Origin of the sequence: Solibacillus sp. FSL K6-4121, from assembly GCF_038002585.1 — a bacterium.
Lineage (GTDB): Bacteria > Bacillota > Bacilli > Bacillales_A > Planococcaceae > Solibacillus > Solibacillus faecavium.
In genome coordinates this window covers 401,603-459,273 of the sequence record NZ_JBBOCS010000001.1, presented here as the reverse complement: position 1 = coordinate 459,273, position 57,671 = coordinate 401,603, and the positions used below count along the sequence as shown (strand labels likewise).

At 37.0% G+C, this 57,671-nt stretch carries 53 protein-coding genes (2 of these 53 running past the window's edge); 36 read left to right on the top strand and 17 right to left on the bottom strand.

Going from position 1 to position 57,671, the window contains the following annotated elements; translation table 11 throughout:
- The 7 genes from ligA to MHH95_RS02355 form a co-directional block, all read left to right on the top strand.
- Positions 1-626 carry the 3' portion of an NAD-dependent DNA ligase LigA gene (ligA, locus tag MHH95_RS02385; protein WP_340726319.1) on the top strand. The gene continues 1,372 nt to the left of window position 1, outside the view, so only the last 626 of its 1,998 coding nucleotides appear in the window; the start codon falls outside the window, past its left edge; its stop codon occupies positions 624-626.
- 18 nt (positions 627-644) lie between these two features.
- The gene (locus tag MHH95_RS02380) at positions 645-1,820 is read left to right on the top strand and encodes a CamS family sex pheromone protein (protein ID WP_340726318.1); all 1,176 of its coding nucleotides are present in this window, start codon (positions 645-647) and stop codon (positions 1,818-1,820) included.
- Between the two features lie 331 nt (positions 1,821-2,151).
- Positions 2,152-2,442, top strand: coding sequence for an Asp-tRNA(Asn)/Glu-tRNA(Gln) amidotransferase subunit GatC (gene gatC, locus MHH95_RS02375; protein WP_008408705.1), 291 nt, complete (start codon positions 2,152-2,154; stop codon positions 2,440-2,442).
- A gap of 17 nt (positions 2,443-2,459) precedes the next feature.
- Positions 2,460-3,923 carry an Asp-tRNA(Asn)/Glu-tRNA(Gln) amidotransferase subunit GatA gene (gene gatA / locus MHH95_RS02370; protein ID WP_340726317.1) on the top strand — a complete coding sequence of 488 codons (1,464 nt, stop codon included), beginning with the start codon at positions 2,460-2,462 and terminating at the stop codon, positions 3,921-3,923.
- Between the two features lies 1 nt (position 3,924).
- Entirely contained in the window at positions 3,925-5,370 is a 1,446-nt protein-coding gene (gene gatB / locus MHH95_RS02365) for an Asp-tRNA(Asn)/Glu-tRNA(Gln) amidotransferase subunit GatB (RefSeq protein WP_340726316.1), read from the top strand.
- A gap of 127 nt (positions 5,371-5,497) precedes the next feature.
- A complete protein-coding gene (nagA, locus tag MHH95_RS02360; RefSeq protein ID WP_340726315.1) occupies positions 5,498-6,679 on the top strand; it encodes an N-acetylglucosamine-6-phosphate deacetylase in 1,182 nt (393 codons plus the stop codon).
- Positions 6,676-7,548, top strand: coding sequence for a GNAT family N-acetyltransferase (locus tag MHH95_RS02355; protein ID WP_340726314.1), 873 nt, complete (start codon positions 6,676-6,678; stop codon positions 7,546-7,548). Before nagA ends, MHH95_RS02355 begins: the two co-directional genes overlap by 4 nt.
- A gap of 57 nt (positions 7,549-7,605) precedes the next feature.
- Here MHH95_RS02355 and MHH95_RS02350 read toward each other — a convergent pair whose 3' ends face one another.
- A complete protein-coding gene (locus MHH95_RS02350; protein ID WP_340726313.1) occupies positions 7,606-8,529 on the bottom strand; it encodes an alpha/beta hydrolase in 924 nt (307 codons plus the stop codon).
- Entirely contained in the window at positions 8,526-9,146 is a 621-nt protein-coding gene (locus tag MHH95_RS02345) for a YesL family protein (protein WP_340726312.1), read from the bottom strand. The genes MHH95_RS02350 and MHH95_RS02345 overlap by 4 nt, the downstream gene beginning before the upstream one ends.
- Before the next feature lie 165 nt (positions 9,147-9,311).
- Here MHH95_RS02345 and MHH95_RS02340 point away from each other — a divergent pair, with 165 nt between their 5' ends.
- From MHH95_RS02340 to MHH95_RS02325, 4 genes are all read left to right on the top strand, one after another.
- Complete coding sequence (locus MHH95_RS02340; protein WP_340726311.1) at positions 9,312-10,619, top strand: sugar ABC transporter substrate-binding protein; 1,308 nt, start codon at positions 9,312-9,314, stop codon at positions 10,617-10,619.
- Positions 10,620-10,687: 68 nt separating this feature from the next.
- Positions 10,688-11,605 carry a carbohydrate ABC transporter permease gene (locus MHH95_RS02335; RefSeq protein WP_340726310.1) on the top strand — a complete coding sequence of 306 codons (918 nt, stop codon included), beginning with the start codon at positions 10,688-10,690 and terminating at the stop codon, positions 11,603-11,605.
- A gap of 24 nt (positions 11,606-11,629) precedes the next feature.
- On the top strand, positions 11,630-12,433 hold the full coding sequence (locus tag MHH95_RS02330) for a carbohydrate ABC transporter permease (protein WP_340726309.1): 804 nt from the start codon (positions 11,630-11,632) through the stop codon (positions 12,431-12,433).
- A 9-nt stretch (positions 12,434-12,442) separates the two neighbouring features.
- Positions 12,443-13,282: a Gfo/Idh/MocA family protein gene (locus MHH95_RS02325; RefSeq protein ID WP_340726308.1), complete on the top strand. Its 840-nt coding sequence runs from the start codon at positions 12,443-12,445 to the stop codon at positions 13,280-13,282.
- On the opposite strand, the gene MHH95_RS02320 is transcribed toward MHH95_RS02325, so the two are convergent.
- On the bottom strand, positions 13,276-14,568 hold the full coding sequence (locus MHH95_RS02320; RefSeq protein WP_340726307.1) for a transcriptional regulator: 1,293 nt from the start codon (positions 14,566-14,568) through the stop codon (positions 13,276-13,278). The genes MHH95_RS02325 and MHH95_RS02320 overlap by 7 nt on opposite strands.
- A gap of 82 nt (positions 14,569-14,650) precedes the next feature.
- Here MHH95_RS02320 and MHH95_RS02315 point away from each other — a divergent pair, with 82 nt between their 5' ends.
- The 10 genes from MHH95_RS02315 to MHH95_RS02270 all read left to right on the top strand — a co-directional run bounded on the left by MHH95_RS02315 (position 14,651) and on the right by MHH95_RS02270 (position 25,370).
- On the top strand, positions 14,651-15,667 hold the full coding sequence (locus MHH95_RS02315) for an NAD-dependent epimerase/dehydratase family protein (RefSeq protein WP_340726306.1): 1,017 nt from the start codon (positions 14,651-14,653) through the stop codon (positions 15,665-15,667).
- Complete coding sequence (locus MHH95_RS02310) at positions 15,668-16,747, top strand: dihydrodipicolinate synthase family protein (RefSeq protein WP_340726305.1); 1,080 nt, start codon at positions 15,668-15,670, stop codon at positions 16,745-16,747.
- Positions 16,725-17,729 carry a zinc-dependent alcohol dehydrogenase gene (locus MHH95_RS02305; protein WP_340726304.1) on the top strand — a complete coding sequence of 335 codons (1,005 nt, stop codon included), beginning with the start codon at positions 16,725-16,727 and terminating at the stop codon, positions 17,727-17,729. The genes MHH95_RS02310 and MHH95_RS02305 overlap by 23 nt, the downstream gene beginning before the upstream one ends.
- A gap of 1 nt (position 17,730) precedes the next feature.
- The gene (locus MHH95_RS02300) at positions 17,731-18,783 is read left to right on the top strand and encodes a Gfo/Idh/MocA family protein (protein ID WP_340726303.1); all 1,053 of its coding nucleotides are present in this window, start codon (positions 17,731-17,733) and stop codon (positions 18,781-18,783) included.
- A gap of 9 nt (positions 18,784-18,792) precedes the next feature.
- Entirely contained in the window at positions 18,793-19,422 is a 630-nt protein-coding gene (locus tag MHH95_RS02295; protein ID WP_340726302.1) for a peptide ABC transporter substrate-binding protein, read from the top strand.
- Positions 19,422-20,396, top strand: a complete 975-nt coding sequence (locus tag MHH95_RS02290) for a Gfo/Idh/MocA family protein (protein ID WP_340726301.1) — start codon at positions 19,422-19,424, stop codon at positions 20,394-20,396. Before MHH95_RS02295 ends, MHH95_RS02290 begins: the two co-directional genes overlap by 1 nt.
- A gap of 74 nt (positions 20,397-20,470) precedes the next feature.
- Entirely contained in the window at positions 20,471-21,994 is a 1,524-nt protein-coding gene (locus MHH95_RS02285; RefSeq protein ID WP_340726300.1) for a hypothetical protein, read from the top strand.
- On the top strand, positions 21,995-23,569 hold the full coding sequence (locus MHH95_RS02280) for an FAD-dependent oxidoreductase (protein ID WP_340726299.1): 1,575 nt from the start codon (positions 21,995-21,997) through the stop codon (positions 23,567-23,569). It begins immediately after the preceding gene.
- 1 nt (position 23,570) lies between these two features.
- Positions 23,571-24,509 (top strand): GNAT family N-acetyltransferase, encoded by a 939-nt coding sequence (locus MHH95_RS02275; RefSeq protein ID WP_340726298.1) that lies wholly within the window; start codon positions 23,571-23,573, stop codon positions 24,507-24,509.
- Positions 24,510-25,370, top strand: a complete 861-nt coding sequence (locus tag MHH95_RS02270) for an ROK family protein (RefSeq protein WP_340726297.1) — start codon at positions 24,510-24,512, stop codon at positions 25,368-25,370. It abuts the gene before it with no gap.
- Positions 25,371-25,425: 55 nt separating this feature from the next.
- Here MHH95_RS02270 and MHH95_RS02265 read toward each other — a convergent pair whose 3' ends face one another.
- The 6 genes from MHH95_RS02265 to MHH95_RS02240 all read right to left on the bottom strand — a co-directional run bounded on the left by MHH95_RS02265 (position 25,426) and on the right by MHH95_RS02240 (position 32,126).
- Entirely contained in the window at positions 25,426-26,508 is a 1,083-nt protein-coding gene (locus MHH95_RS02265; protein WP_340726296.1) for an ABC transporter ATP-binding protein, read from the bottom strand.
- Positions 26,509-26,583: 75 nt separating this feature from the next.
- A complete protein-coding gene (locus tag MHH95_RS02260; RefSeq protein WP_340726295.1) occupies positions 26,584-27,438 on the bottom strand; it encodes a PucR family transcriptional regulator in 855 nt (284 codons plus the stop codon).
- A 99-nt stretch (positions 27,439-27,537) separates the two neighbouring features.
- A complete protein-coding gene (locus MHH95_RS02255; protein WP_340726294.1) occupies positions 27,538-27,852 on the bottom strand; it encodes a YbjQ family protein in 315 nt (104 codons plus the stop codon).
- A gap of 116 nt (positions 27,853-27,968) precedes the next feature.
- The gene (putP, locus tag MHH95_RS02250) at positions 27,969-29,456 is read right to left on the bottom strand and encodes a sodium/proline symporter PutP (protein WP_340726293.1); all 1,488 of its coding nucleotides are present in this window, start codon (positions 29,454-29,456) and stop codon (positions 27,969-27,971) included.
- A 93-nt stretch (positions 29,457-29,549) separates the two neighbouring features.
- On the bottom strand, positions 29,550-30,524 hold the full coding sequence (locus tag MHH95_RS02245) for a proline dehydrogenase family protein (RefSeq protein WP_340726292.1): 975 nt from the start codon (positions 30,522-30,524) through the stop codon (positions 29,550-29,552).
- Positions 30,525-30,830: 306 nt separating this feature from the next.
- Positions 30,831-32,126 (bottom strand): sigma 54-interacting transcriptional regulator, encoded by a 1,296-nt coding sequence (locus MHH95_RS02240; protein WP_340726291.1) that lies wholly within the window; start codon positions 32,124-32,126, stop codon positions 30,831-30,833.
- Positions 32,127-32,293: 167 nt separating this feature from the next.
- Between MHH95_RS02240 and pruA the strand changes: the two genes are divergently transcribed.
- The 3 genes from pruA (at position 32,294) to MHH95_RS02225 (ending at position 35,639) form a co-directional block, all read left to right on the top strand.
- The gene (pruA, locus tag MHH95_RS02235; RefSeq protein WP_340726290.1) at positions 32,294-33,838 is read left to right on the top strand and encodes an L-glutamate gamma-semialdehyde dehydrogenase; all 1,545 of its coding nucleotides are present in this window, start codon (positions 32,294-32,296) and stop codon (positions 33,836-33,838) included.
- 160 nt (positions 33,839-33,998) lie between these two features.
- Positions 33,999-34,556, top strand: a complete 558-nt coding sequence (locus tag MHH95_RS02230) for a thioredoxin family protein (protein WP_340726289.1) — start codon at positions 33,999-34,001, stop codon at positions 34,554-34,556.
- Between the two features lie 168 nt (positions 34,557-34,724).
- Complete coding sequence (locus MHH95_RS02225) at positions 34,725-35,639, top strand: diacylglycerol kinase (protein ID WP_340726288.1); 915 nt, start codon at positions 34,725-34,727, stop codon at positions 35,637-35,639.
- A 160-nt stretch (positions 35,640-35,799) separates the two neighbouring features.
- Here MHH95_RS02225 and MHH95_RS02220 read toward each other — a convergent pair whose 3' ends face one another.
- A complete protein-coding gene (locus MHH95_RS02220) occupies positions 35,800-37,485 on the bottom strand; it encodes a methyl-accepting chemotaxis protein (RefSeq protein WP_340726287.1) in 1,686 nt (561 codons plus the stop codon).
- A 188-nt stretch (positions 37,486-37,673) separates the two neighbouring features.
- Here MHH95_RS02220 and rlmD point away from each other — a divergent pair, with 188 nt between their 5' ends.
- From rlmD to MHH95_RS02205, 3 genes are all read left to right on the top strand, one after another.
- Positions 37,674-39,038, top strand: coding sequence for a 23S rRNA (uracil(1939)-C(5))-methyltransferase RlmD (gene rlmD / locus MHH95_RS02215; RefSeq protein WP_340726286.1), 1,365 nt, complete (start codon positions 37,674-37,676; stop codon positions 39,036-39,038).
- A 118-nt stretch (positions 39,039-39,156) separates the two neighbouring features.
- Positions 39,157-40,146: an NAD(P)-dependent alcohol dehydrogenase gene (locus MHH95_RS02210; protein ID WP_340726285.1), complete on the top strand. Its 990-nt coding sequence runs from the start codon at positions 39,157-39,159 to the stop codon at positions 40,144-40,146.
- 435 nt (positions 40,147-40,581) lie between these two features.
- Positions 40,582-40,761 carry a hypothetical protein gene (locus tag MHH95_RS02205; RefSeq protein WP_340726284.1) on the top strand — a complete coding sequence of 60 codons (180 nt, stop codon included), beginning with the start codon at positions 40,582-40,584 and terminating at the stop codon, positions 40,759-40,761.
- A gap of 251 nt (positions 40,762-41,012) precedes the next feature.
- Here the strand turns inward: MHH95_RS02205 and MHH95_RS02200 are convergent, their stop codons facing one another.
- Positions 41,013-41,699: a type 1 glutamine amidotransferase domain-containing protein gene (locus MHH95_RS02200; RefSeq protein ID WP_339214251.1), complete on the bottom strand. Its 687-nt coding sequence runs from the start codon at positions 41,697-41,699 to the stop codon at positions 41,013-41,015.
- Between the two features lie 74 nt (positions 41,700-41,773).
- Here MHH95_RS02200 and MHH95_RS02195 point away from each other — a divergent pair, with 74 nt between their 5' ends.
- Entirely contained in the window at positions 41,774-42,127 is a 354-nt protein-coding gene (locus tag MHH95_RS02195; RefSeq protein WP_340726283.1) for a MerR family transcriptional regulator, read from the top strand.
- Positions 42,128-42,291: 164 nt separating this feature from the next.
- On the opposite strand, the gene MHH95_RS02190 is transcribed toward MHH95_RS02195, so the two are convergent.
- Together MHH95_RS02190 and MHH95_RS02185 are read right to left on the bottom strand one after the other, a co-directional pair.
- Positions 42,292-43,260, bottom strand: coding sequence for an NAD(P)-dependent alcohol dehydrogenase (locus tag MHH95_RS02190; RefSeq protein WP_340726282.1), 969 nt, complete (start codon positions 43,258-43,260; stop codon positions 42,292-42,294).
- Positions 43,261-43,445: 185 nt separating this feature from the next.
- The gene (locus tag MHH95_RS02185) at positions 43,446-44,033 is read right to left on the bottom strand and encodes a Crp/Fnr family transcriptional regulator (protein WP_340726281.1); all 588 of its coding nucleotides are present in this window, start codon (positions 44,031-44,033) and stop codon (positions 43,446-43,448) included.
- A 320-nt stretch (positions 44,034-44,353) separates the two neighbouring features.
- Here MHH95_RS02185 and MHH95_RS02180 point away from each other — a divergent pair, with 320 nt between their 5' ends.
- From MHH95_RS02180 to MHH95_RS02170, 3 genes are all read left to right on the top strand, one after another.
- Positions 44,354-45,241, top strand: coding sequence for a hypothetical protein (locus tag MHH95_RS02180; protein WP_340726280.1), 888 nt, complete (start codon positions 44,354-44,356; stop codon positions 45,239-45,241).
- Between the two features lie 334 nt (positions 45,242-45,575).
- Complete coding sequence (locus MHH95_RS02175; protein WP_445682986.1) at positions 45,576-46,352, top strand: SDR family NAD(P)-dependent oxidoreductase; 777 nt, start codon at positions 45,576-45,578, stop codon at positions 46,350-46,352.
- A 350-nt stretch (positions 46,353-46,702) separates the two neighbouring features.
- Positions 46,703-48,961, top strand: a complete 2,259-nt coding sequence (locus MHH95_RS02170; protein WP_340726277.1) for a S9 family peptidase — start codon at positions 46,703-46,705, stop codon at positions 48,959-48,961.
- Between the two features lie 154 nt (positions 48,962-49,115).
- Here MHH95_RS02170 and MHH95_RS02165 read toward each other — a convergent pair whose 3' ends face one another.
- The gene (locus MHH95_RS02165) at positions 49,116-49,544 is read right to left on the bottom strand and encodes a MarR family winged helix-turn-helix transcriptional regulator (RefSeq protein ID WP_340726276.1); all 429 of its coding nucleotides are present in this window, start codon (positions 49,542-49,544) and stop codon (positions 49,116-49,118) included.
- A gap of 251 nt (positions 49,545-49,795) precedes the next feature.
- Positions 49,796-50,425, bottom strand: coding sequence for a nitroreductase family protein (locus MHH95_RS02160; RefSeq protein WP_340726275.1), 630 nt, complete (start codon positions 50,423-50,425; stop codon positions 49,796-49,798).
- 196 nt (positions 50,426-50,621) lie between these two features.
- Between MHH95_RS02160 and MHH95_RS02155 the strand changes: the two genes are divergently transcribed.
- Entirely contained in the window at positions 50,622-51,179 is a 558-nt protein-coding gene (locus MHH95_RS02155; RefSeq protein ID WP_340726274.1) for a CotY/CotZ family spore coat protein, read from the top strand.
- 54 nt (positions 51,180-51,233) lie between these two features.
- On the opposite strand, the gene MHH95_RS02150 is transcribed toward MHH95_RS02155, so the two are convergent.
- Both MHH95_RS02150 and MHH95_RS02145 read right to left on the bottom strand, forming a co-directional pair.
- On the bottom strand, positions 51,234-51,599 hold the full coding sequence (locus MHH95_RS02150; RefSeq protein WP_340726273.1) for a dehydrogenase: 366 nt from the start codon (positions 51,597-51,599) through the stop codon (positions 51,234-51,236).
- 11 nt (positions 51,600-51,610) lie between these two features.
- A complete protein-coding gene (locus MHH95_RS02145) occupies positions 51,611-52,798 on the bottom strand; it encodes a ParM/StbA family protein (RefSeq protein WP_340727291.1) in 1,188 nt (395 codons plus the stop codon).
- Between the two features lie 155 nt (positions 52,799-52,953).
- On the opposite strand from MHH95_RS02145, the gene MHH95_RS02140 reads away from it, so the two are divergent.
- The 4 genes from MHH95_RS02140 to MHH95_RS02125 form a co-directional block, all read left to right on the top strand.
- The gene (locus MHH95_RS02140) at positions 52,954-53,712 is read left to right on the top strand and encodes a CsxC family protein (RefSeq protein ID WP_340726272.1); all 759 of its coding nucleotides are present in this window, start codon (positions 52,954-52,956) and stop codon (positions 53,710-53,712) included.
- Positions 53,713-53,837: 125 nt separating this feature from the next.
- Positions 53,838-55,559 carry a hypothetical protein gene (locus MHH95_RS02135; protein WP_340726271.1) on the top strand — a complete coding sequence of 574 codons (1,722 nt, stop codon included), beginning with the start codon at positions 53,838-53,840 and terminating at the stop codon, positions 55,557-55,559.
- Between the two features lie 339 nt (positions 55,560-55,898).
- Positions 55,899-56,684: a CsxC family protein gene (locus MHH95_RS02130; protein ID WP_340727290.1), complete on the top strand. Its 786-nt coding sequence runs from the start codon at positions 55,899-55,901 to the stop codon at positions 56,682-56,684.
- A gap of 152 nt (positions 56,685-56,836) precedes the next feature.
- Positions 56,837-57,671, top strand: partial view of an alkaline phosphatase family protein gene (locus MHH95_RS02125; protein WP_340726270.1) — the 5' portion only. It continues 734 nt past the right edge of the window; the window shows 835 of its 1,569 coding nt (coding positions 1-835); it begins with the start codon at positions 56,837-56,839; its stop codon lies beyond the right edge, outside the window.

The window sequence follows — 57,671 nt, the reverse complement described above, 5'->3', positions numbered from 1 at the left end:
GTGAAGGTTATATTGAGGATGTTGCTGGTTTATATGAATTGACAGTCGAGCAACTAATTCAGCTAGAGCGCATGGGACAAAAATCTGCAACGAATTTAGTGGAGGCACTACTGCAGTCGAAGGATAATTCCCTGGAGCGATTACTGTTTGGTCTTGGTATACGTCATGTAGGCGAAAAGGCAGCCAAAATTTTAGCTGCACATTTCGAAACGATGGATGCTTTAATGCATGCCAAAGAAGAGGAATTGAAGGATATTCATGAAATTGGTGATAAAATGGCCGAATCCATCGTAGCCTATTTTGCGAATGAGTCCGTGCAACAGCTAATCGAGCGCTTAAAGGAATTTGGTCTCAATATGTCCTTTAAAGGTAAGAAGGTTGTTGTAGAAGCAGGGGCAAATCCTTTTGCAGGGAAAACAATTGTGCTGACAGGAAAACTTCAACAATTGACACGTAACGAAGCAAAGGTGAAAATAGAACAGTTAGGTGGAACGGTTGCAGGGAGTGTAAGTAAAAAAACAGACCTTGTAATCGTTGGTGAAGATGCTGGCTCAAAGCTCGAAAAAGCTCAAAGCTTAGGCATAGAAATTTGGGATGAAGTGCGCCTAATCGAACAATTAATATAGTAAAGGGGACTTGTTCTCATGAAACGATATCGCTGGATACCTGCGATAATTGCAACTGTACTGTTATCAGCGTGTGCGCCAAACCTTACACCTGATACAGAGCTGACACAAGAATCAGACTCGGATCAAGCTGTTGAAACAACGATTATCCCGAACATGCAAATTACCGATAAATTTTATCGTATATTAATTCCTTATAAGGAAAGCGCAAGTCGAGGATTGGTCGTTTCAAATATTTATACGAAATATGATATGAAAGAAGTCGAAACAGGCTTAATGCGTATCTCACAAAATCACTTTGATACGGAAAAATACTATTTTCAAGAAGGACAATACTTAGACGAAACAACGTTGAAATACTGGTTGGCACGACCAAACCAAACGGAGGATAAAGGGCCTGAATACCAAGGGTTAAATCCTTCAAGTATTGATGAAGAAACTGGTGAGGAGATGGATCCTACTGTTAAAGCGACAGAAGCACCGGTGTATTTAGCACATATTATCGAACAGAATTATTTAACAAAAACAGATGACAATAAAGTGAAATTGGGCGGTGTATCGATTGGTTTAGCGCTCAATTCAATTTACTATTATCAAAAGGAACAGTACGGTGAGTTTTTCGAGCAGAAGATTCCGGATGATGAGTTGGAAGCAGCAGGTAAAAAGATTGCTCAGGAAGTAGTCAATCGTTTGCGTGCACGTACAGAACTAGCCGATGTACCGATTGTGATTGCCTTATTTAAACAGGCAGAGCGAAATGCGATTGTACCAGGCACATACACAGACTATAATTTTGTCGACAAAGGTACGACTGCTCTGGGGGATTGGGAAGGAATCGATGAAAGATATGTAACGTTCCCGATGAGTTCACCAGAGGATATTTACCGTGACCTTAACAAAAAATTCCAAGACTTTAAACAGGATGTCGATAAATACTTCTCTAATTTCACGAGTGTATTTGCAACCGGCTTTTATCAGAACAAAAAAATCCAGAAGCTTGATATCGAAATTCCGATTCAGTTTTACGGCACAGCTGAAATCACTGGTTTTACCCAATATTTATCTGGCTTAATGCTCACTCACTTACCACTTGATCTGTATATTTCTGTAAGTATAACTTCAGTTAATGGTCCAGAAGTGTTAATTATTAAAGAACCGAATAATGATGAGCCATTTGTTCATATTTATGAGTAAAATTTAACGAAGAATACCATACTTTTAAAAGTGTGGTATTTTCATTTTTGTATAAAAAATCCACTTTATCACTTTAATGCGTTAATTTGGCGGAAAATCGTCCAAAGGAATGGATTGTTTGCTCGATTTTTTCGCAAAGCTGTGATTTTTATTAGGAAAAATGGTATCATTATGGGCATGGTTTATGTAGAATCAGCGGGTGTCCGAAACAATCACTGACTCCACATATAGCCCCGGCAGATAATCAAGATTTTTAGTTTTTCGAACGTATTCAAAAACTCTGACACATATGCCGAGGCATATTTGATTCGATACTTTGGAGGTGTAATAAATGGCAAAAATATCAAAAGAAGAAGTAAAACACGTAGCGCACTTAGCTCGCCTTGCAATCACAGAAGAGGAAGCAGAGAAATTTGCTGAACAACTTGGAAAGATTACTGATTTTGCAGAGCAGTTAAATGAATTAGATACAACAAATGTAGAGCCGACTTCACATGTTTTACCTTTAGTGAACGTACTTCGTGAGGACGTAGCAAAAGAAGGCTTACCTCTTGAAAAAGTAATGCTAAACGTAAAAGAACAAGAAGCAGGTCAAATTAAAGTACCATCAATTATGGAGTAATAGGAGGAACCACTCGCATGACAGTATTTGAGCGCACATCAGCACAATTACAAGAAAGCTTAAAGTCGGGTGAACTTACAATTGCGGAATTAACAAAAGAAGCATTTGACCGCATTGAAAAGTTAGACGGCGATGTACAAGCATTCTTAGCATTAAATAAAGAACAAGCAACTGCTAAAGCGGCAGAATTAGATAAAGTTCCTTTTGAGGAGCGCGGTCCATTATTCGGTATGCCTATCGGAGTTAAGGATAATATTGTGACAGAAGGTTTAGAAACGACTTGTGCTTCTAAAATCCTGGAAGGCTTTATGCCAATTTACGATGCAACAATCGTGAAAAAATTACGCGATGCCGGTATGGTAACAGTCGGTAAATTAAACATGGACGAATTCGCAATGGGTTCTTCAAACGAAAACTCGGCGTATAAAACAACGAAAAACCCATGGAATCTTTCGCACGTACCAGGCGGTTCTTCAGGTGCATCTGCAGCAGCAGTAGCAGCAGGTGAAGTACCATTCTCACTTGGTTCTGATACAGGTGGATCAATCCGTCAACCAGCAGCCTACTGTGGTGTTGTAGGAATGAAACCTACATATGGTCGTGTATCACGCTTTGGTTTAGTGGCATTCGCATCTTCATTAGATCAAATCGGACCAATTACACGTAATGTAACAGACAACGCATTATTACTTGAAGCAATCTCAGGTGTAGATGAAATGGATTCTACTTCTGCTGATGTGCCAGTACCGAATTATGCAGCAAGTTTAGATGGTAACATTAAAGGTTTAAAAATCGCTGTACCAAAAGAATTCCTTGGAGAAGGCGTTGGCGAAGCAGCAAAACAATCAGTTCTTGATGCACTGGAAGTATTAAAAGGCCTAGGCGCAACAGTAGAAGAGGTATCTTTACCGCACTCTAAATACGCATTAGCAGCTTACTACATTCTTTCATCATCTGAAGCTTCTTCTAACCTTTCACGTTTTGACGGTATTCGTTACGGTTACCGTTCAGAAAACGCTAAAAACTTATTAGAGCTTTACAAACAATCTCGTGCTGAAGGTTTTGGCGACGAAGTAAAACGTCGTATCATGCTTGGTACGTATTCATTATCAGCAGGTACGTATGATGCATACTACAAAAAAGCACAACAAGCACGTACATTAATTAAAGCAGATTACGACAAAGTATTCGAAAACTATGACGTAATTATTGGACCTACAGCGCCAACACCTGCATTCGCAATCGGTGCTAACATTGACGATCCAATGACAATGTACGCAAACGATATTTTAACAATTCCAATTAACTTAGCAGGTGTACCAGCAATTTCAATCCCATGTGGTTTTGAAAATGACTTACCACTAGGTTTACAAATTATCGGTAAACACTTCGATGAAGAAACACTTTACCGCGTAGCATATGCTTACGAGCAAAACACAGACTTTAATACAAAAACTCCAGCACTATGGGAGGTAAAATAAGATGAACTTTGAAACAGTCATTGGTTTAGAAATTCACGTTGAATTAAAAACGAATTCTAAAATATTCTCGGCTTCCCCAAACCATTTCGGTGCAGAGCCAAACACAAATACGTCGGTAATTGATCTTGGGTACCCAGGTGTTTTGCCAGTATTAAATAAACAAGTAGTGGACTATGCGATTCGTGCTTCTTTAGCATTAAACATGGAAATCGAACAAGAAACTAAATTCGACCGCAAAAACTACTTCTATCCGGACAATCCGAAAGCTTACCAAATTTCACAATTTGATAAGCCAATCGGTAAAAACGGATGGGTTGAAATCGAAATTCCTGCTAAAGGCGATACGCCGGGCTACAAAAAGAAAATCGGTATTACACGTCTTCACATGGAAGAAGATGCAGGTAAATTAACACACGCTGATGGTTATTCTTTAGTAGACTTAAATCGTCAAGGTACTCCTCTTGTTGAGATTGTTTCTGAGCCAGATATCCGCACTCCGGATGAAGCATATGCATACCTTGAAAAAGTGAAGTCAATTATTCAATATTCCGGTGTATCAGATGTACGTATGGAAGAAGGTTCATTACGTTGTGATGCGAACATTTCGATCCGTCCATATGGTCAAGAAGAGTTCGGTACAAAAACTGAGCTTAAAAACTTAAACTCATTTAACTTTGTACGCCGTGGTTTAGAGCATGAGGAAGTTCGTCAGGCAGAAGTACTAATGGCTGGTGGCATTATTGAGCAAGAGACGCGTCGCTTCGATGAAAAGACAGGTAAAACGATTTTAATGCGTGTAAAAGAAGGTACGGATGATTACCGTTACTTCCCGGAACCAGACTTAGTACGTCTTTCTATTTCTGATGAGTGGGTAGAGCGTATCCGTCAGTCAATTCCTGAATTACCGGATGCTCGTAAATCACGTTACGTTTCTGAATTAGGCTTAACAGATTATGATGCAAACGTACTTGTTGTTAATAAAGAGATTTCTGATTTCTTTGATGCAACTGTAACAGCAGGAGCAGATGCAAAATTAGCAGCCAACTGGTTAATGGGTGACGTTTCTGCATACTTAAACTCAGAGCAAAAAGAGCTGAAAGATACTGCTTTAACACCAGAAAACTTAGCTGGTATGGTGAAATTAATTACGGACGGCACAATTTCTTCTAAAATCGCGAAAAAAGTATTCACTGAATTAGTTACTAACGGTGGCGATGCAGCGAAAATCGTGAAGGAAAAAGGCTTAGTTCAAATTTCTGATCCAGAAGTAATTCGAGGCTTCGTAACAACTGTTCTTGATAATGATGCAAAATCGGTAGCTGATTTCTTAGGCGGCAACGAACGTGCGATTAAAGCACTTTTAGGCCAAATTATGAAAGCTTCTAAAGGTCAGGCAAATCCTCAATTAACAAATCAAATTTTAATGGAAGAAATAAATAAACGATAATTTCTTCGTGTGAACGACAGTCTATTATAAATAGACTGTCGTTTTTTTATAGGAATTCACTTGATAAATTATAATCATAAGCTAATAATTGGAAATATAAAAAGTGAGGAAGAGGGAGGGATTTATCATGGAAAAGATCTGGTGTGTTGGACCAATTCAAATTGTACGAGAACATCAAATAGAACTGGAACATTATGCGGTTGTTGAAGGAAGAAAAATTGTCCGGTTTTGTAAAAAAAACGACTTACCTGAACAGATTGAACTTGTGGAAACAAAGGCTACTTATAAATTAATGCCAGGGATGATTGACCAGCATATCCACGGAATGTCCGGTGCAGATGTAATGGACGGAACGAAAAGTAGTCTTAATACGATTAGTAAAGCACTTGCCAAGCATGGTGTGACTAGTTTTTTGGCAACTACAATGACAGCCGCAGTAAATCAAATTGAACATGCTTTACGAACGATTGCCGATACGGGAAGTTCAGTAGAGGGTGCCAAAATCGCAGGAATTCATCTAGAAGGTCCATTTATTAATCCGATTCAAAAGGGAGCACAGTCTGATCAATATATTATAAAGCCCTCTGCTGAAATTTTTGAAAAACTAAATACAACTTCACAAAAACAAATAAAGCTCATAACCTTTGCAGCGGAACTGGATGAAGGGGAAAAGCTAGCATCATACTTGAAAAATAATGACATTGTAGCATCCATCGGACACTCTAATGCGAAGTATGCTGAAACAAAGGTCTTATTGGAGCAACAGCTAATTCAAAATGCTACTCATTTTTGCAATGGAATGAGGCCAATCCATCACCGTGAGCCAGGTCTGCAAGTCGCTTTATTGCAAAGTGACAGTAAGCTAGAGATTATTGCGGACGGAATACATATTGATCCAGATATGATCCGCTTTATTTTTGATACGATTGGTGAAGACCGGATGATATTAATATCAGATAGTATGAGGGCGACTGAATTAGCAGATGGCATTTATGATCTAGGTGGACAGCAAGTTCGTGTAGAGAATGGATTGTGTAAACTCGTCGAAAGTGATGCGCTTGCAGGAAGTACACTTAATTTAAATAAGGCAAGAAAAAACATGAAAGAATGGTTGCAACTATCAGACTTGACGCTGGCTAAACTGACGGCAACAAATAGTGCAAAACTGTTAGGGTTATATGAACATAAAGGTTCAATCGAAATTGGAAAAGATGCTGATTTTTATATAATAAATGAACAAGAGGATGTTGTAATGACGGTTTCAGAAGGAAAAGTAATTTTTGAGAATCTAAAGGGGGAGTCCGAGTGAATTTTATTAAAGGGGATGCTATACGTAATGACTTACAGCTAAAAAGGAGCTTTTTTAATTTGGCTGATGAAACGTTTGGTCTTAAATTTGAACAATGGGATGAGCTTGGTTATTGGAACGATACATATTGTCCCTATGCCTTTGAAGTGGATGGTGAAATAGCTTCAAATGTATCAACAAGTATGGGATTGATGGTTTTAGATGGCAAACAGTATAAAGCTGTTCAAATAGGGACTGTCATGACAAATCCAAAATTCCAAGGGAAGGGATTATCACGGCGGCTAATGGAAAAGGTAATGGAGGATCATGCAAATGCCAATATACTTTACTTATTTGCAAATAAGTCAGTATTAGGTTTTTATCCGAAGTTTGGATTTGAAATGCGTACCCAATCTACTTTTACATTGGATAAAAAAGATCTTGTATCCAATGAAACGGAAATAAAAAAAATTAACATGGATGATAATATCGAAAGAAAGTTATTTTACAATACGACGATGAACCGTGTACCAATTAGCCAAAAAATGAGTATGGTTCAAAATGAAAGTATTGTTATGTTCCATGCGTTGACACAATATCGGGAATATATCTACTATGTTCCAAAGTTCCAGGTATATGTCATTTTAAAAGAATCAGCTCAGCATGTTGAGGTAATTGATGTAATTTCTAAAGAACCTTTTGATTTGTTGGAATTGTTGGAAAGCCTACCGATTAAAACCTCTAAAATTAAACTGTGCTTTACGCCGGATGATTTAAAAATTCCTGTTGTACAGGAATTGTTCATAGATGAGGGAGCCATGTTTGTAAAAAATCAAATTGATGTCGACTATCCGAATAATTTACTGTATCCATATAGTGGTTTAGCATAATAAATGGAGGTTCGGAAATGTTATCCGGACCTCCATTTTGCGGTCTATTTAAGAAGTTTAGTCGGGCAAATCGCCAAAATTAGTATGTACGTCTAATAATTTTGCGGTGACGTGTAGAAGGCGCTTTTTTGCTTCATGGGCGATTGGTATATCCTCTAAATCAAATCCATGAATGCAGCCTCTATAAATATCCAGTTGAACTTCTATATGCGCTTCACGTAATTTATCAACAAACTCACAAACTTCCTCATAAAAAAGATCATGGGTACCTATAAAAGTATAGATTGGTGGAAGTCTTTCTACATTGGCATAAAAAGGTGAGGCATATGAGGGAACGGTTTTCATATTGCCTAAATATGCATTCCAACTGTATCTGTTTTTATCATCATTCCAAATAGCAGGTGAAGTAAACTGCTTATGAAACGATCGTTCTTTCGCATCAAGCATCGGATATAATGGCAAAATCGCTGCTATTTGCGGTCCTTTTTCATCTCGTGCCTTTAATGCTACAGCCAATGCTAAGTTACCCCCTGCACTGCCTCCGCTTACTATTATTTTGCCAGGATCTATATTTAGAGCGTTCGCATGTTTACTAATCCATGTTAAAGTTTCATAACCATCCTCCAGAGCAGCAGGATAAGGATGTTCTGGAGCAAGGCGATATTGTGGGATGAATACAACTGCTTGGAAACTATGGACAAATTCGATGACGTAAGGAATACTATCATCCGGATTGCCAAATACCATTCCACCACCATGAAACCAAACGAAACATGGCATATTTTGTAACGCTTGCTTCGGTTTTAAACAAATAACGCGTACATTATTAATCATCATTTCTTCCACTATGCAATTTTCTGTCCGGAAATATTGCTTGGAAAAATGGGTGAATGCTCGATTTGTTATGAGTTGATGAAATGTACGTGCATTTTTTAACTTACTATTAAAAATTTTAACCAGCTCAGGGTGCAGCCCATTCATACTGAGACAGCCTCCGATAACTTCCTTTGTTCGATTTTTTTAAAGGAACGAAGCGAAAACTTCATGATTAATAGACTAAGAACACTTCCGATAAATAGTGGTATTGCACCCGGCATAATATTAAAAACAAAATATATAAAAATAATACTTAACGCATTCAATACAACAGTAAAAGGCGAAGTAATAGTGAATAAAAACGCCTGTTTAATCATTGCAAAAAATGCTAAATCAAAATGTACATACACTGGAAAGAAGAAAAACAAAGTGCCAAAAATAATGAACGCAATAATAAAAGTTGGTATAAGTAGAATTGATAAAGATTCAAAAGTATAAATTGCATAAAAATCGATAGCTAAAATGAATAGAATGATATAACTAATGACTGCATAGCCATTTCCTTTAAGCCACTCATTTTTATAGACTTCCCAAAAAGTCTGCGTAATCGGCTTCTCAATATCCAGCAACAGTTGTCGTGTAATCGTAAATAAAGCAATCGTTGCCGGAAACAGTCCGAAAACAAAAAGTCCAATCGCAGAAAAAAATAACCATAAAAAGTTCAAGTATATTATTTTTAATAGTTTTACACCAAAACTATAAAAGCCGTCCCAAAATGACATGAAAATACCCCCTTAGCCTTATTATAAGATAAAAAGTCAGAAAAATCGTTCAATTTAAATTAAGGACTTTTAATGGACTTGAGTTAATTCGATTTTTTTTGTAGTCTGAGAAAAATAGCGAATTTGCTATTTTATACAAATGAGAAAGAAAAAGGGGGATGGGGTATGAGTATTTCAATTTTTAAAAAGTTCGGGCTATTATTTCTAGTATTGGTACTTTCTGCTGTAATGGTTGCTTGTGGTGATGATGAAACTAATTCAACTGATACTAACACGACTACCGATAATGGAAGCGCTAACAGTGAGACAGAGGAATCTACAGGATTATCTGGAGAAATCACAGTGTGGGCACATCCATATACAGACGGTACGACAGGTGAAGGTGACATGTGGAAGACTTTCGCAGCTGACTTTGAGAGTGAAACAGGGGTAAAAGTAAACTTCGAACAAATTCCATGGGCTAACCGTGACCAAAAAATCCTGACAGCTTTAGCAGCAGGTCAAGGTCCGGATGTATTCTATGTAATCCCTGACCAAATGCCTCAATATGCAGAGCAACAGTTAATTTTAGATATTTCACAATATGTGACAGATGAAGAATTAAGCGGATTTGTACCAACAGCGATCGAAGCAACAAGCTGGAAGGGTAAACAGTATGGTATGCCAATTCTTCAAACGGCTGAGTCTTTAGTTTATAATAAAGAAATTTTAGCTGAGTTGGGCGTTGATGAAAACAGCCTTCCAACAACTTGGGATGAATTTAAAGCTTTAGCAGAAAAAGCAAAAGCAGCGGGCTACTATGCATTCTCATATGCAGGTGGCGGTTCGTTAAATAACACACTTTATCCATTCTTATGGCAAGCTGGCGGTAACGTAATTGATGAGAGTAATAATATTTTAATTAACAAGCCGGAAGCAGTTAAGTCATTTGAATTAATTAATGAAATGTATACAAAAGGTTGGATCCCTCAAGATTCAATTACAGCACTTGATCATGACTCATTATACTTTGGCGGTAAGTTACTTGCAGTAAACGGTTCAGGTATTTCTGTTAACCGTCTATTAGCTGAGAAACCATTTGAATTTGTTATTGCACCGCCATTAAAAGATGCTGAGCAGTTAACTTACGGTACTGTTGGAATGTTCGTAGGTTCTGCAATTTCCAAAAATCCGGAAGCGGCAGCAGAGTTCATGAAATATGTAACAAACACTGAAAATCAACGTACGTTTAACAATATTACACAATATATCCCTACACGCGACGATGCAAAGGATATTTTTGATTCACAACCATACATGGCTCAATTAGCAGGCTACACTCAATATGCTAAGCCGGGTATTATCCATCCGGAAGGCCGTAACATTATGCCTTTAGTTCAAGCTGAAATTCAAGCAATGCTAGAAGGAAAACAATCTCCTCAAGAAGCTGCGGATAAGTCAGCTGAAGCGATTGATAAATTGATCAACAAATAGTTTAAAGGAGAGTTTGGTCTTAATGATCAAACTCTCTCATTACTTCAAGTACAGAAAGGGTGAGGCATGTGACCTCTACAACTTCTAAACAATCACTTAGTGCACGAATAAAGAGAGAATTAAATAAAAATTTATTAGTCTATATCGTGCTCATTCCAGTTCTCATTCACTTTATCATATTTCAAGTTTATCCATTTGCTCTTAGCTTCTATTTAACTTTTCATGATTGGAAAATAATTGGCGACCCTGAATTTGTGGGATTAAAGCATTGGAAAAATCTATTTGATGATGAAATCGCATGGAAAGCAATATGGAATACTGTTAAGTTTTCCGTCTACTATATACTGCCGACAATGGCGCTTGGCCTAGTTTTGGCACTGATTATTAATTCGGGTATTAAGTTTTCAGGCTTCTTTAAAGGGCTATTTTTCTTGCCGGTTGTTACATCATTCGTAATTATTGCAGGAATTTGGGGATGGTTATTCCGTGGGACAGAAGATGGCTTTATTAACTATTTAATCGGTTTTGTCGGCATTGACCCACAGCTGTTTTTATCTAGTTCATCACAGGCACTTCTTGTTTTGGCAGGATTAAGTATTTTTAAAGTAGCTGGTACTACGATGATTTATTACTATGCGGGCTTACAATCCATCGACCGTCAATTATATGAAGCAGCACGAATTGATGGTGCAAATTCATGGAAAATGTTCTGGAAAGTGACCTTTCCAATGTTAAAGCCGATACACTTTTACGTTGCGATTACAACAACGATTGGTTCGTTTCAAATTTTTGATTCAGCCTTCCTATTAACAAATGGTGGACCAAACTATTCAACGACTACAATTGTGTATTACCTATATCATCAAGGGTTTACAAGCCTAAATTTGAGCTATGCAGCAGTTTTATCGTATGTGTTGTTCTTTATTATTTTAATTATCTCGTTAATTCAACGTAAATACATTGGGAAAGACCCAAATTATTATTAAGCTGGTGCGGGGAGGAGCAAATAAATGAAAAAAGTAATCTCTTATACAGCATTGGCAATATTAGCAATCGTTTTTATTATGCCATTTATTATCATGGTGTTCGGATCGTTAAAAGAAGTAAAGCAAGCACAAATTGATCCACTGTTTTGGCTACCGACCAATCCATCAATTCAAAACTATATTACGATTTTTTCAAACGGCATTTTTTTACGATGGATTTGGAACTCTATCGTTATTACCGTAATTCCGGTTATGACTCAAATGCTTTTTGCAGCACTATTAGGTTATATATTTGCCAAAAAGCAATTTTGGGGAAAAGAAGCGATTTTTTGGACTTTTATGGCGGTTATCATGATTCCTCAACAGCTATTTATAATTCCCAAATATATTATGTTCGCTGATTTCGGTTGGATAAATACATATTGGGCATTAATTGTACCTGAATTATGGGCAATCATGGGGGTATTTTTAGTAAGGCAATTTCTACAAGGTATACCGAAGGATTTGGAGGAGGCAGCCTATATTGATGGGGCAAATGACTGGCAAATTTTCTTCAAAATTATTTTACCACTCTCATTTCCGGTTGTTGCGACAGTCGGTACCTTTGCCTTTATTTCAAACTGGAATGACTTATTCCAGCCATTGATTTATTTGACTAATGAGAAGATGTTCCCTGTTACAGTTGGTCTTGCCTCAATGCTCGGAAAAGAAGGCAACTTCGGTGTCGAAATGGCAGGGGCAACAATTTCATTTATACCGACGTTTTTAATATTTATCTTTTTCCAGCGTTATTTTACGGAAGGAATTACGATGTCAGGTATTAAGTAGGGGGCTGCCATGAAGATAGGAATTATTGGAACAGACTCATCTCATGCGATTGCCTTTAGTGAACGATTAATGAATAAAGGTCATGAAATATTTGCTTATCGAGGTGGATCTTCAATTGAATTAAGCAGTACAAGGATTGTAAGAATCTCGGGACAAATATGTGAAAACGGTATTCCATTTATCGATTCTTTACAAGAAATGATGCAGATTTGTGATGCGTTTATCATTACATCAGTTGATGCATCACAGCACTTTGAACAATTTGAAGAGTTGTCAGCTGCAAAAAAGCCTGTTTTCATAGATAAACCATTGGCACAAAATTATGAGCAGGCTTTGGCTATTATAGAACTTGCCAACAAACATGGGATTCCTATAATGAGTTGTTCAGCTTTACGGTTTGCAGAAGAAATCCAAATAGCCAAATCCCAGAGGTACATTAAGGCAGTGGATATAATAACCCCACTGCCAATGTTAGGTGATGTAGATTATTTCTACTATGGTATACATGCAGTCGAAATGATTAGTGCATTAAAGGGAATGGGGATCGAAGACATAGCTGTAACGTCCAATGAACAGCAACACTTTATCACACTTACATTTATGGATGGTACAGTGTCTACAATTCGTGGTTACTTACAAGGTCGTCAAAGTTTTCAATTTGTAACCCACACTCATCAACAGAGTGAATGGTTTGAAATTGGTGAAGGTAATTTTCAGTTTTACGATTACTTAATTGATGCAATTGAACAGTTTTTTAGATTACGGGAAAGTCCAATAAATCAGGTAGAGAGTTTGGAGACTATTAGAATATTGGAGCAGATGACTATGACGGCGTTCAAAAATCATTGATTTTTTATATCCTCCAAAAACTGAATATAATAGATGCGCCTAGGACGACCGCGATGGGCTACCTTTTCCTCACCAATAATATCAACTAATCCAGCATCCAACCATTTAAGTAAAATCCGGTTGGCGCTGCGCAGAGTAATATTTAGTGTTTGTGCAAGTTCGTCCGCAGTATAAACAAGTTTTTGGTGCTTCATTATACGACCCATTAATTTGGAAATATAAGAAGCAGACATCCCAGCTTTTTCAGCCCGTTCCAGTAAATTTAAGTCTGTAATTACTAGAGGGTACTGTTCGTAGTTAATGAAAACGGTTGTGTCTATTGGTCCAATGACACTATTATCTTCGCGCACAATATAGCAGAGATTTGGTCCATTTTCATTTGCCTGGTATAGTGCCTGTTTTGCATGACGACCGGAGTCATAGGCATTAATACCAAATCCAATTCCGATTGTGCAATTGATTTGCAGCTCTTCTTTAAATCGAGATAGTAATGGTAGATGTTTGTAGCCGAGTGTTTCACGTTCAAACTGTCCCCTAGTTGTAATAAAACTATATTGCAGTGGGTTCAGCATAATTAAATGACCATCCAACTGCTGTGTAAAATAGTGCAATATTTGTTCTACTTTGGATTGCACTTGATTAGTGATTGATTCAAATTGAATAATGCCATATACAATCTGGCTTTCTTTATTTTGTCGTCCTTTGGAGGCTAAAAGCACGCGTTCAAAAGCAACGATCATTTCTTGCTTTGTCGGGATTAAATAACGGCACTCTATATTACGTTCACATAAGGATGTATAGACAGAGGCAATGGTAGTAATAGGGAACGCACCTTGCTCAGCATGTTTTGTATGTGCATCCACTATTTCATCGATCGTTTCGCCTATTGAGTAAACAAAATCAATTTCTTGCTGTAATTGATGTGTAATCGATAATATGTCACTTTGCTGCATTAAGTCGAAACAATATTGCTTTTGTACATTTTGTAATTGATGGGTTAATAGTAATTCGTATAGACGAAGTGCTCTACTATTAATTTGATAAAGAGGCAGTGATGAGTCATAAATCTTTAGCTGCTGAAAAATATAAGGATCGGCGACGACCAGCATTTCATATTCATATATAAATCGCTGTAAATCGTTCGTCATTGAAAAATCATGAATTATAAAATAATGAGGTTGGATATTTGGAAATCCACGTAATGTTTCTTTTATAGTTTCCAACAAAATTTCAGGAACGATAATGCCTATTAAACTTTGTGAGGTATACGGTGTGTGATTATTCATTATGTCTAGGCCTCCAAAAATCCATAGTATAATAATTTTACAGAAATTTGTTAGAATATTCAAATTAAAAAGAGGTGATCTTATGCAAACGGTTCAACAATTGGAAGAATTTATGACAAAACCATCTGCAGCATTGGTAGAGGATATTAAAAAAATTGATGGGGATATACTGATTTTAGGAATAGCAGGAAAGATGGGCCCAACCTTAGCTAAAATGGCTAAGCGCGCGGCTGAAGAGGCCGGTATTGAGAAGCGAATTATCGGCGTCGCTAGATTCTCAAATAAAGAGATGAAAGAGGAGCTGGAAGCGGCAGGAATTGAAACGATTACTTGCGATTTATTGGATGAAGCGCAACTGGCTCAGCTACCGGAAATTCCTAATGTTATTTTCATGGCAGGCAATAAGTTTGGAACAGTAAATAATGAACACTTCACATGGGCAATGAATACATACGTACCAGGTCGTGTTGCAGATAAATATAAGGATTCTAATATTGTTGTATTTTCTTCCGGAAACATCTATCCGTTTACTCCTGTTGCAGCAGGCAACTGTGGAGAGGATGTGACGCCAGTGCCGGTTGGGGAATATGCAATGTCCACTTTGGGAAGAGAACGTATTTTCACGAACTTTTCCAACCGCTTCGAGACGAAAATGTTAATGTTCCGTCTAAATTATGCCATTGATTTAAGATACGGTGTTCTATTGGAAATTGCAAAATCGGTTTACAATAACGAGCCAGTCGATGTCACGATGGGTAGTGTCAATGTAATTTGGCAAGGAGACGCCAACGAATATGCCATCCGTTCACTACTGCATTGTGAATCTCCTGTAAAAATACTGAATGTTACAGGACCAGAAACATTATCTGTACGTTGGTTAGCAAAAGAATTTGCAGCACGCTTTAATAAGGAAGCTTTAATAATTGGTGTTGAGCAGGAGACAGCACTATTAAACACAGCTGCCCATGCCCATAAATTATTCGGCTATCCAAAAGTATCTATAGAGCAAATGCTAGACCTAGTTGCGAATTGGGTAAAATTAGATGGAACAACATTAAATAAACCAACGCATTTCCAAGAGAGAAAAGGGGCGTTTTAAATGAATGAGGCAGTAAGAAAAGCATTGTTTGATGGTGCCTTTATTCCAGCGCACCCATTAGCTTTAAACGAGGACAAATCATTAGATGAAGTAAGTCAGCGTGCTTTGACGAAATATTATATTGCAGCAGGTGTGGGCGGCTTGGCTGTAGGAGTGCATACCACACAATTTGAAATTCGCGATCCACAATTCAACTTATATGAGCGCGTACTTTCCTTAGCGATAGACGAGATAAATAAAGCGAATGTATCTGAATGTTTCATTAAAATAGGCGGTGTTTGTGGTCCTATAGAACAGGCTTTGAATGAAGCAGCTATATTAAAAAAACTTGGCTATGACTTAGCATTGTTAAGTATGGGAGGGTTGCAGGATCAGTCGGAAGAGCAACTATTGGAGCGAACGAGAGAAGTGGCCAAAATTATACCTGTAGTGGGCTTCTATTTACAACCATCAGTTGGAGGACGTTTATTGACGTATGATTTTTGGCGGGAACTAGCAAATATTGAAAATGTCTATGCAATTAAGATGGCACCTTTTAATCGTTATCAAACGCTCGATGTTGTTCGTGCAGTATGCAATAGTAGTCGTCGAAATGAGATCGCGCTCTATACAGGTAATGATGATAATATCATCGTCGATTTGTTAACAGAATACGAATTTAATATAAATGGAGAAAACGTTAAAAAACGAATTGTTGGTGGTCTATTAGGGCATTGGTCGGTATGGGCAAAAACAGCTGTCCAATATTTTGAAGATATAAAAGCAATTAGGGACAACGCACAAATAGATGCAAGCTGGTTATCTAAGGCAATAGAGGTGACAGATGCAAATGCAGCATTCTTTGATCCGGCACATGCCTTTAAAGGGAGCATTGCAGGGATTAATGAAGTATTAACTAGACAAGGTTTGCTGAAAGGTAATTGGTGTTTGGCAGATCATGAAGTGCTAAGTGAAGGGCAGGCTGAAGAAATTACGCGTGTTTATGAAATGTATCCGCATTTACACGATGATTCATTTATTAAACAAAATTTACCAGAGTGGAAATCAGGTGAGCAACGTGAAAGCTTTACAAGCACATAATGGGGTAGCAAAGTTGGTGGAAATACAATCACCCGAGCTTTTTGCAACAGGAGTTTTAGTTGAAACCATCTATACCGCTGTTTCTCCAGGAACGGAGCGACTATTAATTGAAGGAAGCAAGGATGGCGTTCGTCAACTCGGCTATAGCGCGGTTGGGAAAGTAAAGCAAATTGGCCAAAGTGTCAAAGGTATTCAAGTAGGGGATGTTGTTGCTTGCTACGGTGCACCTTATGTTGGGCATATGGAGCAACTTGTAGTTCCGGAAACATTGGTTGCTAAGTGCTCTGCAGATGTAGTACCGCAGCATGCAGCATTTGCGGCACACGGTACAATTGCTATACACGCAATACGACAAGGGCAGCTGCAATTTGGTGAATCGGTTGTAGTTATTGGATTAGGTGTACTTGGGCAAATGATTGCAAAAATTTGTGCAGCAGCAAGCTATGATGTGATTTGCTATGAGCCAAATGAAAAACGAGCAGAAATGTTAAAGCATACACCAGGTATCGAGGTTTTTTCTGATTTAATAAAGATGGAGCAACATATTACAACCTTTACAAACGGACATGGGGTTGATGCTGTACTCTTATGCGCGGGTGGTAAGCATTCCGAAACAACTTCACGTAGTCTTGAGTGGGTTCGAAAGCAGGGGAGGATTGTAATTGTTGGAGATGTCGAACCGCAATTCAACCGAGAACAATTGTTTATAAAAGAAGCAATAATAACGATTTCACGAGCTGGCGGACCAGGTCGTTATGATGCTCGCTATGAAAAAGAAGCAATGGACTACCCATATCATTATGTTCGTTGGACAGAAGGACGTAATTTAGCAGCGTATATTCGTTTACTGGAACGAAAGGCGATAGATGTTTCTGACTTTGTACAAATGCAAATCCCTTTTAAAAATTCAGCGGATGTATATAACATGTTGGAAAATAGTGAGGCATTAACAGCCATTATTGAATATTTAGGAGGGAATTAAAATGTTAAAGGTTGGTGTAATTGGCGGTGGCTCGATTTCGGAGTTTCATTTAAGACCTTACTTTGAGAATCCCAATGTAGAGATTATTGCAATCTGTGATACGAATGAAGTAAGACTGCATGGCTTAGGAAAAAAATATTTAGTAGAAAATTTATATACAGAAGTAGGCGAATTTCTAGCAAATGAACAAATTGATGCAGTGAGTATTTGCACATGGAATAATTCACATGCAGATATTGCCATACAGGCGCTTCAAAATAACAAGCATGTGCTGCTTGAAAAACCATTGAGTCTCAATCTAGAAGAGGCTTATGCAGTGGAAGCTGCAGTAAAAGAATCGAAAAAGATTCTACAAGTCGGCAATGTACGCCGCTTTGGAACGAATGTAGGAGTACTGAAAAAATTTATCGATGCAGGCGAACTCGGCGAAATATATTATGCAAAAGCTTCATGCCTGCGCCGCTTAGGAAATCCGGGTGGCTGGTTCAGTGATATATCAAAATCAGGTGGCGGACCTTTAATCGATTTAGGGACACATATGATTGATTTATGCTGGTATTTAATGGGTAAACCGAAGCCGGTGTCCGTATCAGGAAATACGTATAAGAAACTGGGGAATCGCTCCCATATCGAAAATTTATCCTTTTATAAGGCCGCTGACTATAATGCGGAGCACAATGACGTTGAAGATTTAGCTAATGGACTCATTCGCTTTGAAAATGGTGCCTCTCTATTTATTGATGTGAGTTTTACATTGCATGCCAAACAGGATGAAATATCAGTAAAGCTGTACGGTGAGAATGGCGGTGCGGAAGTAGAGCCGGAGTTGGCAATTATAAAGGAGCAACATGAAACGATTTTAAATATTACCCCACAAATTGATTTGCTAAGCTTTGATTTTGCTGGCTCTTTCGTAAATGAAATTAATCACTTTGTTGATTGCTGTATTAATAATGTGCAGCCAATTTCGCCAGTTAGGGATGGGGTTGAAGTAACGAAAATGTTGTTGGCAATTTATGAATCAGCAGCAACAAACCAAGAAATCAAATTGTAGGTGATAATAATGGTCAAGATAGTATTAGAGAAAGATCAGCAGCTACTAACACATTCTCCGCTGTATCGCTTTACAACCGAGAATAGTGAAGAACCAAATGTCGTAACAATTTTGCAGCAGCCTTCAGCAGAAGCATATCAACCGTTCTCAATATCGGAAAAACAAGGTAACATCTATTTTGATTTATGGTCTTATTCATTTGCCATTCAACTAAAGCAAGTACTGCAAGCGCACGATACTGTAAAAGGTGTACTTCGATTGCGGAGAACGACTAATAATTTCTCATATATAAAAGAAGATATCCTTGCCTTGTCAGAATGGTTTGGGGATGTTCGAAATCTGACAGTTCGTTCTAATAAAGGCGGCGAAATGCATTATACAATCGTTCTATGTGAATTTGGGGATTCCATTATGGCTCATTTGGAATATCAATCAGGTAGTGACCGTATTGAATTTGAGTGGAGCAGTCATCTGCATATTGTAGAGTTTGATAGTTTGCAAATGAGTAGTGACAAGGATAATAATCGAAACCTCTTTAAAAATATTGATGCAGTTGTTCAGTTTGCTATCCATTGGAATGAATCGTACGAAGAAAAGCTTAGTACTATACAACAATTCCTACAAAGAGGTGAACAATAATGAACATTGGCATTATGAGTTTTGCGCATATCCATGCAACGAGCTATGCATCGGCAATTCAACGTATTCCAGATACGAAGTTAACGGCTATTTTTGATACGGATATAAAAAGAGGTGAAGAAGCAAGTAAGCAATATGAAGTTCCTTTTTTTGACGATATGGAATTATTTTTGGCAGAAAATCTAGATGTAGTTCTTATTTGCAGTGAAAATGTGCTTCATAAAGAGATGGTAATTGCTGCTGCAAAGGCAAAAAAGCATATTTTATGCGAGAAACCAATTGCTACGAATGTTGAAGATGCAAAAGAGATGATCAAGGCTTGCGAGGAAAACGGTGTGCATCTTTCAATAGCCTATCCAGTTCGTTACAGTGCACCGATCCGTGATTTAAAAGCTGCTATTGAAGCTGGTGAGCTTGGCGAAATTATAGCAATAAGGTCTACTAACAGAGGGCAAAATCCTGGTGGTTGGTTTGTAGATGAGAAGTTGGCAGGCGGTGGTGCAGTACTGGATCATACTGTGCATATGGTTGATATTATGCGCTGGTATATGAATTGTGAAGCAAAAGAAATAACGGCATTTGCGAACAACTATTTTACCGAGCTTAAAACAGATGATGCAGGGATTATGACGATTGTATTCGATAATGGTGTGATCGCTTCACATGATGCTAGCTGGTCAAGGTTCCCGGAATTTCCGACATGGGGTGACGTGATGATTGAAATCATCGGTACGAAAGCAACACGTAAAGTGGATGTGTTTAATGAGAAGCTCCAACTTTATGGGAAGGGCAATAAGTCACTTACACATTTGTATAGCGGAAATGATACTGATTTTGATTTGATAGTAGATTTCCTAAAAGCAATTAGGCATGGAGAAAAGCCACTTATCTCCGGTTATGATGGCTTGAAATCGCTAGAAATCGCATTAGCTGCATATGAATCCAATAATAGAAAGCAAGCTGTAATACTATAAAAACCTCAAAGGATACTCGCACTGGGTATCCTTTTCGTTCAACCAATAAGTAATTGATGAAGGGATCGATGCAAATGAATCAGCAACTGACGTATAAAAATGAAATTGAACAATTTGCATTTGAGGAACTAAAGCGCTTTTATACAGGTGAAACTCCGGTTAATTTTGAATACTTTGATATACCGAAAAATGGGATTGAATTTGAAATTACTCAGACTAAGGAAAGTTATGTTATTCGTGGGAATACCCCCCGCTCCTTATTGTACGGAGTGTATAAATTTATCGAAAAAGTAGAAGGCATTGTATTTTTTGATTTACATCAACCCAAAAAAATAGTTGCCGAAGGGATTTCAAGTACTTATGAAGGGACTCCGAAGTTTGCTCGCCGAGGAAATGTATTCGAAACAATTGATGATATCCCGTTTTTAAAAAGTATGCTGGATGTGGGGACTAAAAATGGTTTAAATGAAGCCTTCTTTACATTTTTCCTATGGGATGAGGTTAAGGAAGCGTTATTGCCTGAAATAAAAAAGCGCGGTATTGATGTCACATTGGGCGGGCACAGTTTACGCTATCTAGTAGCAAAGGCTAATGGTGTTACTGTATCAAGTAAGTCAGCGGCAGATGGAGCGGTAAATGATTTAATTGGTGAGGAAACGGAATTTACAGCAGCCAATGCGCTTAAAAACCATGACTTTTTACAAGATGAAAAAGCACAGCAGGCAGTTATACAAATTATTGTGTCTTATTGCAAGACTGAGCCTGTTATACGAAGGATTTCATTATGGCCGGAAGATGTAGGGGCAAAAGGTGAAGAGGCAAAACTATTTTTAACACAATATATCGCATTTACTGAAAAACTTCAGCAAGCTTTAGCAACGGCAAATCTACAAGTAGAAGTAGAGCATATTGTCTATAATGCCGGTCTAAGCTGGGAAATGCTTGAGCGAAAAGAGCATCAGGTAAGTTCTGCAAATGTTCTATATGCGTATTGGGGACGTAATTATGCACAAAGCTTTAAGTCACAGCGAGATCAGCGTGCATGGGATAGCCTACTGGACTGGCGGAAGGCAACAGACAAACAAGTTACCATTTTTGAATATTACAGTGATCATTTTATGTTAAGTGAGCTCTTCCCATTATTATTTAACCGAATAAAAACAGATACAGAGCGTTATAAGGAAATTGGCTGTGAAGGAATGGTCAATTTAGTCGTTCCACTGCATAAAGTAGCAAAGGCACAACCACATATGGAGGAGTATGATTACCAACAGTATCAGCAATTGAATAATATCGTATTTGCACGTTCTCTATGGGAAGGGGTAGAAACAGTTCCTCATTTGCTGTCTTCATCAATGCAGGAGCTTGCCGCGAAAATTGAAGCGCTTTTTTCCCAAAATAGTCAGTATAATGCCAGTTTCTTTCCTAATCGAGTCGTTGAGGCAAAAAATCCAAACTCGAAAACTGAAGTATTGGATTTACTGAACGCAATGGAACAATTGCTGCAACAGGAACAAATTGAAGAACCGCTTCAAAAATATGTTGAAGCATTACAGCAAGTGGTAAATGCTACAAAGTTACGTTGGGAGGCTTTATAAATGTGGGAATCGGTTTACTATTACCGCAAAAAAGAAAAGAGAGAACAACACTTTAAGCAGGATGTGCTAATATACGGTGCTACACCAGCCGGGATAACAGCAGCAATCACATTAAGAAAGAACGGGTATAGTGTGCGTATTGCCGAATGCAGCCGCTTTATTGGGGGTATTACGACAAGCGGATTAGGGGCAACTGATTTAGGAGCGGAACAGGCAATTGGTGGTTTAGCAAAGCAATTTTATAATGAGATAGCCAACTATTATGGGATGGATAAATGTGTACGTTTTGAACCGCATGTAGCAGAGCATATTTTTAGTACATGGCTACAAGAGCAGGAGATTGATGTTCAAACAGAACAATTTATTGAGTCGGCTGTATTGGAAAATCAAAGTATTCAGCAAGTCCGAATGACAGATGGAACTACCTATGAAGCAAAGCAGTTTATTGATGCAAGCTATGAAGGGGATTTGTTGGCACACGCAGGTGTTGAATACATTGTCGGAAGAGAAGCAGGCACAGTGTATAAGGAAATTTACAATGGTGTTCAATTTGGTACACAACACCATAAGTTTGAAAGCTTTATTGATCCATACAAAGAAGAGGGGAATCCATCAAGCGGACTACTCTACGGGATTTCAGAAGAAAATGTGACAGAGCATAATGGGTCAGGCGATCATCGCATTCAAGCTTATAATTTCAGAATTTGTTTAACGAAGGATCAAAAAGTAGCTTTCCCAAAACCTAATGGATATGAGCGCGATCATTATGCACTACTGTTACGCTATATAAAGGCAGGACATTGGGATGCAATGAAGTTACATACACCTTTGATGAATGGAAAGACGGATTTAAACAATCACGGGGCATTTTCAACGGATTTTATCGGAATGAATTATGCATTTCCCGATGCAAATTATGAAACAAGGGAAGAGCTGTATCAGAAACATGTCACATATGTAGCGGGGTTACTGTACTTCCTGGCGAATGATGAAGAGGTGCCGTCTGTTATTCAAGAAGAAGTAAGGCAGTGGGGATTGGCAGCAGATGAATTCCCCGATACAGGCAACTGGCCGCGGCAACTTTATATTCGTGAAGCACGGCGAATGATAGGCGAATATGTAATGACTGAACACCATGCGTTACAGCGTGAAATTTGCGAACAACCAATTGCAGTAGCGTCATTTCATATGGATTCACACCATTGTCGACGCGTCGTTGTTAATGGTCGTGTAATGAATGAAGGGGACATACAAGTACCGGTAAAGCCGTTTATGATTGATTTACGAGCACTTTTACCGAAAAAAGAACACTGTACTAACTTAGTTGTTCCAGTATGCCTTAGTGCTTCTCATATTGCGTATGGTTCGATTCGTATGGAACCGATATTTATGATGCTCGGGCAAGTGGCAGGTACTGCAGTAGCTACTGCAATACGAGAAAGTAAGCCGGTACAGGACATTTCGTATGAACATTTAAAACAACAGCTAATTGAGCAAGGCCACATTGTGGAATGGGACGAAAGCTTTGTTGACGACCCACTGCGTCGAATGGAAGAAACATTTGGGGGGAAGTAAAATGCTAAAGCCAGTAACACAGGAATTTCACGAGGATATTATAAATTTATGGAATATGTGCTTACCTGATTTTAAGCTGACAGATCGACTGCTTGAACAAAATACATGGCAATCTCCGTATGTTTTACAGGAAGGAAGCGCAATAAAGAAACTGGATGGAAAAATTGTTGGTGTAGTCATTGCAAAAATGTGGCATGAAACACATGGGATTGCTTTAAATAAGGAACATGGTTGGATTCAAATGTTGCTCGTGCATCCAGACTACCGTCAGCAGAAAATTGGAACAGAGCTTTACAAATTTGCAGAACAAGCACTTTTGAAAAACGGTGTAAAAAAAGTACAAATCGGTGGGGATTTAGGACATCTATTATGCGGAGTCCCACTTGCACAGCAGGCAGGTGTGGCGTTTGCAGAAATGTTTGGCTTTAAACAAGTTGTTGAAAGTGTAGATTTCACAAAGTCAATTACTAAACCACTATCCCCTCCGCAAAAAGATAATGTCGAATTTGTACTATTAGAGAAGGATGAGCAACAGCAGTTATTAGAATTCATGGCACAATCGTTTCCGGGGAGATGGACATTTGAAGCACATGATTATTTTGTCCAGGGAGGTACTGGCAGAGATTATGTCGTTGTGAAATGGGAAGGTAAGATCGTTGGCTTCTGTCGTATAAATGACGAATATAGTGCCTGGAAGGGACCGAACTATAACTGGGCAGAGCAGTTTGACCAATTAGGTGGTATTGGTCCATTAGGCGTAAATGAGGATTACAGAAAGTATGGACTAGGAAGAGCTGTAATCGAAGCAGCAGAATTTTATTTACAACAGCGCGGTAAAAAGACATTATTTATTGACTGGACAGATTTAATCGCCTTTTATGAAAAACTAGGCTATACCGTTTGGAAAAACTATGGAATTTTTGTAAAGCAGGTGGGTTGAATGTGGATTTTAAGTGCTGATATCGGTGGAACAAAATTAGCACTTGCTTTATCAAAGCAAGAACAGCCTGAGTACTTAATAAAGCAACTGGAAGTGAAAAGTCCTCAGCAATCCGATACTTTATTTGAAGCTATGATCTCAGGTTTTAATAAGCTATTGGAAGGGGAAGAGGGCGACGTTGTCAAAGTTGCAGTTGGATTACCAGGAATATTAGATTTAAAGCAGGGACTTGTAGTACATCAGCAAAATTTACCTTGGCGTAACTTTCCGCTTGTTCAAAAACTTCAAGAGGCGTATCCACAAGCGCAAGTTTTTATGGAAACAGACATGATGACTGCAGCTAACGGTGAATATAAAATTCGCGGTTTTGAAAAAGAAACATTTATTTACGTAACAGTGAGTACAGGAATTGCCTGCTGTATGATACATGATGGACAATTTATGAGAGGTGCGGGAGTTCCAGGCGAAATCGGCTTTTCGCTATCAAGCTCGGGGGACTTTTTTGAAGATGTATGTGCTGGACCAGGATTATTGAAGATTTTACAGCGTCATACTAAAGAAGAAGGGACATTGTCGGAATTTTTTGTCCGTTATTACAAGCAGGATGAACTTATTGTGCCACTAATTCACGAATGGCAACGGGAAATTGCCCAAAAGATTCATAGTTTCATCCTTTTAGTAGATCCCCATGTCATTGTACTCGGCGGCGGTATTATGAATCATCATCCGCAAATTGTGGAGGAAATTTCTCATTTGGTCGATCAGTACTTTAGTTTGCCGTTTTTTGAACATAAAAAGGGTAGGGTAGAAGCCAGTTTAAATAAAGGCAATGCGGGATTGATTGGTGCAGCATTGCTTTAAACTATAGAAGAAGCATTCAGAAAATCCGAATGCTTCTTTTTGGTGATGCTGTTATTTAACGAATACGCATTTCTGTCGCTGGGTCGAAGAAGTGGGCTTTTGCCAAGTTGAAGTTAAGTGGAAGCTCCTGCCCCATAGCAACATCCGCATCTGCATGAATTTTACCGACAAATTGCTGATCGGCGATTGTTGCATAAACAATCATTTCCGCACCGGTTAATTCACTAACTTGTACTTTAGTTGTTACAAGGGTACTTGAATCCTGTTTATTGCCATCGTTAATATCCTCTGGTCGAATACCGAGTATAATTTCGCGGTTTACATAGTTTTGCTCTTTCAGTATTTTCAGCTTTTCGTCCGGAATTCGGACTTTCTCATTAGCGATTTCGAAGTAGTCGCCTACTACATTACCACGGAGGAAGTTCATAGCTGGAGAGCCAATAAATCCACCGACAAATACGTTTTCAGGTGTATCATATACTTCACGCGGAGTACCGATTTGCTGAATGACGCCATCCTTCATGACAACAATACGTGAGGCCATCGTCATCGCTTCTGTCTGGTCATGGGTTACATATATTGTTGTTGTGTTTAAACGGTAGTGGAGTTTCGTAATTTCAGAACGCATTTGAACACGTAGTTTTGCATCGAGATTCGACAATGGCTCGTCCATTAAAAACAGCTTCGCATCACGAACAATGGCACGTCCTAATGCAACACGCTGTCGTTGACCACCCGAAAGAGATTTTGGCTTTTTATCCAATAAGTCAGATAACCCTAAAATAGCAGCAGCTTCGCGTACTTTAACATCGATTTGCTCTTTTGAAAATTTACGCAGCTTTAAGCCGAACGCCATATTGTCGTATACATTCATATGGGGGTATAGCGCATAGTTTTGGAAAACCATCGCAATATCACGATCTTTCGGTTCTACCTCATTGACTCGTTTGCCGTCTATACGTAACTCACCATCTGATATGGATTCAAGACCAGCAACCATACGCAATGTTGTAGATTTCCCGCATCCTGATGGACCGACAAGAACAAGAAATTCACCCGGCTCAACCTTTAAATGAAAATTTTCAACGGCAACATAGCCATCCGGATAACGCTTTACAAGATGATCAAAATCTAACATAAAAAACCAGTCCCCCTTTTTTCATATTATAAAAGATTAAAAGGGGACTGCCTTTGTGCAATGTGCTTAATGTTTTCAGGAATATTTCGTCAATTTATGCAACTGTGCCGCTAAATAGGCTAATAGCAAGTCTTCATTGCGCCTTAAATCCAAAGCAGTTTCCTCCGAATAACGCTGTACTCGATATAATAATGTATTGCGGTGGATATGTAATTCTTTAGCAGCCGAGGACATGTTTCCATTATGGATAAATAATGTTGTAATTGTAGTAATCATTTCTTCGTGCAAATTATTGTGCAATGTATGCTTTAAATATTGCTGTATCGACATGTTCAGATGAATTGGTAGCAAGCTTTGGAAGCTTTCCGTAAATGTATAAATCGTTTGGTATTGCAGACTTTGAATGGATTGGAACATTGTTTGTTCCGATTTAAATGATGTATGAAGCATTTCGGAAACCGGAAGTATTTGCCCGATAAAAAGTTGTCCATGCAAATAAAAATCATTTTCCAATATTGCTAGAAATCCTTCTAGTTCTTCCAAAGAATAATCTTTAAATAAAATAATCCAAAATGTATCAGAAGAAACTTCAAGTAAATAAGCATCGTGCATAAAGTACAACTCAACCACATCTCTTAATTGATGCGCATCTTTCTTTGCATGATATTGTAAAATGCGAACGGAAGAATAGGGGGTCTCCTTAGGAACTATTCCTTGCATCAATAAAAGTAGCCAAGGGTCAACTTGCTCAGTACATTCAGTGTAAAAATGTTTTAGGAATAGGGAATCTCGTACTGTTATTTCACTTTTAGCGATTTCATACCAACATGTATTCGTAGCATCATAAAAGATTGACGTTGCAAAATTTTTTTGTTGTTCCGGATATATGTGATGTATTTTTAGGGAAGGAAATAGTTGTGCAAGTTGCATAGTAAAGCCTCCTTTTATACAAAATTAAGCATAGAAAAAGCGAATTTAGTAGAGAATATAACTAAATACGCTTATATTGTATCACTTTATCATCAATAATTATCGAATCGTTACCGCGGTACCTGTAGCGACACACATCATCATGCCTTCACGCAGTGTTTCAAAATCAAGATCTACAGCTATGATAGCATTAGCACCCATACTACGTGCACGATCCGTCATTTCTTGAATGGCAATTTTACGACCTTCCGCCAATTTGTCTTCATAAGAGGCACTACGACCACCAACGATATCTGTAACAGATGCGAAAATATCCCGTACAATGTTTGCCCCCATAATTGCTTCACCTGATACAATGCCATGATAAGTTTCAATAGTTTTACCTTCGATTGTGTTTGTTGTAACGACTAACATAAAAAGCACTCCTTTAATTGTAATAGTTACATATACGAGGAAAATCATAAAAGGTTTCGTTGATTTCAGTAAATTAAAAACGGCATGCATCTTACAAAGTGCATACCGTTCTATTGTTATTTTTGTTCTTCTTTTAAAATACGTTGAGTTTCATTGAATTCTTCTTCAATTTCTGAATTTGGCTTATAAGTTAGTAAACTTACAACTACCGCTACCACAAGACATGCAATAAATCCTGGAACGATTTCATACAGCATGCTCTTTAAGCTTTCTGTTCGCCCCCAAACAAATGCTACAGCTGCACCGGCAACCATCCCGGCAAGTGCACCATAATTTGTAAGCCTGCGCCAGAATAATGAAAGTAAAATGATCGGACCGAATGCAGCACCGAAGCCTGCCCATGCAAATGAAACTAAGTCTAAAATTGTGCGATCCGGATTCCATGCTACAATTGCAGCAAAAATTGATACGAAAAGTACAGCAACACGTCCTAAAAATACGTAATGTTTATCTGTCGCAGTTTTGTTAAATAGAGCTTTATAAATATCCTCAATAAGTGCTGAAGAAGTTACGATCAGTTGCGAAGAAATTGTACTCATAACTGCTGCTAAAATTGCTGCAAGAACAATACCGGCAATGAACGGGTGGAATAAAATTTGCCCTAATACGATAAATACCGTTTCAGCATCTTTTAATTCTGTACCTTGTTGCTGGAAGTATGCAACACCGACTAATGCTGTTGCAAGCGCACCTAGTAAACTGAAAATCATCCAGCCAATCCCGATACGGCGGGCGCTTTTCGTTTCTTTTACAGAGGTAATCGCCATAAAGCGCACAATAATATGTGGTTGTCCAAAATAACCAAGTCCCCAGGCAAGTGATGAAATTATAGCTGCTGCCGTTGCAGTGGATGGAAGGAGACTAAGCATTTCCGGATCTACCGCTTTAATGGATTCAATTGTTTCACCAAGACCACCTGTTAAGAAAATACCGAATGCAGGAACCGCGATTAATGTGATAACCATAATAATTCCTTGGATAACATCTGTATAACTAACCGCTAAAAATCCGCCAAATAAAGTATAGGCAACTACTACTGCCGAGACGAAAATAAGTCCTGTATGATAATCCATTCCAAACGAACTTTCGAAAAACTTACCGCCAGAAACCATTCCTGATGATACGTAAAATGTAAAGAATACTAAAATAATAATACCTGAAGCAATACGCAATAGTTTTGTATTATCGCGTAAACGGTTATCAAGATAACTTGGTATTGTAATAGAATCCTTAGTTACTTGTGTATAAACACGCAAGCGAGGTGCTACGAGTAACCAGTTTAAATAAGCACCAATTGTTAAACCGATAGCAATCCAGGCCTCTACTAATCCTGATAAATAAATTGCACCAGGAAGACCCATTAATAGCCAGCCGGACATATCAGCAGCACCAGCACTTAATGCAGTTACAGCCGCACCAAGTCCACGACCACCTAACATATAATCCGTTAAGTTGCTCGTTTTACGGAACGCATACCATCCAATTCCGATCATGGCTACCATGTAAATAATAATGGCTAATAATTGATAACTGTAATCAGACATAAAAGCAGCTCCTCTATAGATAAATTTTTAATAATTTCAGCATACAACACTAGGAAATACCGTCAATGCATTATAATTTGGCGTCTCCGCTAACTATTTCTTCCTTTTTGTTAAGCGACCTGCTAAAAAAGCACCAGTAGCGACTGCTAAAATAGTATTTGTCTTTTTAGTGAATACTTGCTTTGTAACTAGTGAAAGGTTTTGAGGGCGCTCAGCTAAACGGCGCATAAAATAGCCATACCAGTCATTTCCAAAAGGAACGTATGTACAGAAGTTATACCCTTCTTTAGCTAGACTTAGTTGCATCTCTTTGCGGAAACCGTACAGCATTTGGAATTCAAACTTTTCATAAGGTATATTATGTTGTGCAACAAATTGTCTGACGTGATTAATAACATTATGATCATGCGTTGCAATAGAAGTGAATTTACCATGTAGTAAATGATACTCAATTTGCTCGATAAATTTGCGGTCAATATCGGTTTTATTTTGGTATGCCACCGAATCATCTTCTTTATAGGCACCTTTTACAAGACGTAAACGGTAATCCTTATAGCGTTCTACATTTTCATCTGATTCAAAGAAGTATGCCTGAATAACTGTTCCTACATTGTCATATTCAGCATGAATTTTTTCCAAAAGTTCAAATGATGGATGTAGGCGTGCATAGTTCTCCATATCGAAGTTAACAAATATTTGATATTTGTTTGCCAGTGAAACAATTTCCATTAAGTTTTCATAGCAGAATTCATAATCAATATCCAATCCGAGTTGTGATGGTTTTAACGAAATATGTGCATCTAAATTTTCACTATGGATACGCTCTATTACGGCTGAAATTTGTTCTTTAGCAGCTAATGCAGCCGATCTTTCAAAAACAAATTCTCCAAGATTATCCACTGTGCAGGAAATTCCCTGAGCATTTAACTGCTTAATGCTCGCAACTACCTCATCGATATTTGTACCTGCAACGACACTTTGCGCCCCAAACTTAAAACCATACTTTTGGGCAGCGGAATTTAATGTCTGATTCTCGGAAAGTGCGATAAAAAAGTCCTTTAATGACATTTTGATTAATCCTCCTAAGTGAAAAAATTATTTTATTGTTATTGAGGTGAGTATAAAACAAAATATTCAAAAAAGGAAATAGAATTTGAGTAAATAAATGTTTGTAAGAAGAAAAAATGAGGAATATCAAGGAGTTTTATACAAAAAAACTTTCGTGGAATATCTTTATCAGACGTAATTATGCTATAAAATACATAAATTTAATTTGGTGCATTTTAATATTGCACCCCCAAATCAAAAAAGAAAGACCTAGTAAATAAGGCCTTCCTACTGGTAAAAAATATAAAATTTTTCCATGTATAATAACTACTTGCGTTTCAGCCGATACTGAAGACCTTGCCGGTGTATGCCTAACGCTTTTGCTGTTTGTGATATATTGCCGTTATTCAGCTGTAAGGCATGGGCAATATAATGGTCTTCTACTTTGCGCATATATTCATCAAGTGGCTGTATATTTTTTTGGGAAAAATCGAACAATGTTTGCTGCTCTGATGTAACAGGCTCGGCTTGTTTAAGTTTCCACTTGAAATATGCCGGAATATGTATAAGCTCAACATATTCTTCCGTTGTGAGTAAAGCACTAATATCATCAAGTAATACTTCAAGCTCTTTTAAATTTCCTGGCCAATCATAATTCATGAAAATCTTCTCGACTTCAGGGGCTAACCCTTTCACAGAAATCCCGTATGCAACCCGTCTGCGAGCAAAGTAATCATCAACAAACGGTTTAATATCTTCACGACGCTCTCGCAATGCCGGCACTTGAATCGTTAAATTTGAAAATAAATAATATAAATTTTTGGAGAGGCTCCCTTGGTGAATTAAATCAATCGGGTCTTCTCCTATGCTTGCGATAAAAACATGATTGCGATCGGTATGCTGTTCAAGCAATTCCACAATACGGTTTTGAGCTTCGTCCGATAAAAACTCAATTCGTTCAGCAAAAAAAGTGTAATTTTTTTCTAACGCAATATATTTTTCGATTTGCGCCAACAATGTTTCTTCATTGCGTCGGCAAATAAGTGTTATGAAACGTTCATTTTTTTCGGAAAGTTCATGGTGTATGCCTTCTGCAATCATATCCTTACCTGTCCCGGATTCCCCGACAAGCATGACTGGAATGCGACCATAAGCCGCAATTTTAGCCTGCTGAATCACCTGCTTCATCGATTTTGAAACGGCGGTAATAATATCAAAAGTTAAAGGAGCCCCATAACGACTTAATGGACGATCCATTAAAAACTCCTGTTGTGTAATGTCATGGGAAAATTGAATGGCGATTTTTGTGCCATCATTTAGGGTATATGGATAATAGTCATTCATCATCGTGACTTCTTCACCGCGAGCATTCCAGAATGTTTGCTTAATGTGTTTATACCCTTGACCCGAGGCTAACACTTTTTGCAGCATATTTTCCTCCAAATTAAAATCGAGTGATTGGGATAAAAAGCGTTGCGTAATTTGGTCGAGCGATTCACCAGTTAGTTCGCGCATCTTTTTGTTATAAACGATGACACGTCCACTTTCGTCAATGGCACAAAGGCCGGTTTCTATTTTTTCAATCATAAATTCAAAGACACTAGTAAGGTCTGCCTGGTTCATATGTTGAAACCTCCTTGTATATATTTTAACATGGTCTATCATTGTAAGATAATTTGTGTAATTTCGAAAAAATAATTGATTTAAGCAATATTATATTGCATAATTCAAATTAAGTAACACAATACGATGCAATTTAATATTGCACTTAATATCGGAGGTAATGATAAATGATTGAATACAAACACGAACCATTTACAGATTTCTCGGTAGAAGAAAACAAGCAAGCGTATTTAGAAGCTTTAAATAAAGTAGAGTCACAACTTGGTGCAGAGTATCCACTAATTATCGGTGGCGAACGCATTACTACAGAAGATAAAATTGTCTCATATAACCCAGCAAAGAAAATGGAAGTTATTGGTTCGGTTTCTAAGGCTTCCAAGGATTTAGCTGAAAAAGCTATGCAAGAAGCAGATAAAGCTTTTAAATCTTGGAAAAAAGTAAAACCAGAAATTCGCGCAGACGTATTATTTAAAGCGGCAACAATTATTCGTCGACGCAAGCACGAATTTTCTGCATGGTTAACAAAAGAAGCGGGTAAGCCTTGGAATGAGGCAGATGCAGATACTGCAGAAGCAATCGATTTCCTAGAATACTATGGTCGCCAAATGTTGGAAATGAAAGACGGCCGCAAAGTAGAAAGCCGTCCAAATGAATACAACCGTTACGACTATATTCCACTAGGTATCGGAATCGTCATTTCACCATGGAACTTCCCGTTCGCAATTATGGCAGGTACAACGGTGGCTGCTGTAGTAACAGGAAACACAGTATTATTAAAACCAGCTTCAACTACACCGGTCGTTGCGTATAAATTTATTGAAGTGCTTGAAGAAGCAGGCTTGCCAAAAGGTGTCGTAAACTTCGTACCTGGCAGCGGTGCAGAAGTGGGCGACTATTTAGTGGACCATCCGAAAACACGTTTCATTAGTTTCACCGGTTCACGTGATGTCGGCTTACGCATTAACGAGCGTGCATCAAAATTAAGCCCAGGTCAAATCTGGATTAAACGTGTTATCGCCGAAATGGGCGGTAAAGATACGATCGTTGTCGACAAAGATGCAGATTTGGAATTAGCAGCGCAATCAATTGTAAAATCAGCATTCGGCTTCTCGGGCCAAAAATGTTCTGCATGTTCACGCGTTGTCATAGTAAAGGATGTATATGATCAAGTTGTAAACCGTGTAGAAGAATTAACGAATGCCCTAACAATCGGCGATCCGTCAGATAATGCAAACTTTATGGCGACAGTAATCGATTCAGCAGCATTCAAGAAAATCAGCGAATATATTGAAATCGGGAAAACAGAAGGTCGTTTAGTAGCTGGTGGTACGGCAGACGATTCAGTAGGTTATTTCGTACACCCAACGGTATTTGCAGATGTGGATCCAGAAGCACGAATTATGAAAGAAGAAATTTTTGGACCAGTTGTAGCAATTACAAAAGCAGAAACGTTTGAAGAAGCAATTGATATCGCAAACAATACGGAATACGGTCTAACAGGTGCTGTTATTACAAATGACCGCATGCATTTAGAATATGCCCGTGAAGAGTTCCATGTTGGAAACCTTTACTTTAACCGTGGTTGTACAGGTGCAATCGTTGGGTACCAACCATTTGGCGGTTTCAACATGTCAGGTACTGACTCAAAAGCAGGCGGCCCGGATTATTTAACATTGCATATGCAAGCAAAAACAACATCAGAAGCATTCTAGTTAAATAGGTTAGTTATTGGAAATTTCCTTATAATATAGTAAGAACGCCTTCACAATTGCCTCGTGAAGGCGTTTTTTTCTTTTTTACTGATTCATAAAACTTTCTTTTTATTATAAAAAAAGGCAGAATAAGAGTAATTATTGGAAAGGTGGTTTATTGATGAAAACAGAACAGCAATATTTTGAAGAAAGTATTTCAATGAAAGATTATATGAATGAAATGTCCCAGTTAAAAGAACAGAGCTTTATGATTTATGACAGCTTTGTATTACCAGGAGATACAGATTTTATTGAGCAACTGAAAAATGCTAATCTCCATATTTTAGCGATAACGGAAGACTGGTGCGGAGATGCTATGATTAACAATCCAATCATTCGCAAAGTGGCAGAAGCCGCAAATATAGATATTCGCACAGCTTTACGTGATGCTGATACAGATTTAATTGACCGCTATTTAACAAATGGTGGACGTGCTATTCCAATGTATTTAATTTTAAATGAATCCGGGGAAGTAATAACAACTTGGGGACCACGCGCACCACAATTACAACAGCTTGTAACGGATATGCGTGCAACTTTGCCGGAGAAGGAAGATCCAACATTTGAAGATGCACAAAAAGACTTATACGAAAACATGCGCAAACAATATGTAGAAAACTCACAGCTTTGGAGCTATGTGTACGAAGATTTCAAAAAGAAAGTAAATGCAGTTTTGTAATATTTCTGTGTTAAAAGGGAGTTCTTACTATATAATTATAGTAGGAACTTTTTTCTATTTTAAACGTATTATTGAAGAGATAAGCGAATAACTATGGTTGCTTTTGTAAAACATTGAGAAGTATACTTTGAACAGAATGAAAATTAAACTAATCAGGATGAGATCAAAATGAGAAGAGCAAGAATTATATATAATCCAACTTCTGGTAGAGAGGCATTTAAAAAGCACCTCCCTGAAGTATTAGAAAAATTAGAGATAGCGGGCTACGAAACTTCCTGTCATGCGACAACTTGTGAAGGGGATGCCAGAGAAGCTGCATTAGAAGCAGTACGCCGTGAATTTGACGTAGTAATTGCAGTTGGTGGAGACGGAACATTAAATGAGGTAGTAGCAGGTATTAGCCAATGCGAAAAACGTCCAAAGCTTGGATTAATACCGATGGGGACGACGAATGACTTTGCACGTGCGGTACATATACCGCGGAATGTAGAAGATGCACTTGATATTATAATTGCGGGGGATACGATACCAGTCGATGTCGGTATTTTAAATGAGGACCGCTATTTCATTAATATTGCGGCAGGTGGTCGTATTACCGAACTGACTTATGAAGTACCGAGTAAAATGAAAACATTGCTTGGACAAATGGCTTATTACTTAAAAGCGATTGAAATGATTCCTTCAATTAAGGCTACACATATGAGAATTGAAATGGATGAAGAAGTGTTTGAGGGAAATGCCATGATGTTCTTATGTGGGTTAACGAATTCAGTTGGCGGCTTTGAAAAAATTGCCCCAGATGCATCAATCAATGATGGTCTGTTTACAGTCATGATTTTAAAGGAATGCAATATAGCAGATTTCATACGAATTGCATCACTTGCCTTACGCGGTGAACATTTATCGGATGAACGTCTTATCTACCGGAAGGCAAGCCGGGTTTCCGTAACTTCTGAACAGGAAGTTCACCTGAATTTAGATGGCGAGTACGGCGGAGATGCACCTGCAAAATTCCAAAACTTAAAACGCCATATTGAAGTATTTGCACCAATTGATGAATTACCGGAAATCGATGCACAATAATAAACATTTAGAACTTACGAGGGTTGTGGATACCCTTGTAAGTTTTTTATGTTGAGGAGAGCTTATATCTTTTTATATGTTAAATAAATAGTAATGGTTCTAATATCTAAAAAAATAGCCCTTCTCTTAACGACGTATATGGTTAAGAGAAAGGCTTTTATTATAGTTTAAATTTTTCCATACTCTGCTGCAGCTGTGAGGCTTGTTCAGCTAACTGTTTTGCTAGTTCTTCCATTTGTAAAACGACCTCTGCTTGAAGCTTAGTAGCATTTGCTACTTGTTCAACATTAGCGGTTGTTTTTTCAGTACCGTGTGAAATTTCGATAACAGATGCGGAAACCTCCTCGGAACTTGCAGAAATCTGTTGGGATGTTGCAGAAATATGTTCAACACGTTCTGTCATCGTATGAATGTTATTCGTAATAGAACGGAATGCCTGACCAGCACGATCAATAACGATGACCCCATCATTCGCACAGTGAAGGCTATTTTCTACTGCTTCACTCATATTTTGGGTATTGGATTGTATATTCTCGATTAATACAGCTATGTTACTTGCGGAATTTTTAGACTGCTCTGCAAGCTTTCTTACCTCATCTGCAACGATCGCAAAACCTTTTCCGTGTTCACCTGCTCTTGCTGCTTCAATTGCGGCATTTAGAGCGAGTAAATTTGTTTGGTCAGCAATATTAGTAATCGCGTTCGTAATTGTACTAATTTGTTCGGATTGCTCGATTAGCACATTAGAAAGCTTAGAAATCGATTGAGTAGATTCGTATACAGTTTCCATTTGCTGTGTCGCTTCGTCAATGATTATTACACCATCAGAGGCAGCCTGTGCTAAAGAGACAGAACCGCTATGAAGATCTTGAGTAGCAAAAGCAATGGAATTAATTCCTTGAGTCGTTTCATCAACAGCGAGTGCACTTTCATTTGCTCCAACTGTCATTGTTTCAGCAGTCTTTGCTGTATGTGTAATCAGCTTATTAATTTGTGCTGTTTCCGATGAAATTACATGGCTATTTTTCATTAGTGCATCGGCAGAGTTGCTAAGTTGGTCAGAATTTTTTTGAATGCTGACTAGTAGCTCTTCAAAATTGTGCTGTAACAAAGTAAAGGCTCTAGAAAGCATTCCCAGCTCATCATTTGTTTGAATTGGCTTATGCGTAACTTTTATGTTGCCGTTTGCGATTTCCTCTAAATCATTTGTAATAACTTGAAGAGGCGCTGTAATACCGCGTTTTGTATACATCATGTAAAGTATAATAACTACAATTGTTATAAGTATGAAAATAACTGACAAAATAGTAGAAAGTGAAATCATACTTTGAGTGCTGTCTACCATATTATCTAACTCGGTATTTTCAATTTGCTCGATTCTTTCGGCCAACTCACTTATAAATGAACTTGTATAAGTATAGTCACCACTTACTATTGTAAGTGCGGCGGAAATATTTCTTTCCTGTACGGCAGAAGTAATTTGACTGATTTGTTGTATAAGGGTCTCTGACTGAGTTTTTATGTTACTAATAATAGAAGTCGCTTCTGGTAACGTATTAGCACTTTGTACTTCGTCAATTAATTGAACTAATTGTGAAGAATGATCCGTTACTAACTCTAAGTTTTTTTGAGACGGATCTACTGTATAAGCACGAGCATAAATCTCTTGGGAAAGTAAGTTTTGCTGGATTTCATTAATGCGCTGAACCTGGGCCATTTGTATGTCTACAGCTTTTGAAACTTCATCGCCAATACGATAAAATTGCATAGTAGCAAACCCAATCGATAAAAGCAGTAACAATCCAATTATAATGAAGCCAACATTGAGTTTTTTTCGAACCGACATAATTTTGGTCTCCTTATATGTAATATTTCAAATCTTTCTATGAGCTAAATTATATAGGTAATTATTGTTTATTTCTATACCAAAAGTAATAAAAAGCAATATAAGGAAAAGTAGTCGAAAGTATAATGAGTGCAATTTATGAGGTGCGTGGTACAATAAAGAGATTGAATTGAGAGGAAGAACAGAATATGTCAGCACCAATTAAAAAAAATGATCGTACAACTGTTTATATAGAAGATTTAACGCATGATGGCAATGGCGTCGCGAAAATTGATGGCTATCCATTATTCATTCAAGGGGCACTTCCTGGAGAAACTGCCGAGATTCATGTAATGAAAACATTAAAGAATTATGGCTTTGCAAAAGTAGTAAATATACTAGAAAAGTCATCTGATCGAGTAGAAGCGCCATGTGTCTATTTCTCGCAATGTGGGGGATGTCAATTACAGCATCTTTCATATGAGGGACAATTAAAATGGAAGCAAAATATGGTCGCAAATGTGATGAAGCGTCTTGGTAAAATTGATGCACCTGTCCTTCCGGTAAAAGGGATGGAAGAGCCTTGGCATTACCGCAACAAATCACAAATACCTTTCGCTCAAGACGAAGCGGGGCAGATGGTGGCAGGCTTCTATAAAACGAAGTCACACTCAATCGTTGATATGGAACGTTGTTTAATTCAAACAGGCGAAGCTGATGTTGTCATGGCAGACTTGAAACGTGAATTAGAGATTTTAGGTGTGCGTCCATATGATGAAAAATCCCATCAAGGCATGCTGCGTCATGTTGTCGTTCGTAAAGGGCGGGCAACAGGCGAAGTGATGGTCGTACTAGTTACGAAATCCAAGAAATTCTCTCAGGCGAGCGCGGCAATCGAAAAAATACGAGCGCTTATCCCAAATGTCACGTCCATTGTTCAAAACGTCAACAGTGAAAAAACAAATGTCATTTTCGGCGATGAGACATTTACACTTTGGGGTAAGGATACAATTGAAGATACAATTGGTAATGTCCGCTTTGAAATTTCAGCACGCTCGTTTTATCAGGTGAATCCTGTTCAAACAGAGGTCCTTTATAAGCAGGCACTTGACTATGCGCAATTGACTGGAGAGGAGCGCGTAATTGATGCCTATTGTGGAATAGGCTCAATCTCACTATTTTTAGCACAAAAGGCAGGGCATGTCATGGGTGTTGAAATTGTTGAGCAAGCGATTGAAGATGCAAAACGTAATGCCGCACTAAATGGCTTTACAAACACATATTTCGAAGCAGGTCCGGCAGAGGAAGTCATTCCCCGCTGGTACAAAGAAGGTAAAGAAGCAGATGTTTTAGTAGTCGACCCACCGCGTAAAGGCTGTGATGAGGCGTTACTAAATACAATTATCGAACAAAAGCCAAAGCGTGTTGTGTATGTTTCATGTAACCCTGCAACACTTGCCCGTGATCTCCGCATTTTAGAAGACGGCGGTTATAAAACGCAGGAAGTGCAGCCTGTCGATATGTTCCCGCATACAACGCATTGTGAAGCGGTTGCTTGGTTGGAGTTAGTATAATAACTTACGAAGAACGGATTCCGATTTTGGAATCCGTTTTTTCTTATTGTTTTAAAAAAGAATTTCTTGTCGTATAGTTCATATAATATTATGGATTAAGCGAATTGGAGGAGTTTAAATGAAAGCAATTGTATATACAAAATACGGTTCCCCCGACGTCCTTCAACTGAAAGAAGTAGAAAAACCTGTTCCAAAGGAAAATGAAATTTTGATAAAAGTAAAAGCGACAACTGTAACAGTTGCAGATATTCGGTCACGAAGTTTTACAGTTCCTCCTGCTTTTTGGCTGCCTGCTCGAATCACACTTGGTTTCAAACGACCCAAAAAAGAGATTTTAGGGATGGAGTTAGCTGGAGAAGTTGAAGCAGTAGGAACAGAGGTTAAAAGATTTAAGGAAGGTGATCAGGTTTTCGCGGCATCTCTGTTGGGTTTTGGTGCATATGCGGAATATAAGTGTCTTCCGGAAGATGGACCAGTATCACTTAAACCTAACAATATAACTTTTGAAGAAGCTGCAGCCATTCCAATTGGTGCACGTACAGCCTTGTTTTTTCTTAGAAAAGCGAACATTCAGAGCGGTCAAGAGGTCCTTGTTTATGGTGCTTCAGGAAGTGTAGGAAGCTATGCAGTACAGATTGCAAAGGTATTTGGAGCAAATGTTACAGGGGTATGCAGTACCTCAAATTTAGAAATGGTAAAATCTCTAGGAGCCGACAAGGTAATTGATTACACTGTAGAGGATTTTTCAAGTACAGGAGAAACTTATGATGTAATTTTCGAAGCAGTAAACAAAAGTTCATTCTCAGCTTGTATGAAGTCATTAAGAAAGAGCGGCACATACATAAATATCACTGAAGTATTACCCAGCATTCGAATGCTAAGGACTAAATTGACAAGTAGCAAGAAACTTCTTTTAAGTAAAAATGCCCCTGAAACGCCAGAAGCATTAAACTACCTTAGGGTACTTGTTGAAAATGGAAAGTTGAAAGTTGTAATTGATAGGTCTTATGCGTTTGAAGAAATTGTGGAAGCTCATCGGTATGTTGAAAAAGGGCATAAGAAAGGAAATGTCGTCATAGTCCTAAAAATGAAAGAAAAAAATAAATGAAAAACTACTAATTGAACGCCCCCTATGCAGGCACGATTCCACTAAAATAGGTACCGTACCTATATAATTAAACCCACCAGCACCCATGAGTTGCCACATACACTCCACGCATTGTGAAGCGGTTGCTTGGTTGGAGTTAGTATAATAATTTGGAAAGAGCGGATTCTGTATTTGGAATTCGCTTTTTCTTATTGTTTTAAAAAACGGTAATATTATCAGACCGCGCAAATTGAATAATTTATAAAGGGAATTTATAGATATTGAAAACATAACTTGTTACCGATGGGATTCTATTGGCTCGTTGCTATCACTAGTTATTTCCTTTTTTTGGTTCTAAAGATTTATTTCATAAATAGTAAAATAGGTTGTAAAAATTGTTATTCTAATATATTATTTAGAAAATACATAAAAATCATATTATTAGGAGTTTATTAGATGACTATTGAAACAGCTCAGATGCATAAAGAAAAGGCGCATATTGTAGAACAGTTAAAGCCAGTAAGAATTGAAACAGAAGATTCAAAAATTGAACAAACACCGATTCATAATTTAGATGAAGTAAACAATCTATACTCAGTTAATGGCCATCTTCAAAAGTGGCGTTCTGTGCTTTAAATTTAGTAAATAAAATGACTCTGGAGTTTTGATTGCAGCTTCTACCAGTTTAAGGAGAGCCCAATAGCGCTGATGTACTTGATCATCAGTAGGAAGGGGTTTTTATCAATGAGTATTTCAAAATAAAAAATTCTAAAAAAACAAAAGAGGGCTAGGTCCTACAATTATAGGATCTAGCCAACTACTTAAAACGACCAACACCAATGTCATGCCACACCCCCTGTAAGAAGATGCTTAAACGCAATTTAAGATTAAAGTGATTTTAATAATTTAATTACATCTTCGGCAACTGCGCCACCTGATGCGGGATTTTGTCCTGTAACAATACGATTATCAGTTACAGTGAATACTGACCAATCATCACCTTTCACGTAATTTGCCCCTTTACGAACAAGTTCATCTTCAGCTAAAAATGGAACGACTTTATCTAGTCCAACAGCCATTTCTTCTGTGTTAGTAAAGCCAGTTACTTTAGTATCTTTAATTAGAAGTTCACCGTCATCATTTTTAATGTTTAATAACGCTACAACTCCATGACAAACGGCAGAAACAACGCCACCGTTAGCGTAAATAGTACTTGCAATGTTTTGCAAGTTTTCATCTTCTGCGAAATCCCACATAACTCCATGACCACCTGCATAATAGATAGCAGCATAATCATTTGGGTTAATAGAGTCAGCAGGCAAAGTATTGCTTAGCTTATTTAAGAAATTAGTATTTGTGTAATACTCCCAATCTAATTCGGTCATTTGATCCGGTTGCAAACTGTGCGGGTCAAGTGGTGTATAACCGCCTTTTGGACTCACATAATCAATTTCATACCCTGCTTTTTCTATTTCAGCTGCAAAGTGAACAGCTTCTCCTAACCATAATCCTGTTGCACGTTCTAAATTGGGATACTTAGAGGTATTCGTTACTACTAATAAAATCTTTTTCATTATACAATCTCCTATAAGTTTGATACTATCAAGCTTATAGGTTAAACCATACTTTAAGTCAAGGAGGACACCTCGTGTATACAATTCAACAAGCGAGCCTCTTAATTGAAATTCCTGCAAGTTCAATTCGATACTACGAAAAAGTAAATTTAATTCCACCAATAAAAAGAAATGAACAAGGGCATCGAATTTTTGATGAACAAGCCATTGAACTTTTAAAGTTAATTAAATGTTTTCGAAGTCTAGGCATGTCAATTGAGGATATAAGAGGAAATATATCAACGCTGAATATAGAACAGGAAGAGATTAATACACAAGCAATATTAATTCAGCACAAGAAAAAACTAGAAGAGCAAATTGATATATTAAATTCTTTTATTAGTGAAATTGATCAGAAAATTACTATTAAAATATCAGGGACAGATTAAAAATAATCTTTAATAATTAAGCTGAGTGATTCTACTACATCATTCGGTTTTTTTATTGTTTTAAAAATCTCATTGATTTAGCTCAAATTAAATAAAGATGTGCCAAGAGTTACTTTTATATGAAAGTGAAAAATTAGATAATGCAATGTGTATGTTGGCACACATTATAAAGTAATCACTACCTTACCTTGAGCGTGACCTTCTTGAAAATATTTGAATGCTTCCGTTATTTCGCTTAACTTAAACCGTTTATCAATTATTGGTTTTACTTTTCCAATCTCAAGTAATTCTTTTACAACATTTAAATCATTTTGGTTTGCTCTTTGTAACAGGCTACTTATTTTCTTATTCCCAGTTAATGAAATAAAAGGTCCAAGAAATAATGTTTGATAAAGTTGATACTCGGAACCTCCTACGTGAACAAATTTCCCATTTAGTTTAAGTACATGTCTATATACTGAAATGGAATTAGAGCCGTTCACGCCAAGAACCAAATCATAACGTTCCTTATGTTGGGCAAGATCCTCTTCTGTGTAATCAATGATATAATCTGCTCCTATAGAACGTAATATTTCAACGTTTCGTGTACTACATACCCCAGTTACTTCAGCACCAAATGATTTAGCAATTTGTACCGCAAAAGTACCAACGCCTCCAGATGCGCCATAAATTAATACTTTATCCCCCGATTTAATGTCACCTTTATCACGTAGTCCTTGCAAGGCAGTCACGCCTGCCATAGGAGACGCAGCTGCTTCCTCAAAGGAGATGTTGGTTGGCTTTAAGGCTAAAGCATTTTCAGGAACCGTAACATATTCAGCAAAACCACCCCAGCCACAACCAGATAGGTCACCAAATACTTCATCACCTACTTTAAAATGCTGAATGTTTTCACCAACAGCTTCCACTGTACCAGCTATATCGCCCCCTGGAATTGAGTATTTCGGTTTGGTTAATCCGAAGGCAAATCGTGCTAAGAACGGTTTGCCTTTCAAAAGAACTAAGTTGCCAAAGTTTAAAGATGCTGAATGAATCTTTACCAACACTTGATTCTCGGTAGGGTAAGGCTTTTTCACATCTTTTAATTCAAGGACATCAGGTGAACCATACTTATTACAAACAATTGCTTTCATAAAATCCCTCCAATTAGTCTTTTTGGTAATTAAATAATAACAAGGTGATAAATACCGTTCATTGACTTAAGTTAATTTGCAAAGGATTTTGTAAATTTTTTCAAAGAATAATTTTGGTTAGTTAATCTTCAGTGAATTGTTGTTGCTGATAAAGAGATAATTAAGAAATGAGGAGGGGATCAATTTTAATGATTGCTGTTTTTAATTCGCTTTTTAATTCTGCTTAATGATTCAGGAGTAATCCCAAGATAACTAGCTAATTGATGTTGTGGTACACGGTCAATTAAATGAGGGCATTGCCTTAAAACGGTTTTGTATCGTTCTTCTGGAGAAGAGCTGATAAATTCACCTAATTGATCATGCATTTCACCAAGGTTTATTTCCATCATTTTTCGTATCATCATTTCAAGTTGTGGGTATTTGTTAAACATTGCATTTTCAGAAGTAACATCACCACCTACTAATATACAATCCTCAACACAGATTAATGAATACTTTGACAGCTCATGTTGAGTCTTTTCATTGATAATTGGTATAGCTTGTTCTTCAGTAAAAAAATTTGATGTTACCTCTTTACCTGACTCATCTATAAAAAACTGTCTAACACACCCTATTAATACGAAATAACATTTAATGGTGGAAATATCTCCTTGTCTAAGAAGGTATTTTCCTTTTTTGTATTCCTTAATTTGTAAACTTTCAGAAATTGCTTGCTGTTCATCTTCGCTCATTGAAGTGAAATCAGACATATATTTTTTGAGTATTTCAATCATATATTCGCTCCCTTTTTATTGAGACAATTTTAATATAACTTAATCATTACAACACTTTTATCCATTTCACCTTAAACTTTTCGGATTCGAATAACTGATTTTGGGATCCGTTTTTTCTTATTGTTCTACAAAATGATTAGATTATTAGACAGGGAAAATGAACAACTTGTTGAAATTATTGATGATAACAGAAAGCATAATAGCAATTAGATATTAAAATGAAGCAGTTAATGCATTTATTTTTAATGCATTTTATATTATATAGAGGAATTATTTTATAATTTTATGAAGTCTTATACATAGGGATGAGGGTTATATAAATGAAATGGATACTCCTGCTAGCAGTTTTTATTTGGTTTATTTTATTTATACGTAAAAAACGTTCATTTAAATTTGGTTTAGCTCCAAATACAGTAGAGATAAAACCAATTAAAGGATTAAAAAAGCTGTGTGATAACCTAGAGCAATCACTTAGTAATATTTATTTGGCGAATGTAGAAAAACGGATATGGAAAAATAATAGGCTAAAAGAGAATGAGTATGAGTGGCGCCTCCTGGATTTAAAACGTTATTTTATTATGGCGTATCTTTTGAAAACGTCACCAATGTTTAGTGAGAAAGTCGATGATTTGTGGCATGAGATGATCATGTTTACTCGTGAGTATGGTGATTTTTCAAAGCGTTATTTAGGGACAACACTTCATCACACTCCAAATATTAATGAAGAACCTGACTCTGATTTACGCGGGTTTTTTGATTGGGTGTATACTGAGCTTTTTGTCTTAAGAAAGGAGAATATCCATCTTTATAAAGGTTTTTTCAGATATCCCGTACATCCAGATATTATTGATGAGTTTAGAAATTTACCGGAAAGTGAACTAATAGATCTGTATTTTAAAAGTGATATCAAGTATATGACTACTGTCCGGGTGCTTATTTCTTCCATGAAAAAATCAGCAAATGGAATAAAGGATTATGATAAAAATATCATAAGTGAAATGGTTAAAAAAAAGAAATATCAGGAAAGTTACAATTCAATGCTTGTTCCTTTCTTATCTGTTTCTTATTTTCATTACAATGAATTTAAAAGTTATATGAAGGTAAGCAGTAACAGTTCCTCGAGTTGCAATAGTTGCAGTACGGCAAGCTTCTGCAGTTCTTGTTCGTCTGATTCTTCTTGCTCAAGCTGCGGTGGGGGTGGAGATTAATGAAAAGAACCACTATGAATGCCTACGACGAGCATAGACTTTGCACTCCTTCCTTTTGTGAATTATTATCTCTATGTAAATATCGTGTTTGATATTCATATTTCGATATATGAATGACAACGGCAGAATAAAGAAGAATCTACCTTTTAGGAAACCGTATTGGCCCGCCAGTTATATTTATGTAGGTGGTAGCGCTCTTGCTTAGTTAATAGAATCCGACAAATCGTACCAATCACTTAATAATATTGTTGAATTAACTCTATTATTCTGCTTAACTCATTTATTTTATATTTTCGAATATATTTTCACTGTGAGGATTTTACTAAAAGAAAGGGTGAAGAGTTTGACAAAGCAGGTTGTATTGATAACAGGTGGGGCAGGCGGTATCGGGAAGGCGACGGCGGAATTGTTTTTAGAGCAGGGAGCTACAGTTGTATTAGTCGATTTAAAACAGGAGGCGCTTGCTGGTGCAGTGGAATCGCTGCAGGCAGCAGAACATGGCCAACTATACACAATTGTAGCAGATGTGACGAACGAGCATGATGTTGAGCGCTATGTGCAGGAAACAGTTGAACAGTTCGGCTCCATCGACGTGTTCTTTAATAATGCCGGGATTAGTGGCCCTTTCACAATGATCAAGGATTTGGAGCAGGCTCAATTTGATTTATTGCTGAAGATTAATGTAACGGGTGTATTTCTTGGTATGAAGCATGTCATACGCCAAATGGAAAAGCAGGGATATGGTTCGATTATTAATACAGCTTCTAATGCAGCATATATCGGCTCGGCTGGGATGGCTGGCTATATCGCATCTAAACATGCAGTCGCGGGTCTAACGAAAACGGCCGCTTTAGAGGCAGCGGCAAGTGGTATTCGTGTAAATGCCGTGGCACCAGCAGCTATTGACACGCAAATGCTAACTGATATCCAAACAAATATTTCTCCTGATCAGCCTGATGCTGCCGGTGCAGCCATTCGGCAGGGAATTCCGCTTAGGAGATTTGGTTCCCCTCGTGAGGTCGCGCAAATTGTGTCTTTCTTGGCGTCCGACCAAGCTTCATTTGTCACTGGCTCTCTCTATAATATAGACGGTGGGATGCAGGCGGATTAAAGAAACTCCACATTCTACAATGAAAACAACAATCAAAGGTTGGTAATGATGATTTTAGTAAATAAATGAATGATTCAGCTCTCTATCGTGGGATTTTGCGATTGGGGGCTTTTATAGCTTAAAAGGTAGTAAATAATAGATCAAACCAACTCACATGGACATCTACTAGTTGTTATCATTAGAGTAAATTAGTATATACGTTTGTACTATAAAATGGGTTTCATAAATTTGTATGATTATGGAACTTTAATTTTAAAATATGTAAAAATAATGAATAATTTTAAATATATGTTATTCATTTAACTTATGTGCGCTATGATTAAACTTATAATAATTAAGGAGGGAATATTGTGAAAAAAAGCTTTTTATCAGTTATGTTAACGGTAGCATTATTAATTTCGTTACCATTTTCAGCTTTAGCAAACGATTCAACAACTGAGGTAGCTACAAGTCAAGAATCACATGTAACCATTGAAGCTTTTCTTGAAGAAGCTGTCACGGCTCTAACATTTCAGCATGCTTCGGACTATATGAGAGCAGAAGTCATTGAAAATTGGCTTGGTGATTATCAGTTCGAAAATACAAGCGACTACATTACGGAAGAACAAGCGGCATTTATTTTAGTAAAAGTGCTTGGTGCAGAAACTAATGAGGAATCGCTTGCTGATTATAAAAAAACAGCGGAAAAACTAGGCTTATTTAAAGGTATTACAGATTTACAGCAGATAACAAAAACAAAGGTTTTAAAACTGTTTAATAATGCAAAAGACTATCAAAACAAAGATATTGATAACACAGGGGCACAAGAAATCTCTGTCGAAGATTTTATGCGAAATCCTGGTAGTTTAGGTTATCAATTATCTCCAGATGGTCAATATATCGCTTACGCGGCTGAATGGGAAAGTCGCTTAAATGTATTTGTAAAGAAAATGGGTGACGAGAGTGAGCCTGTGCGAGTAACAAGTACAACAGATCGAGATATAGCAGGGCTTTTCTGGAAAGATAATAATATGTATTATTTAAAGGATAATGGGGGAGACGAAAACTATCACATTTACTCGTCTTCATTTAACGGTGCAGAAGAAAAAGATTTAACGCCGTATCCAAATGTTGTTGTACTACCTATCGATTATTTGAAAGATGTTGAAGATGAAATTTTAATCATGATGAACAAAGAAGATGCAACTGTATTTGACGTTTACAAATTAAACGTAAAAACGGGTGAAACGAAATTAGTAGCTAAAAACCCAGGAAATATTTTAAGCTGGATTCCTGATAGCAATGGGCAAATCCGTATGGCTGTAGCATCTGACGGTGTAGTAGGCGTTGTTTTATATCGTGAAACAGAAGAAGATGAGTTCCAGCCGTTTATCTCTATTGATGCTGGTGAAACAGTATCACCATTAGGGTTTTCTCAAGATAATCAATTCATTTATGCAGTATCCGATAAGGGCCGAGATAAAACGGAACTAGTAAAATATGATTTACAAGGTAAAGAAGAAGTTGTTTTCTCAAATCCAAATGTAGATATTGCAGGGGCACTATACAGCTCAACAAAAGATCAACTCCTTTATGCTACGTATATCACAGATAAAGTTCACTATAATTTCTTTGATAACGAGTTTGAAAATCTTTTCAATAAAATGAAAGAACAACTTGGAGTAAGTGCAAGTGAATTTGGGATTAACGATTACAATAAGGAAATGACTAAATTTATTGTAAGTGTTTCAAGTGATACTGTGTATGGAAAGTATTATTATTATGATGCTGAAACAGATACAATGACATTATTAGCAGAGTTAGGTTCATGGTTGGATTCTAGTAATTTAGCGAAGATGCATTCTATTTCCTATGAAGCGAGAGATGGCCTAATAATACATGGTTATTTAACATTACCAAATAACAAAACAGCTAAAGATTTACCGTTAGTTGTTATTCCACATGGGGGTCCATGGGCTCGAGATATGTGGGGCTTTAATAATGAAGTACAGTTATTAGCAAATCAAGGCTATGCAGTACTTCAAGTGAACTTTAGATCATCAACAGGTTACGGTAAAGAATTCCTTGAAGCGGGCAACAAGCAATGGGGATTAAAAATCCAGGATGATATTACAGATGGGGTACAATGGGCAATTGATTTAGGTATTGCTGATGAAGAGAAAATCGGTATTTACGGTGCTTCCTTTGGTGGCTATGCGACATTGGCAGGTATTACATTTACTCCTGACTTATATGCAGCAGCAGTTGACTATGTAGGGGTTTCAAATATCTTTACACTCTTAGAAACAATCCCACCATATTGGGAAACACAACGTAACATGTTCTATGAGCGAGTAGGTCATCCTGAAAAGGATAAGGAATTGTTAGAATCTGTTTCACCGGTATTCCATGTTGATAAAATTAAAACACCTTTATTTGTAGCGCAAGGGGCGAATGATCCTCGTGTGAAAAAACAAGAATCGGACCAAATCGTACAAGCACTTAAAGATAGAGGTGTGGAAGTAGATTATATGGTAAAAGACAATGAAGGTCATGGTTTTGCAAACGAAGAAAATCGTATCGAATTCTATAAGGCAATGGTAGACTTCTTTGCGGAATATTTAAAGTAAACTATAAATAAACGATTAGTATTAATAATTCTACGCTCAGCACTCAAGACATTATAATGCGGTGGCTTGCTGGAGTTTAATACACGAAAAAATAGCTGTGCCAAAAATCCAGATTTGAGTGGATTTAGGCACAGCCTTTCTTATATAGATAAAATTAAAGCTTATCTACATTTTCATTCAAGCGTGTAAGGAATTGCTTAAGTTGCTGTAATTCGCTGTCTGAAAAATCATCGTAAAGATCATTTAAAAATTGATCTTTAAACATTGTACATCCTTCTAATAATGTTCGTCCTTTATCAGAAATTGTTACAAGTACTTCACGGTTGTTTTTTTCATTACGTTTTCGTTCAACATACTGCTGTTCTTCAAGTAGCTTTAAATGACGTGTAATTGCCGATTGATCGATCGCCAGTGATTCTTGTAGTACCTTTTGTGTAACACTACCTTTTTTTACCAAAGAAACTAAAATTTCATATCTCGTCAAACTAACTTCTGTTCTTTTTTCAAAAATTTGTGTTACATGACGATCTAATCTTTTTAACATCATAATCATTTGTTTTTTATCGTCCAAACAAACTTCCATACTAACCCTCCCTACATTGAATACTCTTCGTTTTGCGTTAACCAAAAACTTATGTTTGAACTCGGTCATAATTATAGAAAGAATAACTTTTAGATATCTAATTATATACGTCTCTGGACATTTCTCTGATGCCTATATGGTAGCATGTCTGTTCATTTGGATAAAGCATAATAAAAATCAAACGAAGATATGATGAATGATTTAGTGATATAGATCAATAACCTGTCATATGAAAGCTGCCTCTAATTCATTTAGCTAGAAAAATGAAGGATTTGTTCGATTGGTAATCGTGATGAATTACGAGCTGGCATAGCAGCCTTTCCGATAGCAATTAAAATCATCGGCAGCTCATTAGCAGGCAGTTCATATTTTTTAGCAAAGGCTGCTTTATCGAAGCCGCCCATTATTACTGTATCATAGCCCATATCCTTCGCTAAAAGTACTATTTGCATAGAAATTAAACCTGAATCTAAATGGGCAATATTACTGCGTTCAGCATCAGAAAAATTGCTATACGCGGCTTCAGAATTGGAAATCATTATATCGGCAATCTCACGTGGCATATAGCCCAACTCAACATTTAAATCGTTAATTTGCTTAGCGTTTTTATACATTTCAATATCGCCGATTACCGCAATAATTGCTGATGATGTTTCGATTTGCTCCTGATTAAATCCGGCAGTGCGTAATTCTTTCTTTTGCTCTGGATCATCAATAACTAGGAAGCGCCAAGGCTGTAAGTTACTCGATGATGGAGCGGATGTTGCCTGTTCTAAAATATGTTGAATTTTTTCGCGAGGAATTGTAACACCAGGCTCATATTTACGTACTGATTTACGTTCTTCCATTAATTTTTCTAAAGCTGTTTTTTGTTGTAACATATATTTCACCCTTTTTGTTAGAATTGGAATCGGATTCATTATAGTTGATTGGTCAACGATTGACAAGTCATGTGTTTGGTAGGTAATTTTGTGATAGTGTAATTTGCTCCGTTCTAATAGGCAAAGTGTTCAAGCACAATGCTTTATCATTCCATATGATAAAAAGAATAACGATAATTTATGAGGAGTGAAGAACATGTATAACCTTGAAAAAGAGAGTCATTATGATGAGGAGTATTTTCCAACTCATAAAGAAGAAGGACATTGCAAAGGTAACTGCCATAACGGAAAAAATAAAGGGGCTTGTGTCGAAGAAGTTCTTGAAGCAATTTTAAAAGCGCAAAGAAAAGTTGAGAAAGAACATGAGAAGAAGTGTTCTTCCTGTGATGAATCATTTGAAGAACTTTTAGAAGAGCCTAAAAAGTTTAATAAAAATACAATCCCATTTATTTTGTATTGTGGATGTTCGCCATTTAAAGCGGAAGGGGTAGCTGCTTGTCCGGTAGGATTGAAGGATAAGAAGTTCGTATGTATTACTAGCTTTGTTTTCAAAATTAGGGAGTTAAAAGGCAATTGCGCTGAATTGGAACTTCTAACATTTAAACCAAAAAGAGACCGATGCGGAAAGCTCCATAGCCCTTGTGATCAAATCAATCATCAGTATGTTGACGATCTAATGAAAACAGGGATTTGCATCACTGTTGATTTATCCTGCTTCTGTGCCATTTCAACATTGCCTGCTGTACGACTATAGAATCCTTTATGGTCTTATAATAGGTGAACTCCCCCTCAAGTTCACCTATATTATTTATCCTCCAAAAACCTCCAGAATATCATCAACTTCCTTTAAATCTAATTCGGTTGTTTTTGGCTGTGCACTTTTCTTTGGAATGCTTACATAGGCTTTATTTAATTGATTACCCTGCAACATTTGTTTGATTTCGGCTAATTCCATTAATATATCTTTATTTGATTCCCTTTTTTTATTTGGGTGAAAATATTCAGTAAGAGCTGATAATACTAAATGAATGAGGGTCTGATTTTCGGTATGGTATTCAATTTGATTGAAGATTTCTGTTGAAACCTCCACTGTTTCACCATTTTTAACATCAATAAAATGTGATGGAACCGTTAGTGCTGTATGATTAAAGTAATCTGTATATAATTTAGCCATTTCCATCACCTCTAACTTCTCGTGGAGAGGAGGTTTTCATTTTCTTGTTCTATTTTTATTTGCTTCATTTTTGCAAGAATCATCAAGCCTTGAACATTTAATTTTTCCATATTTTCAGGGAATGTTAATTGGATTGGTCGTCCTCTATCAGCCCAGCGAACAGCAACTTCCTGGATTTGCTTCTTTGCTAGTTTGGCTGCACCCCCGACTGCAATATATCGCGTAGCTCCTTTAATCTCGCTTGAACTGCTTCTAACACGGTCAAAGTATTCCAAGTACTTTATGGCCATGGATTTTAATTGAGGAATAATATATTTACTTATATCTTTTCTAACACCTGCGAAAGGCTCCACATACCATTCTGATTGTCCTGCAGCCAGTTTTTCTTCTAATTCCGCACGTGAATCAAATTTATATAATTCATTTTTACTTACCTTTTGAATAATATTATCGAGAAATTGATTGATGCCAAATGTTTCTCCTTCTACAGAAGCAACTGGTTTATTATTCTTAATTCCAACAAAATCAACAGAATCTCCACCTAGATCGCCAATAATAATCCCTTTCTGTGAGTCCTTCACTAGATCATCATCTTTGATTACCAGCGTTTCTTGATCTCGTGTTAATCCAAGATAAGCACAAGCACCTTCCGCACCGATAATGACATCTTCCACATACAATTTAACTGTTAATTCTTTCGGTTCTGCAATACCTGGTACCTTATGAAAAATTACTGTATGTGTTCCGATTAAGCGTTGTCTAAACTTATCTTTCATTTCCTTATATTGAGTAGTTGGCAGTGATACGGCTAGTTGATCAATGTGATAGTGTATTTCAGTTTCGTTAGGATTTGTGCAAATAGCGTGAAATGCAGCTAGACCAAATAAGAGAATATAAGTACGATCTTCGTCCACTTTTTGATTATTAAATCCGGTTAAACTTACATCGCGTTGTTTAGTGGCTGCCTTACCAATATAGTAGATTTCCCTTTTGTCGATAATGGCATGGCTCTTGAGTTCAATGATAAGATTTTCTTCAAATTTAATATCTCCTTCATCATAAGGTTTTTCATAGAACCCTTCATCATATAAAGAGATTGCATTTGGTAGCTGGTAATCCAAATAATATCCGTCATCGGATGACAAAGCTTTATACCAGCTATTCCCGCAATCAACCGCAAGAAAGTTTTTCCCGTCCATTTTCTCACTCACCTCTCTTTCAATTGTATGCAGAGCAATAGCCCATGCGTGCCTGTACTATTTAATTTCATGCTTAATATGATTTTAGGCAATAGCCCAAAGGATGGGCATTTAGCCCGCATATGATGCACTAATTGAAATTTAGGAGGGGCAAGATGTACGAAGATAAAAAAAACGATGTATGTGATTTCCCATTAAACTTAAGTGAATGTGATAATAAACCTCATAAACCCAATGTAAGTATAGGGAAAATATATACGAAAGTTCCTGTTGTATTGGCTGAACTCACTCTTCAAGTAAATTTAGATGCCTGTATTAAATTTCCTACGCATGTCTTGGAAATAAAAGATGTTAAAAAACAGATTAAATTAGTACAATGCAGATTACTTTTACCAACGAATAAATTATTCGTTAAAGGGTTTGTACGAAAAAATATTCAATACGCGAGCCCAAATTTAGAACCGGATTGTAATTTAAAAACGATTTCTTCCAGTATAAATTCGTTAACGGTGGATATTCCTTTTAGCTGTGTAACTGAAATTAAACATTATTTGAGAAAACCTGTTCAGCCTGCAGTCAACAAACGGAGTGAATTCGACTTTTTGATTTCGGATTCATTGCCAAGTGGTTTTCCGGAAAAAGATGAATTTCTATCAAGTGATCTATCTCAATTTCATCAAAACTCCACTCAATATTACAATGAATTACCATTTTGCGAGTTAGTTTCAAGTAATATTATTGAATGGGATGAGGCAATTAATCGGGCTGCCTTGCCAAAGAATGCTCCTATTGGTGAAGGTGTCTTTACTCAAGTTGAAGAAAAGATGGTCGTTGATATAACGTTAAAAGTACTTCAAAATCAGCAAATTCGGGTGTCCTCAACAACAAATGATGATTGTGATGACTATTGTTAAGCACTTACCCAGCAAGATAAATTTTTAAATTTCACTACTGTATATTTAATGGAGTAAAAGGGATTTTAGTTTTTCTAAAGGAGGGGAAAGGAGGGGATGTTTATGAGCATTCCTTCCATTAAGCGATGAATAATTTTCGAAATCCATATGTAGACCCCGACTCATTTCAAAATAAGGTTTATGATAATTATAGAAATCAAACTATCCCCCAGGACATTCAATTCTCTTTTAACTATCAGGGAGAATCCGAAGAGAAGAAAACGCAACGTAGTCGAAAAAATAAACAATCTGATAAAACAAAAAACGCCATCTATATAAATAATCAATTAGAAAACATAACGGATCCAAAACCGGTTATGTTTTCACCACCTATAGTTGACTCCATACAAAACCCTTTAAATGAAGATCCTATAGATAAGTTAATAGTTAATAATGATCAAAATAAAAAAACAGAAAATGAAAAAATGGACAAGAAAGATGTAGTTTCCGATTTATTCGAGGAATTTTCTAATATGCTTGAAGATAAGCCTTCTATACAAGAAGAATTTACAACTAATCAAGAAAATCCATTTGATAATGATACTGCACTAATTACACAGGAAAGCACATCTATGCCTGAAAATAAATTATCTGTTGATAACAATAATGCGGATACTGAAAACAGTGTTCAAACAAAAAACGAAAATTCCAGAATGCTATTTGCTGAATTTCATTCGAAGCTAGATAAACGTAACAATGATTTAATATCTGAAGAGGAGAATAATAAGTCATTCAATAATAAAGATACAATTGATGAAAAAGTGCTCCTCATGTTTTTAGAAAATGATGAGATGCAAGAAGAAGACGTGTATAGTGACAGGAATCAAGAAAATATGGATACGTTAAATGAAACTATTGATCCTATTGAAGAAAAATTCCTCACTATGCTTTCAGAAAGCGATGAATTGCAGGAAGAAAATCAGGACATCGCCATGTTTGAAGAAGATGTTAATGAATTGACTGAAACTGCCGACCTTATTGAAGATAAGTTTCTCACCATGCTTACAGAAGGCGAAGAATCACAGGGGAAAAAGAGCGATGAATTGCTTGAAAAAAAGCAAGAAAATCAAATGAATGAAGAAGATGTTAGTGTATTGACTGAAACTACTGAAACTATTGAAGATGAATATTTTACTATGCTTACAGAAAGCGATGAGCTGCAGGAAGAAAAGCAAGACAGTTTATTTCCAAGCTTGGAAGAGAAAAAATCTGATGACATAGAAGCTTTATCAAATTTTAGAGACACCGATTTTATTAATAATATTAATAAGAGGAAACCAGCAACTGTCAAGATGCAAGTATTGCTGTCTAGATTGGAAACAGAAATAGATATTGTCGAAACAGTTGAATTGTTAAGGCCAATCGAAAATATAGTGAAAGTAGAATGGTCCATACAATCGCTTGATTGTAAAGTTGTATTACCTTCAAAAACAGTCTTTCTAAAGGGTGAATTCGTCGCAGATATTGAATTTAGCAACAAAGGATTGGAAAGTAGAATACAATCAATTAAAGTCTCTATTCCGTGGTCCAAAACATCAAGTATTAACTGGTTAGTCGTCCCGGATTACCCTCATAGTAGGCAAAATGAATTTCAGTTCCAATCTCATAATGAACATACATCAAGTTTCCATTATGAATCTCACCATAAATTTTCAGAACCTATTCATAGTCATTTAAAACAAACTGATTTTGTTTGGCACCAAGAATTAAATTCAAAAGATAAGCATCTTCAAGTGAATGGTGTTGCTCAATTGTCTATTGATTTTTTGCAGGAACAATATATAGAACTAGATTGCTACTCGAAATAACATGGAGTAGCTTTTTTTATGGGGAAAAGGAGGACAGGCTTTTTCTACATAAAAATGTGTTAATTTGACACATTAAAAGCTTGGAATTTCAGTTAAGTATAATTCATTACAGACCATAAGAGCTTATTTCTAGAATCAAAATTAGAGTGAAAAAGATTGACCTTAAGTTTAATGAATTACTAAAAGTTTTCCGAAATTGAATCATCTGACTATTTGACTGGCCTACGTCCTAAAATCATCCGTTCATATGTTAGGAATGTAGAGTGAATAACTCTAACAAAATTGAAAGGGGTTTAGATAATGACAGATCAACATTATTCAAGTAATGATGGCTTTCCAATGAAGGATAGCTATCCAAAACACGGAAAAGGTCAAAGCAAAGGGGAGGATCATGGGGTCAAATCAAATCAACAAATTCCTGTAACTGATTCCGACGTAACTTTAGTTACATCTCCACTACCAACACCTACTTTTAAAGTTCCAGTAGTACTTGCAGAGCGAACTCTTCAAATTGTCGTAGAATCAGATATTTCACTTTATCCACCAGCTACGGAGATTAAAAGAGTTAAAAAACATGTATTTTTAGATCAAGTTAAATTAGTACCAGTAGAATTCGCACCAATTGGTACAACTGGCTTTTTCACAGTTACAAGAGCGAAATTATTTGTAGGAGGACATATTCGTAAAAATATTGAATATGCTTCAGCAGATTACAATGCACCACTACAAGATCGAATCGCAAATGTTCGATTCTCAGGTTTTGCAGAGTTAACAGCTGGTGATTTCATAAATCCACCTATTTTTGGTATTTCAGAAAATGCAGAATCTAATTTCGTTAATGAAAAAACTCAAATGGATGCTCGTTTGGATAAATACTTCTTCCAAAACCTTGTGAGATACAATGAGCAACCATACGGTGAGTTACTTGCTGCCAACTTCTTTGAACTTGATTTTTCACCGCACTCCACTTATCATGATGGATCTTTCCACACATTGCGTGAAAAAATTGTACTTGACCTTACTTTAAAAGTATTACAAGTTCAACAAATTAACGTGCCTGGTGGTGGCGTTGTATCAGTAGTTCCTAACCTTCTTCCTGGTATCACTCCTCCTGCAGCAGAATAAACGCTAGTATGTAAGAAGCATCCAAAGTCGTTTATACGATTTTGGGTGCTTTTTTATAGTGAAATCTATTTTACATAAAGTTTTAGATAATCTACATTGATTAACGAAATTCAAACCATACTAAACGGATAAATTGTATTGAGGGTGAGTTCATGAAACGAAAAATAGGCATTACGTTAATTATTTTTATCGTTACCTGCGCCGGTTTTTTACTAGCAGTTTCTGTATCTCCAATAAAGGAATTAGAGAATGTTTCGGTGAAATCAAGCAATAAACCCATTATGCTAATGGTCGTTGATTCATTAATGAGTAAACCATTACAAAAGGCCGTGAAAGAAGGAAAAGCACCTGCCTTCGAGTTTTTAATTAACAATGGCTATTTTAATCAGGAAATGATCAGTTCTTACCCAACAATGTCTGTCACTATCGATAGCACGTTATTAACCGGCACTTATCCGGACCAACATAAAGTCCCTGGGCTGATTTGGTATAAAGAGGATGAAAATCGAATGATTAGTTATGGAAGCGGAATTCGAGAAATATGGAGTAATGGAGTGAAAAATGTTGCTCAAGATAGTGTGATTCATCTCAATGAAAAACATTTAAGTAAAGAGGCTCAAACGATTCATGAAGAGCTTGCGAATCGAAAACTGTCATCAGCTTCGATAAATGGTCTCTTATATCGTGGAAGTTTTGAACATCAACTAAACGTCCCAAAGCTCATAGCGATGACTAATCTTTTACCAGAAGAAGTTGAAATAAATGGTCCTACGTTATTTTCACTTGGAGCGCTTTCTCAATATAATCCAGAGAATAATCGGAATAAATATGTATGGAACCGTTTGGGAGTCAATAATGAATTTACAGCTAAGGAGATAAAATACTTAATAGAACAAAAGAAGTTACCACCCTTTACACTTGCTTATTTACCAGATGCGGATGCTTCCATACACAAACATGGACCGGATGATTTAAAGGGGATAGAAA

Excerpts from the sequence above, each read along its gene's own strand:
- MHH95_RS02350 (WP_340726313.1), bottom strand. The coding sequence starts at position 8,529 with ATGAATGGGCTGCACCCTGAGCTGGTTAAAATTTTTAATAGTAAGTTA.
- MHH95_RS02225 (WP_340726288.1), top strand. The coding sequence starts at position 34,725 with ATGAGAAGAGCAAGAATTATATATAATCCAACTTCTGGTAGAGAGGCA.
- MHH95_RS02200 (WP_339214251.1), bottom strand. The coding sequence starts at position 41,699 with ATGAAAAAGATTTTATTAGTAGTAACGAATACCTCTAAGTATCCCAAT.
- gatB (WP_340726316.1), top strand. The coding sequence starts at position 3,925 with ATGAACTTTGAAACAGTCATTGGTTTAGAAATTCACGTTGAATTAAAA.
- MHH95_RS02255 (WP_340726294.1), bottom strand. The coding sequence starts at position 27,852 with ATGTTAGTCGTTACAACAAACACAATCGAAGGTAAAACTATTGAAACT.
- MHH95_RS02280 (WP_340726299.1), top strand. The coding sequence starts at position 21,995 with ATGTGGGAATCGGTTTACTATTACCGCAAAAAAGAAAAGAGAGAACAA.
- MHH95_RS02135 (WP_340726271.1), top strand. The coding sequence starts at position 53,838 with ATGAATAATTTTCGAAATCCATATGTAGACCCCGACTCATTTCAAAAT.
- MHH95_RS02270 (WP_340726297.1), top strand. The coding sequence starts at position 24,510 with ATGTGGATTTTAAGTGCTGATATCGGTGGAACAAAATTAGCACTTGCT.
- gatC (WP_008408705.1), top strand. The coding sequence starts at position 2,152 with ATGGCAAAAATATCAAAAGAAGAAGTAAAACACGTAGCGCACTTAGCT.
- MHH95_RS02220 (WP_340726287.1), bottom strand. The coding sequence starts at position 37,485 with ATGTCGGTTCGAAAAAAACTCAATGTTGGCTTCATTATAATTGGATTG.
- MHH95_RS02300 (WP_340726303.1), top strand. The coding sequence starts at position 17,731 with ATGTTAAAGGTTGGTGTAATTGGCGGTGGCTCGATTTCGGAGTTTCAT.
- MHH95_RS02150 (WP_340726273.1), bottom strand. The coding sequence starts at position 51,599 with ATGGCTAAATTATATACAGATTACTTTAATCATACAGCACTAACGGTT.
- gatA (WP_340726317.1), top strand. The coding sequence starts at position 2,460 with ATGACAGTATTTGAGCGCACATCAGCACAATTACAAGAAAGCTTAAAG.
- MHH95_RS02275 (WP_340726298.1), top strand. The coding sequence starts at position 23,571 with ATGCTAAAGCCAGTAACACAGGAATTTCACGAGGATATTATAAATTTA.
- MHH95_RS02310 (WP_340726305.1), top strand. The coding sequence starts at position 15,668 with ATGAATGAGGCAGTAAGAAAAGCATTGTTTGATGGTGCCTTTATTCCA.
- MHH95_RS02295 (WP_340726302.1), top strand. The coding sequence starts at position 18,793 with ATGGTCAAGATAGTATTAGAGAAAGATCAGCAGCTACTAACACATTCT.
- MHH95_RS02130 (WP_340727290.1), top strand. The coding sequence starts at position 55,899 with ATGAAGGATAGCTATCCAAAACACGGAAAAGGTCAAAGCAAAGGGGAG.
- MHH95_RS02145 (WP_340727291.1), bottom strand. The coding sequence starts at position 52,798 with ATGGACGGGAAAAACTTTCTTGCGGTTGATTGCGGGAATAGCTGGTAT.
- MHH95_RS02185 (WP_340726281.1), bottom strand. The coding sequence starts at position 44,033 with ATGATTGAAATACTCAAAAAATATATGTCTGATTTCACTTCAATGAGC.
- MHH95_RS02290 (WP_340726301.1), top strand. The coding sequence starts at position 19,422 with ATGAACATTGGCATTATGAGTTTTGCGCATATCCATGCAACGAGCTAT.
- nagA (WP_340726315.1), top strand. The coding sequence starts at position 5,498 with ATGGAAAAGATCTGGTGTGTTGGACCAATTCAAATTGTACGAGAACAT.
- MHH95_RS02180 (WP_340726280.1), top strand. The coding sequence starts at position 44,354 with ATGAAATGGATACTCCTGCTAGCAGTTTTTATTTGGTTTATTTTATTT.
- MHH95_RS02325 (WP_340726308.1), top strand. The coding sequence starts at position 12,443 with ATGAAGATAGGAATTATTGGAACAGACTCATCTCATGCGATTGCCTTT.
- MHH95_RS02345 (WP_340726312.1), bottom strand. The coding sequence starts at position 9,146 with ATGTCATTTTGGGACGGCTTTTATAGTTTTGGTGTAAAACTATTAAAA.
- MHH95_RS02245 (WP_340726292.1), bottom strand. The coding sequence starts at position 30,524 with ATGTCATTAAAGGACTTTTTTATCGCACTTTCCGAGAATCAGACATTA.
- pruA (WP_340726290.1), top strand. The coding sequence starts at position 32,294 with ATGATTGAATACAAACACGAACCATTTACAGATTTCTCGGTAGAAGAA.
- MHH95_RS02265 (WP_340726296.1), bottom strand. The coding sequence starts at position 26,508 with ATGTTAGATTTTGATCATCTTGTAAAGCGTTATCCGGATGGCTATGTT.
- MHH95_RS02380 (WP_340726318.1), top strand. The coding sequence starts at position 645 with ATGAAACGATATCGCTGGATACCTGCGATAATTGCAACTGTACTGTTA.
- MHH95_RS02230 (WP_340726289.1), top strand. The coding sequence starts at position 33,999 with ATGAAAACAGAACAGCAATATTTTGAAGAAAGTATTTCAATGAAAGAT.
- MHH95_RS02315 (WP_340726306.1), top strand. The coding sequence starts at position 14,651 with ATGCAAACGGTTCAACAATTGGAAGAATTTATGACAAAACCATCTGCA.
- MHH95_RS02340 (WP_340726311.1), top strand. The coding sequence starts at position 9,312 with ATGAGTATTTCAATTTTTAAAAAGTTCGGGCTATTATTTCTAGTATTG.
- MHH95_RS02210 (WP_340726285.1), top strand. The coding sequence starts at position 39,157 with ATGAAAGCAATTGTATATACAAAATACGGTTCCCCCGACGTCCTTCAA.
- MHH95_RS02330 (WP_340726309.1), top strand. The coding sequence starts at position 11,630 with ATGAAAAAAGTAATCTCTTATACAGCATTGGCAATATTAGCAATCGTT.
- MHH95_RS02165 (WP_340726276.1), bottom strand. The coding sequence starts at position 49,544 with ATGGAAGTTTGTTTGGACGATAAAAAACAAATGATTATGATGTTAAAA.
- MHH95_RS02140 (WP_340726272.1), top strand. The coding sequence starts at position 52,954 with ATGTACGAAGATAAAAAAAACGATGTATGTGATTTCCCATTAAACTTA.
- MHH95_RS02155 (WP_340726274.1), top strand. The coding sequence starts at position 50,622 with ATGTATAACCTTGAAAAAGAGAGTCATTATGATGAGGAGTATTTTCCA.
- MHH95_RS02320 (WP_340726307.1), bottom strand. The coding sequence starts at position 14,568 with ATGAATAATCACACACCGTATACCTCACAAAGTTTAATAGGCATTATC.
- putP (WP_340726293.1), bottom strand. The coding sequence starts at position 29,456 with ATGTCTGATTACAGTTATCAATTATTAGCCATTATTATTTACATGGTA.
- MHH95_RS02285 (WP_340726300.1), top strand. The coding sequence starts at position 20,471 with ATGAATCAGCAACTGACGTATAAAAATGAAATTGAACAATTTGCATTT.
- MHH95_RS02160 (WP_340726275.1), bottom strand. The coding sequence starts at position 50,425 with ATGTTACAACAAAAAACAGCTTTAGAAAAATTAATGGAAGAACGTAAA.
- MHH95_RS02240 (WP_340726291.1), bottom strand. The coding sequence starts at position 32,126 with ATGAACCAGGCAGACCTTACTAGTGTCTTTGAATTTATGATTGAAAAA.
- MHH95_RS02260 (WP_340726295.1), bottom strand. The coding sequence starts at position 27,438 with ATGCAACTTGCACAACTATTTCCTTCCCTAAAAATACATCACATATAT.
- MHH95_RS02190 (WP_340726282.1), bottom strand. The coding sequence starts at position 43,260 with ATGAAAGCAATTGTTTGTAATAAGTATGGTTCACCTGATGTCCTTGAA.
- MHH95_RS02205 (WP_340726284.1), top strand. The coding sequence starts at position 40,582 with ATGACTATTGAAACAGCTCAGATGCATAAAGAAAAGGCGCATATTGTA.
- rlmD (WP_340726286.1), top strand. The coding sequence starts at position 37,674 with ATGTCAGCACCAATTAAAAAAAATGATCGTACAACTGTTTATATAGAA.